At 41.3% G+C, this 57671-nt stretch carries 52 protein-coding genes (1 of these 52 only partly in view); 35 read left to right on the top strand and 17 right to left on the bottom strand.

What is annotated here, in order from left to right; genetic code table 11:
* Together filE and B1201_RS03680 are read left to right on the top strand one after the other, a co-directional pair.
* Window positions 1-279: the final stretch of a putative pilus assembly protein FilE gene (gene filE, locus B1201_RS03685; protein ID WP_078192368.1), read on the top strand. Its footprint begins 1068 nt before the window's first position; the window shows 279 of its 1347 coding nt (coding positions 1069-1347); the start codon falls outside the window, past its left edge; the stop codon is at window positions 277-279.
* Window positions 280-301: 22 nt separating this feature from the next.
* Window positions 302-2317, top strand: a complete 2016-nt coding sequence (locus tag B1201_RS03680) for a hypothetical protein (RefSeq protein WP_078192367.1) — start codon at window positions 302-304, stop codon at window positions 2315-2317.
* A 67-nt stretch (window positions 2318-2384) separates the two neighbouring features.
* Here the strand turns inward: B1201_RS03680 and B1201_RS03675 are convergent, their stop codons facing one another.
* Entirely contained in the window at window positions 2385-2933 is a 549-nt protein-coding gene (locus tag B1201_RS03675; RefSeq protein WP_078192366.1) for an NUDIX hydrolase, read from the bottom strand.
* 126 nt (window positions 2934-3059) lie between these two features.
* Between B1201_RS03675 and B1201_RS03670 the strand changes: the two genes are divergently transcribed.
* The 9 genes from B1201_RS03670 to B1201_RS03630 all read left to right on the top strand — a co-directional run bounded on the left by B1201_RS03670 (window position 3060) and on the right by B1201_RS03630 (window position 11414).
* Entirely contained in the window at window positions 3060-3668 is a 609-nt protein-coding gene (locus tag B1201_RS03670) for an NUDIX hydrolase (protein ID WP_078192365.1), read from the top strand.
* Between the two features lie 35 nt (window positions 3669-3703).
* Window positions 3704-4234: a gamma carbonic anhydrase family protein gene (locus tag B1201_RS03665; protein ID WP_078192364.1), complete on the top strand. Its 531-nt coding sequence runs from the start codon at window positions 3704-3706 to the stop codon at window positions 4232-4234.
* 162 nt (window positions 4235-4396) lie between these two features.
* Window positions 4397-5062 carry a tRNA (adenosine(37)-N6)-threonylcarbamoyltransferase complex dimerization subunit type 1 TsaB gene (tsaB, locus tag B1201_RS03660; protein ID WP_078192363.1) on the top strand — a complete coding sequence of 222 codons (666 nt, stop codon included), beginning with the start codon at window positions 4397-4399 and terminating at the stop codon, window positions 5060-5062.
* A gap of 12 nt (window positions 5063-5074) precedes the next feature.
* Complete coding sequence (locus B1201_RS03655; protein ID WP_078191179.1) at window positions 5075-5899, top strand: undecaprenyl-diphosphate phosphatase; 825 nt, start codon at window positions 5075-5077, stop codon at window positions 5897-5899.
* Entirely contained in the window at window positions 5893-6711 is an 819-nt protein-coding gene (locus B1201_RS03650) for a class I SAM-dependent methyltransferase (protein WP_078192362.1), read from the top strand. The genes B1201_RS03655 and B1201_RS03650 overlap by 7 nt, the downstream gene beginning before the upstream one ends.
* 125 nt (window positions 6712-6836) lie before the next feature.
* Window positions 6837-8228 (top strand): C13 family peptidase, encoded by a 1392-nt coding sequence (locus B1201_RS03645; protein WP_078192361.1) that lies wholly within the window; start codon window positions 6837-6839, stop codon window positions 8226-8228.
* A 27-nt stretch (window positions 8229-8255) separates the two neighbouring features.
* A complete protein-coding gene (gene fghA / locus B1201_RS03640; protein ID WP_078192360.1) occupies window positions 8256-9101 on the top strand; it encodes an S-formylglutathione hydrolase in 846 nt (281 codons plus the stop codon).
* 130 nt (window positions 9102-9231) lie between these two features.
* On the top strand, window positions 9232-10338 hold the full coding sequence (locus B1201_RS03635; RefSeq protein ID WP_078192359.1) for a YjgN family protein: 1107 nt from the start codon (window positions 9232-9234) through the stop codon (window positions 10336-10338).
* A gap of 14 nt (window positions 10339-10352) precedes the next feature.
* Window positions 10353-11414, top strand: coding sequence for a M48 family metallopeptidase (locus B1201_RS03630; RefSeq protein WP_078192358.1), 1062 nt, complete (start codon window positions 10353-10355; stop codon window positions 11412-11414).
* 31 nt (window positions 11415-11445) lie between these two features.
* On the opposite strand, the gene B1201_RS03625 is transcribed toward B1201_RS03630, so the two are convergent.
* Entirely contained in the window at window positions 11446-11742 is a 297-nt protein-coding gene (locus B1201_RS03625) for a DUF2218 domain-containing protein (RefSeq protein WP_078192357.1), read from the bottom strand.
* A gap of 604 nt (window positions 11743-12346) precedes the next feature.
* Here B1201_RS03625 and rpe point away from each other — a divergent pair.
* From rpe to B1201_RS03590, 7 genes are all read left to right on the top strand, one after another.
* The gene (rpe, locus tag B1201_RS03620; RefSeq protein ID WP_078192356.1) at window positions 12347-13033 is read left to right on the top strand and encodes a ribulose-phosphate 3-epimerase; all 687 of its coding nucleotides are present in this window, start codon (window positions 12347-12349) and stop codon (window positions 13031-13033) included.
* A 614-nt stretch (window positions 13034-13647) separates the two neighbouring features.
* The gene (locus B1201_RS03615) at window positions 13648-14163 is read left to right on the top strand and encodes a hypothetical protein (protein WP_078192355.1); all 516 of its coding nucleotides are present in this window, start codon (window positions 13648-13650) and stop codon (window positions 14161-14163) included.
* Between the two features lie 46 nt (window positions 14164-14209).
* Window positions 14210-16192, top strand: coding sequence for a multicopper oxidase domain-containing protein (locus B1201_RS03610; RefSeq protein WP_078192354.1), 1983 nt, complete (start codon window positions 14210-14212; stop codon window positions 16190-16192).
* Window positions 16179-17324, top strand: coding sequence for a copper resistance protein B (locus B1201_RS03605; RefSeq protein ID WP_228144744.1), 1146 nt, complete (start codon window positions 16179-16181; stop codon window positions 17322-17324). Before B1201_RS03610 ends, B1201_RS03605 begins: the two co-directional genes overlap by 14 nt.
* Window positions 17325-17624: 300 nt before the next feature.
* On the top strand, window positions 17625-17942 hold the full coding sequence (locus B1201_RS03600; protein ID WP_078192419.1) for a DMT family transporter: 318 nt from the start codon (window positions 17625-17627) through the stop codon (window positions 17940-17942).
* Window positions 17943-17997: 55 nt separating this feature from the next.
* The gene (sugE, locus tag B1201_RS03595) at window positions 17998-18315 is read left to right on the top strand and encodes a quaternary ammonium compound efflux SMR transporter SugE (protein WP_078192418.1); all 318 of its coding nucleotides are present in this window, start codon (window positions 17998-18000) and stop codon (window positions 18313-18315) included.
* 37 nt (window positions 18316-18352) lie between these two features.
* On the top strand, window positions 18353-18832 hold the full coding sequence (locus B1201_RS03590; protein WP_078192353.1) for a methylated-DNA--[protein]-cysteine S-methyltransferase: 480 nt from the start codon (window positions 18353-18355) through the stop codon (window positions 18830-18832).
* Here the strand turns inward: B1201_RS03590 and B1201_RS03585 are convergent.
* The gene (locus B1201_RS03585; protein WP_078192352.1) at window positions 18818-20098 is read right to left on the bottom strand and encodes an ImmA/IrrE family metallo-endopeptidase; all 1281 of its coding nucleotides are present in this window, start codon (window positions 20096-20098) and stop codon (window positions 18818-18820) included. The genes B1201_RS03590 and B1201_RS03585 overlap by 15 nt on opposite strands.
* Before the next feature lie 84 nt (window positions 20099-20182).
* On the opposite strand from B1201_RS03585, the gene B1201_RS03580 reads away from it, so the two are divergent.
* Window positions 20183-20551: an SseB family protein gene (locus B1201_RS03580; protein WP_078192351.1), complete on the top strand. Its 369-nt coding sequence runs from the start codon at window positions 20183-20185 to the stop codon at window positions 20549-20551.
* A gap of 92 nt (window positions 20552-20643) precedes the next feature.
* On the opposite strand, the gene B1201_RS03575 is transcribed toward B1201_RS03580, so the two are convergent.
* A complete protein-coding gene (locus tag B1201_RS03575; RefSeq protein WP_180023109.1) occupies window positions 20644-21576 on the bottom strand; it encodes a tRNA dihydrouridine synthase in 933 nt (310 codons plus the stop codon).
* Between the two features lie 449 nt (window positions 21577-22025).
* Between B1201_RS03575 and B1201_RS03570 the strand changes: the two genes are divergently transcribed.
* Window positions 22026-22235: a cold-shock protein gene (locus tag B1201_RS03570; RefSeq protein ID WP_067761877.1), complete on the top strand. Its 210-nt coding sequence runs from the start codon at window positions 22026-22028 to the stop codon at window positions 22233-22235.
* Window positions 22236-22369: 134 nt separating this feature from the next.
* On the opposite strand, the gene B1201_RS03565 is transcribed toward B1201_RS03570, so the two are convergent.
* Window positions 22370-23179, bottom strand: a complete 810-nt coding sequence (locus B1201_RS03565) for a cytochrome C assembly family protein (RefSeq protein ID WP_078191164.1) — start codon at window positions 23177-23179, stop codon at window positions 22370-22372.
* Between the two features lie 138 nt (window positions 23180-23317).
* Here B1201_RS03565 and ffh point away from each other — a divergent pair, with 138 nt between their 5' ends.
* Both ffh and B1201_RS03550 read left to right on the top strand, forming a co-directional pair.
* A complete protein-coding gene (gene ffh, locus B1201_RS03560; RefSeq protein WP_078192350.1) occupies window positions 23318-24721 on the top strand; it encodes a signal recognition particle protein in 1404 nt (467 codons plus the stop codon).
* Between the two features lie 938 nt (window positions 24722-25659).
* Window positions 25660-26226 (top strand): RBBP9/YdeN family alpha/beta hydrolase, encoded by a 567-nt coding sequence (locus B1201_RS03550; RefSeq protein ID WP_078192416.1) that lies wholly within the window; start codon window positions 25660-25662, stop codon window positions 26224-26226.
* 1 nt (window position 26227) lies between these two features.
* Here B1201_RS03550 and B1201_RS03545 read toward each other — a convergent pair whose 3' ends face one another.
* On the bottom strand, window positions 26228-26959 hold the full coding sequence (locus tag B1201_RS03545) for a type III pantothenate kinase (protein ID WP_078192348.1): 732 nt from the start codon (window positions 26957-26959) through the stop codon (window positions 26228-26230).
* 22 nt (window positions 26960-26981) lie between these two features.
* On the bottom strand, window positions 26982-27737 hold the full coding sequence (locus B1201_RS03540) for a biotin--[acetyl-CoA-carboxylase] ligase (RefSeq protein WP_078192347.1): 756 nt from the start codon (window positions 27735-27737) through the stop codon (window positions 26982-26984).
* 29 nt (window positions 27738-27766) lie between these two features.
* Here B1201_RS03540 and B1201_RS03535 point away from each other — a divergent pair, with 29 nt between their 5' ends.
* From B1201_RS03535 to ligA, 5 genes are all read left to right on the top strand, one after another.
* Window positions 27767-28579 (top strand): sulfite exporter TauE/SafE family protein, encoded by an 813-nt coding sequence (locus B1201_RS03535; protein WP_078192346.1) that lies wholly within the window; start codon window positions 27767-27769, stop codon window positions 28577-28579.
* Between the two features lie 147 nt (window positions 28580-28726).
* Window positions 28727-29422 (top strand): GntR family transcriptional regulator, encoded by a 696-nt coding sequence (locus B1201_RS03530; protein ID WP_078191157.1) that lies wholly within the window; start codon window positions 28727-28729, stop codon window positions 29420-29422.
* Window positions 29423-29432: 10 nt separating this feature from the next.
* On the top strand, window positions 29433-32849 hold the full coding sequence (smc, locus tag B1201_RS03525; protein ID WP_078192345.1) for a chromosome segregation protein SMC: 3417 nt from the start codon (window positions 29433-29435) through the stop codon (window positions 32847-32849).
* A 34-nt stretch (window positions 32850-32883) separates the two neighbouring features.
* Window positions 32884-33930 carry a cell division protein ZipA C-terminal FtsZ-binding domain-containing protein gene (locus B1201_RS03520; protein WP_078192344.1) on the top strand — a complete coding sequence of 349 codons (1047 nt, stop codon included), beginning with the start codon at window positions 32884-32886 and terminating at the stop codon, window positions 33928-33930.
* A gap of 98 nt (window positions 33931-34028) precedes the next feature.
* A complete protein-coding gene (gene ligA / locus B1201_RS03515) occupies window positions 34029-36062 on the top strand; it encodes an NAD-dependent DNA ligase LigA (protein ID WP_078192343.1) in 2034 nt (677 codons plus the stop codon).
* A gap of 244 nt (window positions 36063-36306) precedes the next feature.
* Here ligA and B1201_RS03510 read toward each other — a convergent pair whose 3' ends face one another.
* From B1201_RS03510 to B1201_RS03500, 3 genes are all read right to left on the bottom strand, one after another.
* Window positions 36307-37770, bottom strand: a complete 1464-nt coding sequence (locus B1201_RS03510; RefSeq protein WP_078192342.1) for an amino acid permease — start codon at window positions 37768-37770, stop codon at window positions 36307-36309.
* Entirely contained in the window at window positions 37770-38804 is a 1035-nt protein-coding gene (locus B1201_RS03505) for a methyltransferase (protein ID WP_078192341.1), read from the bottom strand. Before B1201_RS03505 ends, B1201_RS03510 begins: the two co-directional genes overlap by 1 nt.
* Before the next feature lie 66 nt (window positions 38805-38870).
* Entirely contained in the window at window positions 38871-40241 is a 1371-nt protein-coding gene (locus B1201_RS03500) for a uracil-xanthine permease family protein (RefSeq protein WP_078191151.1), read from the bottom strand.
* A gap of 174 nt (window positions 40242-40415) precedes the next feature.
* Between B1201_RS03500 and typA the strand changes: the two genes are divergently transcribed.
* Window positions 40416-42251, top strand: coding sequence for a translational GTPase TypA (typA, locus tag B1201_RS03495; RefSeq protein WP_078192340.1), 1836 nt, complete (start codon window positions 40416-40418; stop codon window positions 42249-42251).
* Window positions 42252-42541: 290 nt separating this feature from the next.
* A complete protein-coding gene (gene mscL / locus B1201_RS03490) occupies window positions 42542-42973 on the top strand; it encodes a large conductance mechanosensitive channel protein MscL (RefSeq protein WP_078192339.1) in 432 nt (143 codons plus the stop codon).
* Window positions 42974-43011: 38 nt separating this feature from the next.
* Here mscL and B1201_RS03485 read toward each other — a convergent pair whose 3' ends face one another.
* From B1201_RS03485 to mutM, 3 genes are all read right to left on the bottom strand, one after another.
* On the bottom strand, window positions 43012-43386 hold the full coding sequence (locus B1201_RS03485) for a hypothetical protein (protein ID WP_005007840.1): 375 nt from the start codon (window positions 43384-43386) through the stop codon (window positions 43012-43014).
* A 197-nt stretch (window positions 43387-43583) separates the two neighbouring features.
* A complete protein-coding gene (locus B1201_RS03480) occupies window positions 43584-43862 on the bottom strand; it encodes a peptidylprolyl isomerase (RefSeq protein ID WP_078192338.1) in 279 nt (92 codons plus the stop codon).
* The gene (gene mutM / locus B1201_RS03475; RefSeq protein WP_078192337.1) at window positions 43859-44713 is read right to left on the bottom strand and encodes a bifunctional DNA-formamidopyrimidine glycosylase/DNA-(apurinic or apyrimidinic site) lyase; all 855 of its coding nucleotides are present in this window, start codon (window positions 44711-44713) and stop codon (window positions 43859-43861) included. The genes B1201_RS03480 and mutM overlap by 4 nt, the downstream gene beginning before the upstream one ends.
* 389 nt (window positions 44714-45102) lie before the next feature.
* On the opposite strand from mutM, the gene B1201_RS03470 reads away from it, so the two are divergent.
* The 4 genes from B1201_RS03470 (at window position 45103) to B1201_RS03455 (ending at window position 50703) form a co-directional block, all read left to right on the top strand.
* Window positions 45103-46365 (top strand): carbohydrate porin, encoded by a 1263-nt coding sequence (locus tag B1201_RS03470; RefSeq protein ID WP_078192336.1) that lies wholly within the window; start codon window positions 45103-45105, stop codon window positions 46363-46365.
* Between the two features lie 18 nt (window positions 46366-46383).
* A complete protein-coding gene (locus B1201_RS03465) occupies window positions 46384-48564 on the top strand; it encodes a TonB-dependent receptor (protein ID WP_078192335.1) in 2181 nt (726 codons plus the stop codon).
* A gap of 12 nt (window positions 48565-48576) precedes the next feature.
* The gene (locus B1201_RS03460) at window positions 48577-49692 is read left to right on the top strand and encodes an NADH:flavin oxidoreductase/NADH oxidase (RefSeq protein WP_078192334.1); all 1116 of its coding nucleotides are present in this window, start codon (window positions 48577-48579) and stop codon (window positions 49690-49692) included.
* 81 nt (window positions 49693-49773) lie between these two features.
* Entirely contained in the window at window positions 49774-50703 is a 930-nt protein-coding gene (locus B1201_RS03455) for an AEC family transporter (protein WP_078192333.1), read from the top strand.
* Between the two features lie 73 nt (window positions 50704-50776).
* Here B1201_RS03455 and B1201_RS03450 read toward each other — a convergent pair whose 3' ends face one another.
* Window positions 50777-51583: a tetratricopeptide repeat protein gene (locus B1201_RS03450; RefSeq protein ID WP_078192332.1), complete on the bottom strand. Its 807-nt coding sequence runs from the start codon at window positions 51581-51583 to the stop codon at window positions 50777-50779.
* Window positions 51584-51832: 249 nt separating this feature from the next.
* Between B1201_RS03450 and B1201_RS03445 the strand changes: the two genes are divergently transcribed.
* Both B1201_RS03445 and B1201_RS03440 read left to right on the top strand, forming a co-directional pair.
* Window positions 51833-52078, top strand: a complete 246-nt coding sequence (locus tag B1201_RS03445) for a hypothetical protein (RefSeq protein ID WP_078191141.1) — start codon at window positions 51833-51835, stop codon at window positions 52076-52078.
* Between the two features lie 207 nt (window positions 52079-52285).
* On the top strand, window positions 52286-53470 hold the full coding sequence (locus B1201_RS03440) for a PQQ-dependent sugar dehydrogenase (RefSeq protein WP_078192415.1): 1185 nt from the start codon (window positions 52286-52288) through the stop codon (window positions 53468-53470).
* 85 nt (window positions 53471-53555) lie between these two features.
* Here the strand turns inward: B1201_RS03440 and B1201_RS03435 are convergent, their stop codons facing one another.
* From B1201_RS03435 to B1201_RS03425, 3 genes are all read right to left on the bottom strand, one after another.
* Entirely contained in the window at window positions 53556-54041 is a 486-nt protein-coding gene (locus B1201_RS03435; protein WP_078192331.1) for a hypothetical protein, read from the bottom strand.
* Between the two features lie 137 nt (window positions 54042-54178).
* Window positions 54179-54910: a YgfZ/GcvT domain-containing protein gene (locus B1201_RS03430; RefSeq protein ID WP_078192330.1), complete on the bottom strand. Its 732-nt coding sequence runs from the start codon at window positions 54908-54910 to the stop codon at window positions 54179-54181.
* Window positions 54911-55027: 117 nt separating this feature from the next.
* Window positions 55028-57127 (bottom strand): multicopper oxidase family protein, encoded by a 2100-nt coding sequence (locus B1201_RS03425; RefSeq protein WP_078192329.1) that lies wholly within the window; start codon window positions 57125-57127, stop codon window positions 55028-55030.
* Between the last annotated feature and the right edge of the window lie 544 nt (window positions 57128-57671).

The following is a 57671-nucleotide window of genomic DNA, read 5'->3' as shown; positions in this document are numbered from 1 at the left end:
ATTCGTATACATTCATTTGCATCCAAAGTACAAAATCCTACATTTTATTGGCCATTTGCGGTATTTTTAGACAAAAATGGATGTGTCATGGAAGGCGCAGGTGGATTCAAAAATAACCAAGGTGAAGCGGATCATCTTTACCATGAAAAAATTGAAGGCGTGATTCAAGTGCCTAAAGGTAGCCAGTATTTATTCTTAACGCCTTTAGCCACTGCAATAGACGTCGATGGCCGCGTATTAACCAATCAAGGCCAACTTAAATTAACAGCAATCCGTTAAGGACATAAGAAAGAGAATTAGGATGAAAAATAAAATTTTATTACCGTTTGCTTTAACGGCATTGGTTGCAGCGCTCAGTGGCTGTGGCGGTGAAAGTGCAAATGTGAATCCTGAAATTTATGATACCAGTACGACCAATGGTACTTGTAAAAGTAATACCGAAGGCTGTGTTGAGTTCGTTTTAGATTATCCAATTGAAGGTCTGAATTTTAATTGTTCGAGCGACGTTAAAAATACCTACATTACTTTATTTGATCTAAAAGAAGGTGTTTCGACAGGTGCCTGCAAAATTGGCGATACGGTGACTTTCTTTGTCCAAGGTGAAAAATCACGTCGAATTGATTTGGGTAAAGTAGATTTGAAACAAATTTCAAATGTAGCCAGTGGCACGACACCCCCACGTTTGACCTTATTGGATTTGGCTGCCGGCATCGCGGGTAAACCTGCTGCAACGATTTCAAATACCGACGCAACAGTTAAAGTGGCAATGCGTTTAGCCAAAATTATTCAAGCCTTGGCTTTGAAAAATAATAGCGCAGTTACAGCTACAGATATCCAAGCGGTTTATATCAACAATGCAGATAAAGTATTGATTGATCAAATCACGCGAAATGTCGCGACAGCAGATTTCAGTATCAGTTCAGATACGGAATTTAATGACCTGTTTACACCTTGGCTAGACTTGTCCGAAGTCAGCAATGAAAACGCATTTACCTTAGTTTCAAAACTCATGAATATCTCAACGGCTGCGGTATATCAGCCTGAGTTTGCGTTGTTTTCAACTGATGGCGTGATTACCAATGCCAGTGGTTCAAATGGACTTGTCGGCTGTGACAAAAATGAATGTTTGCCGACCGATAGCTCAAAAGTTAATTTATTTGGTCATTTCATGTTAATGACGGACCGCCAAGGTATGACATTTGGTAGTGGTTTACAGTGGAAGGGCAAAGTTGATCAACAGTTGAGTACCATTGGTGGTGTGAATGTCTTACTCTTGACGCAGGTTCGACCAACACGTTTAACAGCAACGCCACAGGATAATTGGATTGATCCGCTTACCAAGCAAATTGATAAACCTGGCATACTGGGTTTCCGTTTTGATGCAGAAGAAGCCAACTCTGGCCCGCTGATTATTAAACAAGGGACGCTACTTGCCGACAAAATGGTGGTCGGTACGGGTGGAAGTTTATATAAAACGTTAATGGCCAAAAAAGATGATTATGTTCTGACGGCCGATGATAAGAAAAAATTAGGTCTTTGGGAGCAAAACATTGACCAAGTGCAATTTAAAGGCACGATGGATTTATACAAGCTTTATCCGCTGTCGTATTTAGACAAAAAAGTCTTTAAGTCTGTTGAAAATGTTGCTGCTGGACAAAATTATATCTTCCCCTTGTATGCAGATTTAACCTTTAAATTTACCGATACTTCGATTAAAACAGTGAAATTGGGTGTGGTGATTGACCGTAATGGTGATATTCGCACAAATATAAAATCTGGCGTGCCAGACGATGTATTTACTCGTCAAGATAGCCAAATTGTCGACTTGTCTACACACGCGACGGAAGGCTGTAGCGGAAAAGATGTGCTTGACCCACTGTTAATGAAAGATGATAAAGGTGTACAGCAATATCGTATCGGAACGACAACCCGTACCTTTACGCCTGAAGGAAATATTAATCCAAATACCATTTCGATTCGTATGATTTTAGCTGACCCATATTTCCATACGCTTGATGGCGCGTTGATTGGAATGAACTCAAGTGTAAAAACTTCAGCGGATACCTCAATGGTTGTAGGCGGTGCTTTAGTGCAGTTACACAATATGATTAACGCCAATGCAGGCACGCGTCCCTCTGGCGTTGCTTTGACGGATTCAGATAATAAAGTAGTGAAGTGGGGGAATAGTTTGGCCAGCTTTAGTTATATTTACAGCTTAAAGAATCCAAATGATACTGCTGCGGCTCAAACGGCGAAGTTAAGCGGTGGTGATATTTCTTTAGAATTGGCCCCGTGTTACACCATCAAGGCTAAATAATCTTCAAATATGAGTAAAATAAAATAGCCCATCCGTGATGGGCTTTTTTAATCATGCGGCCAGCAAATTAACCTGTGTGATCGAGTCGCGTACCAAGGGTTTCGAGATGCATTTCAAACTGACCTGTTTTGCGGTCAGCAAAATAATGCCGCAGCGTTCTTTCCACACTAGGAAAGGCTAAATCATCCCAAGGAATATCTTCTTCGCTAAATAATCGTGATTCAATGGTTTCATCACCCGCACCAAACTCTCCATTGATTAGTTCAGATTTGAACAAGGCATAAATTTGCCCAATACGGGGAATGTTATACATGCAATACAGTTGCTCAATATTGACTTCTGCTTCGGCTTCTTCGCGAGTTTCACGCGCTGCTCCTTGCTCCATCGTCTCATAGAGTTCCATATAGCCAGCGGGTAATGTCCACAGCCCATAACGTGGCTCAATCGCACGACGGCAAAGTAAAACTTGATTGTCCCAAACGGCTAAAGCACCACAAATGACTTTAGGATTCACATAATGAATAAACCCACATGCGGTACAAATACGGCGTATCTGATGATCTCCAAGCGGGATCGCTTCTTTTGTTTTTTGTCCGCAGTTTGAGCAAAAGTTCATATTCATCGTCATGGATTGTGTGAACCGTCAGAATAACTTAAAAATAAAACTTTGGCATCATTTCTAACCAGCTTGGCCGAAATTCAGCTATGATGAAAACAGGATAATTATAAGGTTGTAATGTGGATGGATGAGGGTTTATTGACTCAGCGATTGCAGCAAAGTTTACGTTTTTCTAAGCGTATTCAACCTGCGCATGCTGCTGTATTGATTGCGATTACCCAAGAAGATAATCCACGCATTTTATTGACCCGCCGCTCGCTCTATATGAATAATCATGCCGGTGAGGTGTCCTTTCCCGGTGGCAAACGTGATGCCCAAGACACCAGTAATATCGTGGTGGCGTTAAGAGAAGCTCAAGAAGAAACCGCTCTAAATCCATTTGATGTGCAACTTTTGGGTGATTTACCAATGCAAAAAGCACGGAATGGAATGTTAGTTAAACCGATCGTGGGATTGATCCCGCCTGACGTAAATTTAATACCTCAACCCACTGAAATTGACCGTATTTTTTTTGCATCATTAAGACAGCTTTTAGAAACACCGCCAACGCCATATGAAGTTCGTTTTGCCCAGCAATCGCTTTATTTTCCCAGTTTAAGAATCGAAAACGAAATCGTATGGGGCTTGACTGCACGGATGCTGATTTCCTTATTTCAATATGGTCTGAATTATCAAAAAGAATGGCCTTTTTTATTAAATTCTCCTTCATTTCATTTGGGCCGTGAGCCATAAATCATTTTTAGAAAGTCAAAATAGGATGTTTGATCATGTTGTACAAATTTCAAGGATATAGCCCGAAAGCCACGCATCAACCTTGGGATGGTTGGGTTGCAGAAAATGCAACGGTCATTGGGCAAGTTGAATTAGGCCGAGAAGTGAGTGTCTGGTTCGGAGCCGTCATCCGAGGTGACAATAGTCGTATCAAACTGGGTGATTTTACCAATGTACAAGAAAATGCGGTGCTGCATACCGATGCGGGCATTGAAATGATCATTGGTGATTATGTCACGATTGGGCATCAAGCCATGCTACACGGATGTACCGTAGGTGATAATAGTCTGATCGGAATCAATGCCGTGGTTCTAAATCATGCTGTGATTGGTAAAAATTGCATCATTGGTGCGAATGCTTTAATTCCAGAAGGGAAGGTGATTCCGGATAATTCTGTTGTGATGGGGTCACCGGGTAAAGTTGTTAAGACTTTAGATGAACAAGCGGAAGCACGTCTAAAAATGAGTGCCATGCACTATGCCGCTCATTTTAAACATTTTACTCAACTCGAAGTCGCTGAACTTTAGAACGCTATACATGGTAAGCAAAAAAGCCTCGACGTTTGTCGAGGCTTTTTTATAGATTAAATACAGAAAGCGCTGAGTCTATGGTGGAAAATCTCGCGAACTGCGATGGAGTGGAGTATCATATTCAACGTTTTTTAAGATTAAATTTAATTAAGGTTGCGCATGAAATTACTGGCATTGGAAACTGCCAATGAGCAGTGTTCCGTCTCGATTGTAGATGAAACTCAAGAGCTTTATTTTCAACTCGATTTACGGGCAAAAGCGCAGACACAAACCATTCTCCCAATGATTGAGCAAGGGCTTAATCAAACTGCTATTGAGTTAGCGGGTTTAACTGCGATTGCATTTAGTCGTGGGCCTGGCTCATTTAGTGGTGTTCGTATTAATGCAGCGGTAACACAAGCCTTGGCATGGGCCAATGACGTACCTGTTGTTCCAGTCTCGACTTTGCAAGCTTTGGCTCAAGCGGCGCATCGTGTACATGGTTTGACTGAAGTAACAGCAGTCCTTGATGCTCGCATGCAAGAAGTGTATATCGCAAGCTATCAACTCGATGCCAATGGCATTATGCAGGCTGTAGATGAAGAACAATTATTAAGCTACGCCGATGCCACACCACAGATCAAATTTACTGTCGTGGGTTCTGGTAGTGAGCTCATTCAATCAGAACAAACACAATACAAAGACTTAAGTGCAACAGCACAAGATATTGCTACTATTGCCCGCGAAGCGGCGCAAAGAAAAGCATGGGTGAGTGCTGAACTTGCATTGCCCGTATATTTACGAGATAACGCCTGGAAGAAAATTTCAGAACAAGGCAAGCCATAATTAGGGTTATATATGGATCTTCTACTGCTGCTCAAAGCGGCAATCATGGGTATTGTTGAAGGTATTACCGAATTTTTACCGATTTCAAGTACAGGGCATTTAATTCTGGCTTCAGAATTAATGAACTTTTGGACCAAAGAAAAAAGTGATGTTTTCGTGATCGCGATTCAAATGGGTGCGATTGCTGCGGTAATTTATGAATACTGGGGCCGCCTGTGGGGCGCAGCAACCGGTATGGTGACGGGTGAAGAAAAAGGTCGCCGTTTAGGTTTTGGCTTAATTCTCGCTTCGATTCCAATCGTGTTGATTGGTTTGACGTTTGGTCAGACGGTGAAAGAGCTGCTGTTCAATAACATTGCGATTGCTATGGGGTTGATTATCGGTGGTTTGATCATTATTTGGATCGAAAAAAATCCACCGCAGGTGCGTGCCAAAGAAGTAGAAGATTTAACCATTAAAGATGCGATTTGGATTGGTTTAATTCAAGTTTTATCTTTAATTCCTGGGACTTCACGTTCAGGTGCAACTATTATTGGTGCTATGTTCTTGGGTGTTTCTCGTAAAGCAGCCACTGAGTTTTCATTCTTTTTGGGTATTCCTGTTATTGTCGGTGCAGGTTTGCTGGATTTATATCAAAGCTATGATGTATTTCAAGGCACTCAAGATTGGACTGTGATCGCCGTTGGTTTAATCGTTTCATTTGTCTCTGCATTGATTTTAATTCGTGCGCTTGTCGCTTATGTGGCAAAACGTGATTTCATGATTTTTGCGTGGTATCGAATTGTTTCAGGGTTATTGATTTTGTTGTTCGCATTTACAGGCTGGAAATTATGGTAAGCGAAATCCGCTTATACACAGAACAAGAGTTTCATGAGAAAGCACAGCAGTATTCTGCTGTGCTTTCTTCACGTGGTGTATCTGTAAATATTGAATTGATTGAAAAATTAAACGCGCGTTTTTTACGTTTAAACCCTGAACTTAGTTTGTGTGTCGATGCAGATGGTTTGTGGTTAGCGGCCAATGGCATGAAGATGCAACCCGATTGGACAGCAGAAGTGGGGCGTTTAAAGCGAGCATCTTTAAAGTCTGAGATGATTGCACGTGCGTGTAATTTGGCTGAAAAACCACAGCTTGTAGATGCAACCGCAGGGCTAGGGCACGACAGTCTCTTAATGGCACATCTGGGTGCGCATGTGACTCTTGTGGAACGTCATCCGATTTTATTTACCTTATTGGAAGACTCACATCAACGTGCGCAGAAAGATGCATTTTTAAGTTCGGTTGTGGCACGAATTGAATTGGTCTTTTCAGATTCGGCAGACTTTTTGAAACATTTGTCGACGACCAATCAAATCTTTGATGTGGTTTATCTCGATCCGATGTTTCCACAGCGAGATCAAAACCAGCAAGCCGTCAAAAAGCAAGCTCAGGTCAAAAAACAAATGCAATTATTGCATTTACTGTTACCTGAAGATGGTGAAATGGATTTAGGTGATAATTTACTGGATTTAGCACAAAAAATTGCTAAACGTGTTGTGGTTAAACGTCCACGATTGGCGGTTTTTTTAGCGAATCAAGAGCCGCAACATCAGTGGCAAGGTGATGCTTGTCGCTTTGATGCATATTTCCAACATGATCTTGTGACTTAAAATGATATTTGCTTCAATATTGTTCAAAGATTTGTTATATAGTTAAAAAATAGCATTGCTAAAAACGACATCAAGCATAAAATTATTTGTGCAATTAAGCGAGCCAAGGCCACCATCAGAACTCTATGATTGATTTCAAACCCTCCATCAATTTTTGGCATGATTTTAAAAGCAACCAAACTGCGGGGATGTGGTTATTTTTGGGGTCTCGTCGTTCTTTACAAATCGTTCGACCATCGATTTTACAATTGGTGTTTTGGGGGATTTTAGGTGGTTGTGCCAACAGTTTATTTAGTTGGCTCAGCACGGGGCGTATTGGCGAATTTAATGCCCAAGGTCTCATTAGCTACGCATTGTGGCCATTTATTGCTTTAATCGTGGGGATTTTCCTGTCACAACGTGTGAATAATCCACGGTTAATGTTGGTCCCAGCATTGCTCTGGTTGGTGCTTGATACGCACATCATGTTGTTTCAATGTTTGATTCAATATATGGGAGATCTCGATTTTCTCCCATACTTCCTATATGACTACATTCCAACGTTATTCATTATTCTATTTGTTTGGCAAAGTCTAGCTGTCGTTTGGGTATTTTCACGTGAGTTGAAATGGCCATGGTGGGAGCGAGCACTGATTATGGGTGCGACGCTATTTACTTTGGTCGTGTGGCAAGTCTCAGTCAAAGATCAGCCGATTTGGAAAGTGGAAGAAGTTCCACCAAGCTTTGCTGAAGATGCCTTCTATGCTCAAAGCCGTTTGCTTAATAAATCCTTAGACGCAGTGGAATATGGTGAATTTGCCCAATCCCATTGGTACTTCTTAGGGGTGGCGGGTGCGAGTTATCAAGATGTCTTTAAACTGGAAATTGAACGGATTAAAGAACAGTTTGATACACGTTTTGGCACCTATGGACGTTCGGTTGAGCTTATCAATAACCCTGCAACGCGCACTGAAATTCCGCTGGCATCTAAAACCAGTATGGAGTTGGCGCTGCGTCGTATTGGTCAACAGATGAACCGAGAAAGTGACGTCTTATTTTTATATATGACCTCACACGGTTTACCTAATGTCTTTGAAATGGAAAATGCACCTTTGGATTTGGCGCAAGTCGATCCTAAATGGTTAAAAGAAGCCTTGGATGCCTCCGGAATTCGTTGGCGTGTGATTGTGATTTCTTCATGTTATTCAGGCAGTTTTATTCCAGCACTGCAAAATGATAATACTTTAATTATTACTGCATCGGCAGCTGATCGACAGTCTTTTGGCTGTTCGAATGAAGCTGAATACACTTATTTTGGCCGTGCGTTCTTTGATCAGGCGATGCGTGAACAGACCAGTATTCAAGCGGCATTTAATGAAACCAAAGCGACTGTTGCGAAATGGGAAGCAGCGCAGGGTTTCGAACCTTCTGAACCGCAGTGGTCGATGGGGAAAAACATGGCATTAATGTTGCCTCAATTAGAACAACGATTGTTCCCGCCGACGACTACTGCACCCGCTACGACGGTTACGCCTTAAAAGATTAAAAAGTTTAGGATAAAGATCATGGAATTAGTACAACGAAATACCTGTTTTGCGGGTGAGCAGCGTATTTATCAATTGGATTCTTCAAGTTTAAAAACCACGACAAAGTTTTGTATTTTTCTGCCGCAAGCAGCCTTGCAAGGCCAAGCGTGTCCTGCATTGTTTTATTTGGCGGGATTAACCTGTACCGAAGAAACCTTTGCTATTAAAGCGCATGCACAGCGTTTAGCTGCGCAGCTCGGCCTGATTTTAATCAGTCCTGATACTTCTCCACGTGGGGAACAGGTAGCGCAAGGCGATCATTGGGATATTGGGCAAGGCGCAGGCTTTTATATTAATGCAACGGAACAACCGTGGGCCGAGCATTATCAAATGGAACGTTTTCTTACTGAAGAATTGTATTCGCTGGTACAGGCTGAATTTCCGGTACAAAAAGGTGCGATTGGCATATTCGGACATAGTATGGGCGGTCATGGTGCATTAACTTTAGCGTTGAAGCATCCTGACCTGTTTAAATCGGTTTCTGCTTTTGCACCGATTTGTGCGCCGAGTCAGTGTCCATGGGGCGAAAAAGCCTTTAATCAATATCTAGGTTCAGACCGACAGCAGTGGCTTCAGCACGATGCTACAGCTTTAGTGAAATCTAAAGGGGCTTTGTTTAAAGCCATTTTGATTGACCAAGGCATTGATGATCAATTTTATAGCCAGTTAAATCCGATGTTGTTTAAGCAAGCGTGTGAGCAAGTTGGGCAGCCACTCGAACTGCGTGAACATGCAGGCTATGATCATGGTTATTATTTTATTCAAAGTTTTATGGACGATCATTTGCAATTTCACGCTGTCCAGTTGCAAACAGCGGTTCATTAATTCTAAAGCCAGTGGTTAAAAATATTGAGGCATAGCTTGCTTTGATATACGTATAAATAAAGCATGGTGATGAGCATTGCCATGCAAATGAATAAATTCGACATACCAAAAAAAATAATTTAGGGTACTTATGCAAAATTCACAAATGGAAACGCCGCTTCCGCCAGAGCTGCCCGTAATGAATCCACCGAGTCTATTTGGTGAGACAGAACAGGCTGATATTTTGGGAAGAAATTATCATTTTAGGTTTAAAGGTAATGCGTCTGAATATTTCGGTATTTGGATCGTGAATATCTTACTGACGATTGTCACGCTTGGACTTTATGCGCCTTGGGCAAAGGTCCGCCGTTTACGTTATTTTTACGGTAATACTTGGGTGTTTCAGCGTCGTTTTGACTTTACCGGTTTGCCTACAAAAATTTTAGTTGGACGAATCATTGCGTTAGTGGTCTATGGTGGTTTCTCTTTTGCTATAAAGTATTCTTGGGAAGCTTTCTTAGCGGGCTTTGTCCTGATCTTCTTTGCGGTTCCTTGGCTTATTCGATCTACGATTCGTTTCCGTGCTCGCAACAGTAAATTTAGTAATAGCCGATTCTTTTTTTCTGGGACGAATAAAAGCGCGTATTGGTGTTTTGTCAAATGTCTTGCGGTGGTTGTCTTTACCCTTGGTTTGTTTACACCAGTTGCGGTCTGGCTATATAAACGTGAATGTCTGAATCATTTGTATCTGGGTCAGTTAAAATTTAATCTGAATAATACTTGGGGCGATTATATGCGTGCCATGTATGTGCCTTTATTTCTGTTTATGGGCTTTGGTGCATTGCTGGCAGTGATCTTTGCGATATTGTTTGGTAGTTCAGATGGTTTAAATGACGCATCTTATGTCTTCATTATTTTTGGTATGTATTTGATTGGCTATATGTTTATTTGGCCACTCACAGCTGCACGTATTTTTATTACCACTTGGAATAACACCACGTTGAGCCGCAGTCAGTTTCATACGGACTGTAATCAATGGCGCTATGCATGGATTGTCTTGAGTAATTGGTTGGCTAAAATGGTTAGCCTCGGTTTACTGACACCATGGGCAGTTGTGCGACTATATAAATATCAGACTGAATCTTTGCACTTAATGTTGGTCGATGATCCAGACCAATTACAAAATCAAATGCAGCAAGATCACAATGCGATTGCTGAAGAATTATCCGATATTTTTGACCTAGATATTTCCTTATAACGTAGGTGAATTACATGAAAACATCAGTAGTGAATGCAACCTATTATGATGGGAAAGTGTCAAAACCCTTTGTTGCTCAAATCAGCGCAGATGGGGAACATGCTGTGATTGTGCGTTATGGTCAAGACCTAGAACAAACGCAGCACTACACCTATCAAGATATGACGCTGATCGGTGCTTTAGGTGATATTCAGCCAGTGATCGAGTTAAAGGACGATGCTCGTTTAGAGTTTCATCAACCCTTGCCAGAGTGGTTTAATCTCGACGTAAAGTCGCGTTGGCATTCGATTTGGAAGTTGGAGCGTTCACCCTCCTTAATCATTTTTAGTGTGATTTTCGTGGTGGCGTTTGCTTTTGTATTGATTAAATGGGGCATTCCTGTGGCGTCGCATGTGGTGGCCAATCAACTGCCTGAGACAGCGTTAAAGAGTTGGGGGGATCAGGCGGAAAAATATATTATCGATATGACTGAACCCACAAAATTGCCACAAGCACGCCAAGACAAACTGAAGCAAGAATATCAACAATTGGTGGCTGAGAATCGACCTGCGAAGCTATTATTCCGTGGTGGTGGCAGTATTGGTGCAAATGCATTGGCGATACCCAATAACACCATTATCGTGACAGATGAGTTGGTTAAATTAGCGAAAAATGATTATGAGTTAATTGGTGTACTTGCACATGAGCAGGGGCATTTAGTTCAACGCCATAGTTTGCAGCAAAGTTTGTCAGGTTTAGGCATCAGTATTATTTTGTTGATGATCACAGGGGATGGCTCTGACATTCTTACCAGTTTACCGGTTGCTGCGGTGGGTGCGAGTTACTCACGAGACTTTGAATCTGAAGCAGATTTATATGCCCTAAAACAACTTTCAAAACATCAAATTCCAACGGCACATTTTGCAAACTTCTTACAACGTATGGAAGATGAAGCTGATGGTGAAACAGCAAAAGAGAAAGGTGCAGAGGATGAAACTGCCAAAGATCAGAGATCTTGGACAGACTTCTTTGAGTCACATCCAGCGACGAAAGCCCGTATTGATGCAGTTAGAAATTATCAATCACATCAGCATTGAGTGAAAGGCTTTGACAATATGGCGACGTAGACTACGGTTCGCGTTGCCATGTTGCACTGAGTTCTTCTTGTCCCATGCGGATCAAATGATCTAATACCACATGTTCCAATTGATCTAGATTTGTACTTGGATCTTGGGCTGAAATCACCACGTCTAAAAACGCAGCTTGTGGTAAAAGACTGACCTCTGCAGAGGGCAGTTGAATCTTGAATGCAGTATTTTCTCCAATGATCTGTTCATTGACTTCAAATTTATGTTTCCAATGATTGACTAAGCGTTTAGCAACACGTGCTGCTTGGGCGGTGGTGATTTGTGTTGAACTTTTCATAAATGCAATTTTATTATTAAGCCGTCAGTCCTTTAACTTAGCAAAGTACATAGATGCTCGTTAAGTCTAAATATGCAACGCTGTGTTTCTATCCCTGAGATCTTTATCCATATTAATCACTGATGTTATGCACGCAAAAAATAATTTTGCATTTTTAAAATGATATTTAAGTCAATTCGACGGAGTCTTACATCTAGGGCTTAAATAAAGGGATTAGCCTTCGGCTGGAGGTACTCTTACGAAACGATGTTTCTCATTAGGCAAAATGAGAAGCGAAGCTTCACAAGGAAACCATCTTGCGGAGCAATGCTCCTCACCGCAAAACTCGCTCTCTAGCGTCTATTTATTTAAAGTATTGCAAAAAAAAATTGATGAGAAGTCGTGCTATCTCAAACAATTGCGGATGACGTTACCGCGTATCGTTTTTTTATTTGAATCAAATTCCGCTTCTGATGTTACTGCGTAATATCAGTTCATCCTAGGTTTCTTTATTATAGAGATCTCAATCATCGGCATCGAAAAAACGACTAAGGGCATGGGCAGCGAATAGGGGGACAATTTGCTATAATGCGTCAATCACTCCCTTTTCAAAGCTAGGTTTTTCATGTCCAAGCCATTCTTAATCGCACCTTCAATTTTGTCAGCAGACTTTGCGCGCTTAGGTGAAGAAGTTGAAAACGTTCTAGAAGCCGGTGCAGATGTTGTTCATTTCGATGTCATGGATAATCATTATGTACCGAACTTAACTTTTGGTGCGGGCGTTTGTAAGGCATTGAAAAAATACGGCATTAAGGCGCCAATTGATGTGCATCTAATGGTTTCACCAGTAGACCGTATGATTGGTGATTTCTTGGAAGCTGGCGCAGATATCATCACTTTCCACCCAGAAGCGACTGACCATATTGACCGCTCTTTACAGTTAATCAAATCTGGTGGTGCGCAAGCGGGCTTGGTATTTAACCCTGCGACACCTTTGCATTATTTAGACTATGTTTTAGATAAAGTTGACCAAGTATTGTTGATGAGTGTGAACCCAGGTTTTGGTGGTCAAAAGTTCATTCCAATGACTTTGGAAAAGCTGCGTCAAGCCCGAAAAATTATTGATGCTTCAGGTCGTGATATTCGCTTAGAAGTGGATGGTGGTGTTACTCCAGCCAATATTCGTGATATTGCTGAAGCCGGTGCAGACATGTTTGTTGCAGGTTCAGCGATTTTTGGTAAGCCTGATTATAAAGCTGTGATTGATGACATGCGTTCAGAGTTGGCAAAAGTGCATGCTCAAGAGGCTTAACCCTTTGGGTATAAGTTATTCCTCGCTTGTGGATAACTATATGGATAACCGTATGGATATCTGTGTAGATAACTATATGGATAACTTGGATAAATTATAAACGATTGTGCATCAATGGTTTAATAATTAGACGTATTAAGTATAAAAAGGACTCAATTGAGTCCTTTTTTTATGGAGTAAAGTGTTTGAAATACTGTATGTTTATTAATCTATGGTAAATAATTAATCAGTTTAAAAAATAACTTTTATGTTTTAACTGGAAGATATGCGCTGATTTTTATGACAGCGCAATAAATTTAAAACTGTTGTGAATAACTGCACAATTAATTATGCTGTTAGCAACTATTGAGATGCGCTGCGACTGGCAAAACACATCATCGATCGCACTGGATAGTGCTTTTAGATATTTCTGAATGTATCGTTCATGATGGATAAATCGGTCGAGCTGCATGTCATGTTGATACAAATGTCATGTGATTGCATTTGAATCGTAAATAATATCATCATGGTGTTTCATGCGGATTTCGGCTGAACTGATCGCGTGATGTTTCTAAAGATGTATTAATAGGCACATGTTGTCACAGTGCATCATTGGGTTGAATTAGGATACTAAATTGTTCAATTTTTTGCGTAAGCATCTTGGCTTTGCTTGGCTCATGGCGTTTGTCATGGGGTGGAGCAGTGTGGTCAGTGCTCAGCAAAATTTTCAACATCAACAAATGATGAACGCAAATGCCCATCAGGCATCAGTTCATGCAGCACATGCTGATCCTTCGCATTTAAATATGACAAATTGCCATCAAAATCAGCGGCAAGCTGCTCCTGAGCATGCAGCACATCATGGCAAGCAGACGACACCTGAAGTCATTTCAATGATGGATTGTCATCAATCTTTAGATGCGACATCTGCACTGCAAGATGGTCAAGCGCATCATTCAACGACACAAAGTGCAGACTGTCAGGACTGTACACTCGCACATTGCCAAATCAGTACCTCTTATGTCGATAGCGCCTTGGTCGCATTGCAGACCTTCCATGTGCATCACTATGCAGAACCCCCTCGTTTCATTTTTGCTGGACAGCATTTAAAAGGCTTTTGGCAAGAAATTCTAAGACCTCCGCAAGCTTAACCTGAGTATTAAATACGTTTTTTCGTTATTTTATAAAGGTTAAGTCATGTCTAATTTATTTAAATCAGGCCTCGTGCTCGGGGTATGTCTGCTGTCTCCAACGTGGGCATTTGCAGCCATTAAAGAATATCATCTGAATATTGATGAAAAGACCATCAATTTGACAGGTAAAGCGGTCAAAAAAATCAGTGTCAATGGTCAGTTTCCAGCGCCTTTACTGGAGTTTGAAGAAGGCGATGATGCGGTCATCCATGTACATAATCAGCTCAAAAAACAAAATACCTCGGTGCATTGGCATGGTCTATTGCTGCCCGGTTTAATGGATGGTGTACCCGGTTTTAATGGTTTCAATGAAATTCAGCCCGACGGTAGCTTTACTTACAAATTTAAAGTCCGTCAAAGCGGAACCTATTGGTATCACGCGCATTCCAAAGGTCAAGAACAAGACGGATTGTATGGCGCTTTAGTGATTTATCCGAAAGGTAAACAATCACTTGCCGCACATGAACAGACACAACGTGATTATGTGGTCATGCTATCGGATTTTCATGAATCATCTAGCGCTCAGATTATGGCAAATCTGAAAAAGTCTGCCGAATACTATCAAAATCAGCGTGAAACAGTTTCAGATGTATGGACGCAAATTCAACGAACAGGTTTAAAAAACACTTGGAAAGATCGTTCGATGTGGAATCAGATGCGTATGCTGAAAACGGATTTGTCTGATGTCACGGGTTATACGTTTTTAGTAAACGGCAAAACACCACAGCAGAACTGGACGGGGATGTTTAAGCCCAATGAAAAAGTCAGACTTCGTTTTGTAAATGCTGCGGCCATGTCGTTTTTTGATGTGCGCATTCCTCAGCTCAAAATGACGGTGGTCAGTGCAGACGGCCAAGCGGTAAAACCGGTCAATGTCGATGAATTCCGAATTGGTGCTGCGGAAACCTACGATGTGATCGTAGAGCCTAAATCTGCGCACTATCAGATAGAGGCTGAGTCGATCGATCGGACAGGATTTGCGATAGGTACTTTACATGATGAAACGCAGCCTCAGCACTCAGGCATTCACATGCCAAAAGCTCGGCCACGCGCTTTGCTGACCATGGAAGATATGGGCCATGGTTCAATGTCGGATATGGACCATAGCAACATGGGACATACGACTACAGGTTCAACCCAAACTTCAGCAATCCAGCAAGCGAATGCTCATGAGCACAGCGCGCATACTGTCAATCCGTCAAATATTCAGCCGAAACAAGTTCATGATCATGCAGCTATGGGACATGACATGGACCATTCTCCAGTGACTGCGCATACTACTATGCAGCATCCAGATATGCATAAACAGAATATGTCTGATTCAGCGCATGCCAATATGGATCATAGTGTGATGGATCATTCATCTATGAACCACTCCTCAGTAGATTCATCTATGAAACATGATATGCATACAGCGATGGAGCATGCACAGTCTAAAGGAGAGATGCGGGCAGTTGAAAATTCAGCAACGGTTATGGGTTGGGCCAATGCTTCAACACCTGTCGGTGATAAGGCACTGCAATATAGTGATTTAAAAGCGTTAACCCCGCAGCCTGATACACGTGAACCGACGCAAGACTTGGTCATTCATTTGGGTGGAACGATGGAACGCTATATGTGGACCATGAATGGCAAAAAATTCAGTGAAGCTGAACCACTAAAGGTGAAATATGGTGAGCGAATTCGACTGAAATTTGTCAATGACAGCATGATGGCGCATCCGATGCATTTACATGGCATGTTCATGCAATTGGAAAATGGGCAAGTGTCTTCTGAAATGCCAAATAAACATACTGTGATTGTGCCGCCGGGGAAAACTATCACGGCTCTGTTAACGGCCAATGAATTAGGGGAATGGGCGATTCATTGTCACTTGCTGTATCACATGTCTGCAGGGATGATGAATAAACTTGTGGTCGCAAATGTCGCAGAGAATACGAAAACGACATCTGTACCGCAAAAGGAGGTGTCTCATGCGCATCATTAAACCATGCACATATACGTTTCTAAGTTTAGCTTTGGCATCGGTCACTCAAATGACCATGGCGCAAGATGCACATCACAGCATGTCGATGTTAGCTCAACATGAGTCGCATTCCTCACATGATTCGTCGCATCAAGAGATGCAAACAGAGATTAAATCGAGCCAGATGGTGCATACTGCAGAACATGCAGAACATGCAGAACATGCAGAACATGCAGAACATGCAGAACATGCAGAACATGCAGAACATGCAGAACATGCAGAACATGCAGAACATGCAGAACATGCAGAACATGCAGAACATGCAGAACATGCAGAACATGCAGAACATGCAGAACATGCAGAACATGTAGAACATGTAGAACATGTAGAACATGTAGAACATGTAGAACATGTAGAACATGTAGAACATGTAGAACATGCAAATACATCATCTATTGCGTCACGTGCTGCTTCTGCGCAGCATCCCATTGATCATAAGCGTGAACATGGTGGACAGATCTATCAAGCAACTGAGATGGACAATCGATGGCTCAATAATGCCGATGGCCAAGGACAGTTAAAGACCGAAATTGAGAGTCGAATCGGGACCGATGAAAATAAACTCTTCATCAAACTACATGCCGATAAAGCAGAATCTCAAGATGCTGATTATGCGGCTCAATTGATGTATAGCCGTATGATCTCCGACTTTTGGGATGCGCAAATTGGTGCGCGTTATCGGGTCGATGAACATCAAGTGACGGACAAGGAACAGTTAGATGCTGCGGTGGGTCTGCATGGTCTGGCACCGTATTTCTTTGAAACCGATGCTTATTTATATCTTGGTGCAGATAAACAGGTCAGTTTTTCTTTAGAAACCGAACGTGATTTGCTGCTGACGCAAAAATTGATTTTAAAACCATATCTAAACCTAGATGTGGTGCTGAGTGATGACTCTGCTTATGCACAAAAAACAGGACTCAGTTCTGTATGGCTAGGGCTAGAAACACGCTATGAAATCAATAAAAAGTTAATGCCCTTTATCGATGTTGCTTACAGCTACGAAAAAGGAAATCAGCATACGGCATGGCAAGCTGAAACTGGAAGTGAAAAACACTGGTGGTATGGCGCAGGCCTTCGTCTGAAGTTCTAATAGAAAAATAGACCAAATAAAGAGGGCATCATCAACAGGTTTTGGTGATGCCTTTTTTATTTATGAATCTGTCCTTTGAACAGACATGCCATGTTTTTGCGCAATTCATCTGCACTAGAGTTTTACTCAACTGAATAACGCCCTGAATTCGGTCAAAAAATGTAAAGACTGCACTAAAATTCAGCATATTTGCTATACTGAGACAATATTCGGAGGAACGACCTCCCTTACATCTTTGTTCAAAGCCAGTAAGAAAAATCGTCAGGACGACCTGACTCTACTAATATGGAGGAAGGCATCATGGCCTGGGTTGTTCTGGTATTCGCTGGTATTTTTGAAATCGTTTGGGCCTATTCGATGAAGCTCTCAGAAGGCTTTACAAAACTTGGCCCAAGTTTAGTCACTTTATTTTTTATGATCCTGAGCTTTGGTTTGTTGGCCTATGCCATGAAAACGTTGCCTCTAGGAACGGCTTATACTATTTGGACAGGAATCGGCGCGATTGGTTCATTTCTCGTGGGTATTTTTATACTCGGTGAGCCTGCAACTGCCATACGGATGTTAGCCGCAGTACTGATCATTTCTGGTCTAATCTTGATGAAATTATCTTCAAGTTAATATGTTCTAAAGCACAGAGGTAAAAGCCTTTTGTGCTTTTTTTATGGGTAAAAATATGTCTTGGGTTTTATTAATTGTAGCGGGATTGCTTGAGGTGGTCTGGGCATATTGTATGAAAGTCTCTGAAGGCTTTAGCAAACTGACGCCAAGTATTTTGACCATTGTTTTCATGATCGCAAGTTTCGCTTTGTTGTCTTATGCAATGAAATCCTTACCGCTGGGTACAGCCTATACGGTGTGGACAGGCATTGGTGCAGTGGGTTCATTTATCCTCGGCATCGTTGTATTGGGTGAGCCTGCCAATGCCATGCGTATGCTAGCTGCGGTCCTGATTATTTCAGGACTAGTCTTGATGAAATTATCGTCCTCCTGAATAATGAAGTGCTGCGATTTTGAGCTTGGAGTATCTCATGCAACTTTCTTATCAGTTTTTAGATTCACCCGTTGGACAATTAAAACTTGTTGCACATGAAACCGCATTGGTGGCCGTCCTTTGGGAAAATGAAAACTCAAATCGTGTGCGATTGGCGGCTTTGGTTGAAGATCTACAACACCCGATTTTGCTCAAAACCGCACAGCAATTAAATGAATATTTTGCAGGTAAAAGACAGCAATTTGACTTGCCGCTAGACTTTGAAGGCACCGCATTTCAGCAACAAGTTTGGCAAGCTTTACTGACGATTCCTTTTGGAGAAACTCGCAGCTATAAACAAATTGCAGAGCAGATCGGCAATGTCAAAGCCGTACGTGCTGTCGGTGCAGCCAATGGTAAAAATCCAATTTCAATTATTGCACCCTGTCATCGTGTCGTGGGCGCAAATGGAAAATTAGTGGGTTTTGCGGGTGGTCTAGAAAATAAAGATATTCTATTGAAATTAGAAAAAATTTGATTTAGGTAATGTCTCTTGCTGTATTTTACTAAAATGAAACTCGGCTAACTTTAATTCTGTTAACCGAATTTTTAATGTTTCTTGCGAAACATCAAAGAAATTTGCTATTGGAAGACATATTTTTTTGTAATTAATAAGGTTGCAGGGTTGATTATCGATATAAAGTAATGAAAAACCTCTATTTTTAACTTTATGTCTCTCTAATAAATTTAAAAAAATATGTGTCAAAGTTTTTTCAGGCAATAAAAGGCAGCTAGCAAAATAGTTTGCTTGATATTCTATTCGATCTAAATTTAAAGGTAATTCATGCTTAACTTCAATATTTATTGATTTATCAACGGTTTGCTGTTCTTTATTTAGGTGAGTATCATGTTTAAGTACAAAATGCCCAATTTCGTGAGCTAGAGCAAATTTTAATTGTGTTTCGCTAAAATAACTTTTCCCAAAAAGCGTAATAATTTTTTTTTCGAAATTTATTTCGGCAATGGTGTCTATATCAAACAGATCTTTAGTAACTTCTAAAGAAATATCTAATTCTTCCAAAATTCTATGAATTTCTAACTCTCCATATGTATTTTTATATTTGTTATATAAATTTTCAGCTAATACCGAAATTTGTTTTTTTGATAGGTAAGGAACATTTTTTTTAACTAATTTATTGTTTTTTAGTGTTTTAAATTTTAAAGGTTCTAATTTTAGGAGATCATAAATAAATTCTTTAGGGTAAAGAGTGAATCTAGTAGGTGATTGAATAAAGATGTTTCCATATTGCCAACTATTATATTTTTCGTTTGTTAAAGCTGATTCGATTACTTGTTGTAAATCTTTGGATCTTTGTTTTTGACGATTTAAAATTATCTCTGGTTCTGAAGTTGTTTGTACTACTCTCCATAGAGTAATTCCTCTATTTTTAGCAAATGTTAATCCGCCTGATTGAAATCCAACGGTAGTTATACATATTGGACTAATTTTTTGATAACGTATTTGATCAACCTTTGAGGCAAATTCTTCAATATCATCTACAGGAACTTTATGATTGTAATTCTTGCATTCAATAACAAATATTAAAAAAGGATCTGATTGGTTTGGTAGAAATATTTCCAAAACAAGATCGAAATAAATGTTTTTCTCTCTATCTTTGGAATAGAAAGGTTTTTGCTTAGTTAAACGGCATTGTGTAACAGGAAAATGAAAGTAATCTTGCTTAATTAAGGAATTAAAATATTCATATGCAAAATGTTCGTACACATGACCTTTATTAGCCATTTTTCTATAATTTCAATAAGTTTGATAAATTGATTATAATTCAACTGAAAAAATTATGATCAATTAAAATTAAAAGAGATATATATGCAAGATTCCCTTCAACACCTTTATGAATCGACTTTAGATCATCCTGAGCAATACCAAGACTTTTATCAGCAACTTTTATCCAGCCAAGTGTATTGTTTGGGTGAGCGTGATGCTGAGCAGCATTTACATTTTCAATTGATGGAAACGGAGCAAGGCGAGCAAGCCATTCCATTTTTTCTGAGTCTTGAGATGCTACAACAGGATGTTGGTGCAGATGCAGAGTTTGTCATGATCAGTGCTGAAAAATTATTTGCGATTACCAAAGGCGCAAGCTTGGTGATGAACCCGACTTCGGAACATCCTAAAGAGTTCTTGGCAGATGAGATCGACGCAATTTTAGAGTTTGCCAAACAACAAAGCCTTTGAACACTGTAGGTGTAATCAAAGGCTCTGCGGCTACGCTTAGATAGGTGTTTTCACACTTTTTCATTTTCATATTGGGCGATGTGCTTTAAGACTTACATACCGGCTTTGAGTTTTTGCACGATTTCATCAAGTGGTTTGACACGTTTTACTTCATCCCAAAGGAGTTTGGCTTCTGGATAGTGCTTCGACATCATGCCGAGCCATTGTTTATAACGACCGACCATATTCATTTCTTTTTTATACGAGCCATTTAAGAAACGAATTTGTAATCCAAGTAGTTCATGCCATGTAATCAGCGGCTCATCGGTATTACGACGGATACACTGTGTAATGTCAGGAGTGGTCACCGCAGCACGACCAATCATTAGGTCTTCACAACCGGATTCGAGTTGGCACTGTTTGGCATCGGCATTGTTCCAAATTTCACCGTTGGCAATCACATTGATTTTCAATGCTTCACGAATGGGTTGCAACTGATCCCAAAAGGCAGGCGGGGTATAACCATCGGCTTTAGTCCGCGCATGGACTGTAACCCATGCAGCTCCGGCATCTTCGATGGCATGCGCATTTTCCATAGTGAAGTTACGGTCCATATAGCCCAAACGCATTTTTGCCGATACAGGAATATGACTCGGAACAGCATCACGCACAGCTTTGACTAACTCATACACCACTTCAGGTTCATCTAGCAGAACTGAACCACCACGGTGGCGGTTGACGGTTTTTGCAGGACAACCAAAGTTCATATCAATTGCAGGGGCACCAAGTTCTACCGCGCGTACAGCATTTGCCGCGAGCATAGTGGGATTGTTACCTAAGAACTGCACATGAACCGGTGTTCCTGCTGCAGTTTTGCCTTCATTGTTTAGTTCAGGACAATAGCTATGATAAATATGATCGGGCAGGACAGAGTCCGTGACACGGATAAACTCGGTTACACACCAGTCAAAACTCCCCACATGCGTCAACACATCTCGCATAATTGGATCGGTTAAGCCTTCCATCGGCGCAAGAACAAGTTTCACGGTCACACAGCCAAAAATTGAAAAACGGAGTTATACGTGGTTTTGAAAGGGATGTCTAGGTTTTGTGCTTATGGTGACGCGGAATACGAAATGACAAGATTTTATGTAACTATTTGGTGAAATTAGGACCAAAGTCGTAAAGTATTGACTGACATAAAACTTTAACAATAAAATGAGTAAATACATATGGATAGTAATAATAAGAAGATGGCTTATACTGTTGTTTTTTAATGGAATCAACAACATATACTGTGCTTGAATCTTTTAAGATTTCATGTATGATGGCTGCAACTAGAAAAAAAGTATTGTTTCGTAAATTTTCTTTAAGTATCGCAGTGTTAGTCATAATCCTTCGTTTTTTACAGAAATGAAGTTCAATTCTTTATTATTTTCCAAGTTATAGTCAGTCATCATCCAATGGCTAAATCAACAAATTAATAGGTATTATTATGTCTAATACAGTTACTGGTACAGTTAAATGGTTCAACGAAACTAAAGGTTTCGGTTTTATTGCACAAGACAACGGTCCTGACGTTTTTGCTCACTTCAGCGAAATCACTGGTTCTGGCTTCAAAACTTTGCAAGAAGGCCAAAAAGTTTCTTTCAGCATCGCTCAAGGTCAAAAAGGCCCGAATGCTGTAAACATCGTTGCTCTATAATTTAGACGTAATGAAAAAAAAGCGCTGTATAGCGCTTTTTTTATGCCAGTTGTTTTTATATGAATAATCAAGCTATAAAAAAAGAGAGCTGTAGCTCCCTTCTTAATAAAACTTAAGATAGTTTCATCGTCGACTTAGCGGCCCAAAACCATTTCTAAAATAAACTTAGATCCAATAAAGCCGACTGCCAAAAGACAAAAACCAATAATGGTAAAGCGAATAGCTTTTTGACCACGCCAGCCAAAACGATAGTGTCCAATAAGCAAAGCTCCATAGACGAACCATGAAATAATGCTAAAGGCTGTTTTATGTGCCAAATGCTGTGCAAAGAAGTTATCGATGGTGAAGAAACCAAACCCAAGCGCCACGGTCAGTAGTGCAAATCCAGCAATCAATAAATCAAATAGCAAAGATTCCATGGCTTGGAAGGATGGAAGCAGGCTCACCCATACACGCTTTTTCTGCTTGTTTTTTAGTTCACGGTCTTGTAAACGCAAAATAACCGCTTGAATTGTTGCCATCAGCAGGACGGCATATGCGGAAAGTGACAAAATAATATGGATGTCTAAACCCAGTGAATGTTGTTCTATAAATTGATTTTGTCGACTAAATGCAAAGCCCAAAATCAACCCTGTCGCTGCCACAGGAATGCCCAACAGGTTCATTGCAAGCACAGGTCGATAGGTACTAAATAACACACTGAGTAATAGCATGAGACCTGAAGTAAATGACATCAGGTTGAACACGTCATAGTTCACACCCATAGGCGTCAACATGTCGTTATATAAAACACCTGCATGCAATAACATGCCTAAACCAAGTACAACACCAATAAACCAATGGTTCGGCGCACGTTTAGACATTAAATGGCTGAATAAATACCAAAAAGACGTGGTATAAGCGATTAATGCTAGGATCGTGTAAACCAAGGGGAGACTGATCATGTCAAACCTTTTTCAGGATGTTGAATATTCATTTATATAAATTCTGCAAGAACTAAAGTATCCTATAGCATTCTATGCATAAATTTTCTATTTTAAGAAACAATTTTTTGCTCATGGCTATTTTAAGCGGATTTTGCAATGTTTGATACCTTAACAGAACGACTCACGCAGAGTTTAAGAAATGTTACTGGCTCAGGGCAGCTAACCGAAGACAATATTAAAGATACGTTACGCGAAGTACGTATGGCACTTCTTGAAGCCGATGTTGCGTTACCTGTAACTCGTGAATTCATCGCGAAAGTTAAGGAAGAAGCATTGGGCCAAGAAGTGATGACTCAGTTATCACCGGGGCAGGCTTTCGTCAAAATCGTTCATGACGAATTGACCAAAATGATGGGTGAGGCGAATGAAAGCCTAGACCTAGCGGCAAAACCACCAGTTGTAGTTCTTCTTGCAGGTTTGCAAGGTGCGGGTAAAACTACTACTGCGGCAAAACTTGCACGTTTCTTACAAGAACGTCAAAAGAAAAAAGTAGCAATGGTGTCTGCCGACGTTTATCGTCCAGCAGCGATTAAACAGCTACAAACAGTTGCAGGTGAAGTTGGCGCGATTTTCTTTGAATCAAACGCAGACGAAAAACCGATTACCATCGCAAATCGTGCGATTGAGCAAGCAAAAATTCAATTTGCTGATGTCTTGATTGTCGATACAGCAGGTCGTTTACATGTAGACGACGAAATGATGGATGAAATTAAAGAGCTTCATGCAGCGATTAAGCCGACTGAAACATTGTTCGTGGTTGATGCCATGACCGGTCAGGATGCGGCGAATACGGCAAAAGCCTTTAATGATGCCTTACCTTTGACGGGTGTGATCCTGACAAAAACGGATGGTGATGCACGTGGTGGTGCAGCACTTTCTGTTCGTGCCATTACTGGCAAGCCGATTAAATTCTTGGGTATGGGTGAAAAACTCGATGCCTTAGAGCCATTCCATCCTGAACGTATCGCACAGCGTATTTTGGGTATGGGTGACGTACTTTCTTTGGTCGAAGAAGTTGAACGTAAAATCGACAAAGAAAAAGCCGAAAAAATGGCGAAAAAACTGCAAAAAGGCGGTAGCTTCAACTTTGAAGATATGCTTATGCAGTTTGAACAAATGAACAAAATGGGCGGCATGATGGGCTTCTTGGATAAACTTCCAGGCATGAGCAACTCAGGGATTCAAGATGCAATTGCACAAGCAAATCCTGAAAAGCAAGTGAAGAAAATGGAAGCGATTATTCAATCGATGACCATTAAAGAACGTCGTAACCCAGACTTGATGAATCCAAGCCGTAAAAAACGTATTGCAGCCGGTTGTGGTATGGATGTTTCTGAAGTAAATAAACTGATTAAACAACATGCTCAAATGGCGAAAATGATGAAGAAATTTGCCAACCCAACGGGTATGGCAAAAATGATGAAATCATTGGGCAATATGCAAAAACAATTTGGCGGCGGTGGCATGGGTCCATTGTTCGGCAGTAAAGATCCGAAGTAATTTGGACTTAAAAAAAGGCGCATTCAGCGCCTTTTTTTATGGCTAAAATTTGATAAGACCGCATTCAAAAAATTGCTACGAGAATTATAAGTAAGCACTGGATGAAGGAATTTGTATATGAACTGATAAATACCAATTGAGCTAAATCATTACAAAAACATGCGAAATTGACATTGAGACCGTGTAGATGACAGGTCTAAAACAGAGGTGAAAGTTTGCCTAACTGCAAATTGAAAGCTTTACCCAAAATAAGCATCAAATAATGAATACACCTCATACGCCAGAGAGCCAAAACATCTATCTGATTCATGCTCATCAGGCTTCCCCTAATGAGTATTAGTTTCCTTATTGAGACAAAAGCAGCAAGGGGTAGGACATTATTCTTGGCGCATTGATATGGCAAATGCAGTACAACCAGATTTTGACGATTGTTAGAAGTTTATTTCCCTGCAAATACCTAAGCTCGATGAAAATAAAATTATTATAGTGCACAGTTTGGGTTGTCTGACAGCGCTGTATTGTTTGACAGCGCATTTCAGCCAGCGGTAAGGCAAGATTTAAGCGGGCATTTTTATTTCTGGATTTGTATATTCCTTTAATTTTTTTTGAATTAGGCAGCTTTATTTTAAAATGCAAATTGAACCGTCATATGCTGCATCAGCATTTGCCATTGGCCGTGCGTATGCTGTCCAGCAATGATCCTTTTGTTCCGCCACCGTTCACGCTGAAGTTATCAATAGTGATCCAAGGGTGGAACACGGAAGGGAAAATACAGGACTTTTATGACTTCATAATGTTTCCAGAATTGCTGGATATTTTGAATCAGCTCATGAAAGTGTTCTAGCAAATAGTCAAGTTTTGCAAAAATTCACAATTGTTTACCCTCAATCTCTAATTTTTATTTCAGACTGAATTCAAAAAGAGGAATGGAGCATGAAATGGCGCAAGTAATTGTGGTGCATGGCTATACCGCGAGCCCTGAAGAGAATTGGTTTCCGTGGATCGCGCAAAAGGCAAAAAAAGCGGGCGTCAGCCTTAAGGTGCTTCGGCTTGATCCATCAGAAACACCCGTCTTAAATGTGTGGATGAAGCAAATGGATGCGCAGATTGACGTATTAAATGAAAACTCTATATTAATTGCCCATAGTTTGGGATGTATCGCTGCACTGCATTATCTGTCACAAAAACTGCAGCATCAGAACATAAAAGCTCTTGTGCTTGCGGCCGGTTTTAATGGCCGCTTGGGACGTCTAGAGCAGGTGAATCCTTTTATTGATGCAGCTAAAATAGATTTTGACTTGCTAAAACAGCAGGTTGAGCATCGGGTAGTGATCTATTCAAAAGGCGATGAGCGAGTGCAACCCGAATTCAGCTTGGCTCAGGCAAAAAGCCTAGATGCACAGGTGATTGAAGCGCGTCATCAGGGGCATTTTATTGACTCTGAAGGCTGTACCGAATTGCCCGAAGTCTGGGATGCTGTGGAGCCGTATTTGATCCGGGCTTAATCTACGGTTGTTGGCCAATATAGCTTTGCAGGCCTTTTAAAAGCAGATCATTATGGACTTCAGGCGTAAAGCGCTGCAGGTATTTGGCAAATAGCGCAGCATCGCCCCCAGTTAAAATTAAGCGACTGGGATATTTATCAAGCACCTTTTCAATGGTGCTGACCAAACTGAGCAATATGCCATGATGAACAGCGTCGATGGTATTTTTACCAGGAGACAGCTCGTCAAAGATGGCATCTGGAATTTTAATGCCCTTGGTGTTTTGGATGAGCGAATCACGTTGCAAATATAAATTTGGCAAAATATAGCCACCTAAATGTTGTAATCCATCCGTTAAGTCAATGGTGAGTGCTGTTCCACAGCTAATCACACAGTATTTTTGTGCAGGGTCTGTAACTACAGCCAGCATTTGCAGCCAACGGTCGACCCCGAACTTTGTGGTGTCTTCGTATGCACAGCGCAAGCCCGCATATTCGGCATGAACTTTGGCAATGGTGACAGGAACCGCTAAAAATTTAAGAATTTTTTGAATCCGATCATTATTTTTCTTGTCGAGTACCGAGGAAATCCCGACCTGATCTAAGTCCAAACTTTTAAAGTGCTGGATTAAACCGAGTAGGAGTTCGGCAGGCGACTGTAAATGCAGTTCCGCAGCATGTTCTATGATTTGATCGTGTTCAGTAATCCAGTATTTCAGCCGAGTATTACCGACATCGAGCCATAATTTTTTCATCAGTAGGCCTTTGCAATCCTGTTTATGATTGATCTGCTAAACGTAAGCGACCTTGGAAATGATTTTCTAAGCGCTGCGAAGTTTGGATGTTGATCGAACCATCATTTTCAATACCGAGAAAGAGACCTTGGCTTTTGCCTTGTAGGTGTTCAAGCTCAACAGGCTGTTGCATAAATGCAGCATAATGGTTGAATCTTGCAGCGAGGTTATAGCAGTTATGATCGAACCATTCACCTGCAAGTTGAATCGCTGCATAGAGTTCAGCGATTAACTGTAAACGGTTTGGCGAGGGAAGTCCGAGTTCAGATAACGACGTTGCGCGTTGCTCAATTCCTGTGGATGGAATCGGAAATAAGTTCATGCCCACGCCGACAATCGCTTGATGTGGCGAAATTGGTTCAATCAAAATCCCGCCCCATTTGCCTTGTGGGCTATATAGGTCATTGGGCCATTTCACTTGTAATGCGAGATTTTGCAAACTTGGCATTTGTAAGATATTTAAGGCAATTTCGAGTGCAAGCCGTCCATCTATCGCTGTCTGTAAATTCAGCAATGTGCTTAAATAGATATTACCAACGGGTGAGACCCATTGATGATCGCGTTGCCCACGCCCCTGAGTTTGCTCTTCACTGCATACCAAAACATGTTGAATGTCTTTTTTGGCAATCTCACGGACATCGTCATTGGTCGATGTTGTTATGGGCTTCAGTAATAAAACTTCAGGCGGTTGAGGTACTGTGCTCAGCAATTGCTGTAAGTGTCTGGTCTCTAAATCCATTTGAATCTGAGAGTTGTGGAATAATATTGATGGAGTTAATCATATATTTACTGATTGGTGCAATCGCTGGTTTTGCTGCGGGGCTATTTGGTGTTGGCGGTGGTCTGATTATTGTGCCGATTTTATTCATCGTTTTTACCCAACTTCAGTATGATCCCAGTGCGATTATGCACATGGCGGTGGGCACATCTTTAGCCACGATTATTGTCACCTCACTTAGCTCGGTTTCGGCGCATCATAAAAAAGGTGCAGTGCTGTGGAATGTCTTTCGGAATTTGGCACCAGGTTTGGTGATCGGTTCATTTCTCGGTGCAGGCATTGCAGATTATTTATCAGGGCAGGGTTTGCAACTGTTAATCGGCTTTTTTGCGGTCTGGGTAGCCTTTAAAATGTTTCGAGGTGCAGCAACACCTGTCGATCCGAATAAACATTTACCCTCACAAGCCATGCAAATGGTAGCAGGCGGTGGTATTGGGATTGCTTCTGCGATCTTCGGTATTGGTGGTGGTAGCTTAACCGTCCCGTATTTGAATAAAAACGGCGTCATTATGCAAAAAGCGGTCGCGACATCTGCTGCATGTGGTTTACCGATTGCGATTGCAGGGGCCCTTGGCTTTATGTGGTTTGGTCATCATGCCGATATCGAGGTTCCCAATACCATTGGTTATATCCATATTTATGCATTTATCGGGATTAGTGTCATGAGCTTCATTACTGCGAAATTGGGTGCGAAAGTGGCTCATATGTTGTCGCCATTTATGCTAAAGCGTTGTTTTGCATGTTTATTAACAACAGTCGGCTGCTATTTTATTTACCAAGGTATGCAAGCCTTTGGCGCATGATTGTCCGTTTTGACTGAAAAAATTGGCTTTGTTGACACAAGATTGTCAGACAATGTCATGTTCAATTAGGTTGCTTATCGTTTCTAATGTAAATAGATTGAGTGTAAATCTGAACATTGCATCTTATAAAAAAAAGATAGGAACAGTATGCAACAACAAGAAGCGGACAGTTTGTCAGAACAAATTGCCAAACACATCGGTGAACAAATCATTCGCGGTGAGTTGGTCGAAGGCGAGCGTATTCAGGAACTCAGAATTGCGGCCGAATTGGATGTGAGCCGTGGCTCTGTTCGTGAAGCTTTATTGATTTTAGAACGGACCCAGCTCATTGAAATCTACCCGCGACGTGGCGCCTTAGTCTCTGAAATGTCGGCTTTACAAGTGCGCTCATTATTTGATATTGCAGCATTATTGTTGGGCCAAATTGTGCATCGTATGGCGGAAACGTGGCGCAGCCATGAAGCTGAGCGTATTCAGTTATTACTTGAACAATTAGACGTGGAAACTCGCCAAGGCAATACTGAAAAGTTTTATGATCTGATTTTTCAGGGCATGGCTCGTCAGCATGAAATGGTGGGAAATACCTACCTGATGCGTTATTACCAAGAATTGTTGCCATCACTCAGACGCAGTTATTTTCTGACACTAAATATTTCACGACGTGAACTACAAGAATCTTTTGATTTGTTTAAATTAGTGACTGATGCAGTTTTAATCAGAAAATCACATCAAGCCACTTTATTTATGGAAGATTTTTGTCGACACTTACGCAACCTTGTGTTGGAATCACTAACACGGATGAAACAAATCGAATTAGCGTGGGCGAGACGTTCACGCCGCTGATCAGGACATTATGCGTTTAAGCAGTTTAAAACTTTCCGGCTTCAAATCTTTTGCCGATAGCACAACTCTAAAATTTGAAGGCAACCGTAGTGCGGTTGTTGGACCGAACGGCTGTGGTAAATCCAATGTGATTGATGCCATTCGCTGGGTTATGGGGGAGTCCAGTGCCCGTCAATTGCGTGGTGGCACCATGCAAGATGTTATTTTTACCGGAACGGCAAAGCGTAAACCAGTCGGGATGGCGAGTGTTGAACTGCGTTTTGATAATACCTATGGCAAGCTAGGTGGCGCTTATAATGCCTATACTGAGCTTGCAGTTCGTCGTCAGGTCAATCGTGATGGTAAATCCGAATATTTCCTCAATGGCACTAAATGCCGCCGTCGTGATATTACCGATATTTTCTTAGGCACCGGTTTAGGTCCACGTTCGTATGCGATTATTGAACAGGGCATGATCAACCGTTTGGTCGATGCCAAACCTGAAGAAATGCGTGTGTATATTGAAGAAGCCGCAGGGGTTTCTCGCTATCAAGCTCGTCGTCGTGAAACTTTACACCATCTAGAACACACCACTCAAAATTTAGAACGTCTCGAAGACATTGCATCAGAACTGAAGTCTCAGCTGAAAACCTTAAAACGTCAGTCTGAAACGGCGGTGCAATACAAAGAATTAGAAACCCAAATTCGTACTTTTAAGATCGAAGTGTTGTCTTTCCAATGTGAGCAAAGTACGCGTTTACAGCAAGAATACACGCTTCAGATGAATGAGCTCGGGGAAACCTTCAAACTGGTGCGTTCTGAGCTAAATACTCTAGAGCATGACTTATCTTCCACCAGTGCTTTATTTCAACGGCTTATTCAACAGTCCACGCCATTACAAAGCGAATGGCAACAGGCGGAAAAGAAACTGTCTGAGTTGAAAATGACACTGGAGCAAAAGCAGGGTTTATTTGCACAAAATTCGGCAAGTTTGGTGGAGCTTGAGAAGCAAAAAGCTCAAACCAAAGAACGTTTACAGTTATTAGAGTTACAACTGGAAACGCTACAAGAACAGCAAGATGGATTTGTTGAACAATTACAGCGTCAAGAAAGCAGTAGTCAGGAACAGACCCAGCAGTTAGCCGATTTGAAAGCTCAGCATCAACAAGCGGTTCAACAATTTGAACAATGCCGTGGGCAAGTCGAAAAGCAGCAACAGCAAAAGCTACAGATGTTGGCGCAGAGTGAACAATTGACCAAAAATATTGGTCGAATTGAGCAACAGCGCGAGACCCTACAACAGCAACGAGGTCAAATTCAGCATCAGGCGCAGCAAGATGAGTTGGAGCAGTATCAGCAAGATAAGCAACAACTCGAACAGCAAATTGTGCAACAAGAGCTGGTGATTGCCGAAACGCAAACACAGCTTGCAGCTGCACAAGAACAGCAGGCACAGCACAAAAATACGGTGCTGCAGCTAAAGTCAGAAATACAGGTGCTGTTGTCAGAGCAGAAAAACCTAAATCAATTGATGATTAAAGCTAGTCCAAAGCAGCAAAGTCAGCGTCAACATTTAATGCAGCAGTTGCAGTTGAGCACACAAGGTAAACAGCATGCACAACTGGTCGAGAAATTTTTGTCTAAATGGCTGAGTGCCCAAGTCTTGGGACACAGTGATAATTTTCAAGACAGTGTTGCACGTCAGGTCAAAGGCAGTCAGCACACCGCAGCACAAATCGTTGGATTAGATGCTTTGGCGACGTGGATTGAAGCACCACAGCTTTCAATCTGGCAGCAAGTCGCAATTGCCGAAACATTGCCGATGGCATTGAGCCATCAGGCTAAACTGGCTGCTGGTCAGTCGATACTCACGCTCGATGGTTATCATGTCGGTGCAGATTGGGTGATTGGTCTAGATTATGATGAGGACAGCCAAGCAGGGCAAGGTGCATTGAGCCACCGTATTCGCTTAGATGAATTGACTGAATTACTTGCAGAGCAGCAGCCAAAGCTAACGCAACTAGAAGGCCAATTGCCTGAGTTGCAAAATGCCGTACAAGCTTTACAGCAAAATCTGCAACAGCAACATAGCCAATTAAAAAATTGGCAAAAAGACATTCAAAATGCTGATGTTGCCATTGCGAAGGTACAAAGTTCCAATCAGGCTTTTGCATTACAAAAGCAGCAGTTAGAAGATCAATTACAGCAACTTGAAGCACAGCTTGAAGAAGATGCCATGCAAAAAGACGATTTGGAAATAGATCTGCATGCGCTGACGATGAAGCTTGAGCAAGCTTTGCCCAATTATAAGACCTTGCAATTCCAAGTTGAGGAATTGAGTCTAGCGCTGGAAAGTGCTCAGCAAATGGCATTACACAGTCAGCAAGAATTGGAAATCGTGCGTCGTCAGTCTGTACAGACGAAACAACAGATTGAATTATTAGAAAAAGACACGGTCTTTTTAAAAGCGCAAACTCAGCAAATTCTTGGACAGATGGAACAGGCGAAGAAATTTGTCGATCCAGTACAGTTAGAATTGCCTGCGCTTGAGTCACAGTATTCTGAACAGGCTCAAGTCACTGAACGTTTACAAAAAACCTGGAATGACTGGCAGCTTGAACTCAATAATGTTCAGAGCAAACAACAGACATTGACGGAACAACGCCATTCACATCAACAGCAAGATGAAAAATTGCGTACGCAATTGGAAGAAAAGCGTTTGGCTTGGCAATCCGCGCAGTCTGATTTGCAGCATTATTCTGAACAGCTGAAAGAAATGAACAGCGAAATGCTGACGGGCTTAAGCATTGATGTGGTATCCCATCAGCAAAAACTCGAAAAAGCACAGCAGCAGTTTGATAAATTGGGTGCAGTCAACTTGGCTGCGGCAGAAGAATATACTGAAGTTTCTAAACGCTTTGATGATTTAAGCCACCAAATTGATGACTTGCAAAAGACCGTTGAACAACTGCAAGCTGCGATGAAAAGCATTGATCAGGAAACGCGAAAGCTGTTTATGACCACTTTTGATAAGGTCAATGCAGAACTTCAAGAGTTGTTTCCGAAAGTATTTAATGGTGGTGAAGCAAGTTTAAGCCTTGAAGATGGTTGGCAATCAGGTGTAAAACTGATGGCACGACCACCGGGTAAACGAAATAGCTCTTTGGCATTATTGTCAGGTGGTGAAAAGGCACTGACCGCATTGGCTTTGGTTTTTGCGATTTTCCGCCTAAATCCTGCACCATTTTGCGTTTTAGACGAAGTCGATGCACCTTTAGACGATGCAAATGTAGGAAGATTTTGTAATCTTGTAAAAGAGCTTTCAGAACAAGTGCAATTTATCTACATTACACACAATAAACTGGCTATGACAATGGCAACTGACTTACTTGGTGTGACCATGCCAGAACCAGGAACTTCAAAATTAGTGACTGTGAATATAGAGTAAGCCAAAGAATACGGTTTAGCTGCGGAGGCATAACATGGAAATCACCACTATAGCTGGGATTGTAATCGCTGTAATTATCATGGTTGTGGGTATTCGAATGATGTTTCGTAAACCTGCAGATGCAGCGCCATCACTTGACACCGAATTACATATTGATCCTGATAGTCAGCAACCTGTTATTCCGCGCCATGTACGCAATCAGTTAAATACACCTGAAACCACGCAACGTGTAGAGCCGACTTTGGCTGAGGAAAAAGTCACAGCGGTTGAAGCGACTGAAACTGTTCAAGCGAATGTAACGCCAGAAGCAACGGCAACGGAACCAACTGAGCAGAGCGTTGAAGCTAAGACTGAGGCGACTACGACAGATCCCGTTTCAGTTGAAAACGCTCAAACTGCAACAGAAGACAGTACATTGTCTACAGAAGCAACTGAATCTACAACTGTTGCATCTGTAGCCGCCGATGCCAATCACGCAGCGACTGCTGCGACGGACGTTCAGGCTGATGCTGTTCCTGCAGAAAAAGCCCCGGAATTTAGTGTAAATAGCGCAATTGAAAAAGCTGAAATCAGCGATTTTGATGAAGAAAGCAGTATTTTGGATGCGCATTTACATGAACAAAAAATTGTTGATGAAGAAAGTGCTTTAGCGACTGCGGAAACTTATATCGCCTTAAATGTGTTCCCGGATAGCCGTGCCTTGTCGGGTGAAAAAGCATTAAAAGTGTTACTCAAATACGGCCTGCGTTTTGGCGAAATGGCCTGTTTCCATCGCTATGATGAAGAAGGTACAAAGTTATTATTCTCTGTATTGCAAATGAATAATGATGGCGCTGCGCAAGGTTTTGATCTTGAAACTTTATCGACTGAAGAAGTAAAAGGTTTGGCTTTCTTCTTAGCGCTGCCACACAGCGATGTACAAAATGCCTTTGATACCATGGATAGCATTTCACGTCTAATTGCCCGTGAAATTGACGGTACTGTGTATGATCAAAATAACCAAGAATTTACACCGCAGATGCGTGAACATTGGCGTCATCAAGCGATTGATTATCGTCAAGGTCAAGCTATCGAAGTCTAAGCGTCTTTGATTGAAACTCACCGAGTGGGTTTCTATAATAGCAACAGATAATGAAATTTGAGGGCGGAGCATGAACCGCCCTTTTTTATGGTGAATGTATGACACAACAATCCACTGTCGTTGCACAGATGCGACAACTGATTCAACTCTTGGCGAAGCATAACCATGCCTACTATGTCATGGACACGCCAGAAATTGAGGACAGTGAATATGATCAACTTTTTCACCAATTAAAAGCTTTAGAAGAGCAATACCCTGATTTAGTACAACCTGATACACCAACTACAAAAGTGGGTGGAAAGGCCTTGTCTAAGTTTGAATCTGTAACCCATGCAGTACCCATGTTGTCATTGGGTAATGTGTTTAATGCAGAAGATTTATTTGCCTTTGCACGCCGCGTAGAAGAGCGCTTGCCGAATCAAAAAATTGAATATGATGTCGAATTAAAATTTGATGGACTGGCCATTTCTCTCTGGTATGAAAATGGCATTTTAGTCCGTGGTGTGACACGGGGTGATGGTGAAACTGGGGAAGACATTACCCAAAATGTAAAAACCATTCGTAATTTACCTAAAGTACTGACCTCTACACAGACTGAAATTCCAAGTCTGCTTGAAGTCCGTGGTGAAGTTCTGATGCCAAAATCAGGCTTTGAAAAGCTTAATGCTGAAAACGAAGCCAAAGGTGAAAAAACCTTTGCCAATCCACGAAATGCAGCAGCAGGAAGCTTACGTCAACTCGATCCTGCAATTGCGGCTTCACGTCCCTTGGCTTTTTATGCTTATGGCATTGCACAGTGCGAACCACATCATGGGCAAACCACCATGTCTGCAAGTCTTGAGTGGCTGACACAGTTTGGTTTTGCTGTCGGTGAACGTCACTTTATATGTGACAGCATTCAGGACGTACAAGCTGCATATGAGCAAATGATCATTGATCGTCCAAGCCTGAGCGTTGAAATTGATGGCATGGTGATTAAGGTAAACAGCCTGAAGCAACAGCAAACACTGGGCTTTTTAAGTCGTGAACCGCGCTGGGCAACGGCATATAAATTCCCTGCAGTTGCAGCGCTCACGACGGTTGAAAATATTGATTGGCAAGTGGGGCGTACAGGGACTTTAACCCCAGTCGCACGTTTAAACCCTGTGGCAGTCGGTGGTGTGACGGTTTCTAATGTCACTCTACATAATATTGGTGAAATTCACCGTTTAGATGTACGTGTCGGTGACACAGTCAGTGTTTACCGTAGTGGTGATGTGATTCCCAAAGTGGAAAAAGTATGGACTGAATTCCGTCCTGTAGATACGGTAGAAGTTCAGTTACCTGCATGTTGTCCAGTCTGCGCATCTCCAGTGGTGATGCCAGAAGGTGAAGCCTTGGCACGTTGTTCAGGTGGATTGTACTGTGCTGCACAGCGTATTGAGGCGATTCGTCACTTTGTATCGCGTAAAGCTATGGACATTGAGGGCTTAGGCGACCGTTGGGCGGAATCTCTTTTACATTTGGATCTGCTCAAAGATGTTGCTGATATTTATAGCTTGCATGCGCATCGTGAAAAATTACTGACTATTGAAAAAATGGGCGAGAAGTCGGTTCAAAACCTCATCGATTCTATTGAAAATAGTAAGAAAACGACACTAGGCGCATTTATTTATGCACTTGGCATTCGAGGCGTGGGTGAAACCACGGCACGCATGCTCGCCAATACCTTCCAAACCTTTGATGCGATTCGTCATGCAGATCTCGAATCCTTGAAAAAAACGCCAGACGTTGGTGATATTACCGCTGAATGGATTGTCGACTTTTTCCAAGCGCCGCATAACCTCGAAGTGGTTGATCGTTTGTTGGCAGCTGGGATTCATTGGGATGCACCTGTTGCACCAAGTCGTCAGCCGCTGAATGGCGAGAGTTGGGTGATTACTGGAACATTGAGTACCATGGGGCGTGATGAAGCGACGCAAATGCTTCAAGCCTTAGGCGCACGTGTCAGTGGTAGTGTTTCGGGTAAAACCAAATGTGTAGTTGCAGGTGAAAAGGCAGGTTCTAAATTAGAAAAGGCTGAAAAGTTGGGTGTACCTGTGATGAGTGAAGAGGAGTTTATTTCCTTTGTACAACAGCAAAATGCTTCTTAAGTATTGAAAAATTTAACCTGAAAACGTAGTTACTTTTGAACAAACGCCTGATGCATTGCATTGGGCGTTTTTATTTTCGGTGCTTAACATGATTGAGTGAGCGTATCAGTTGTTGGTGATAGATCAGACAGTATTCCTCAACATTACTCACGAAATATTTTGCTAAAGCGTGAATGTATTGAGATACAATTTTAGCCATAAAAAAAAGCAGCTCTTATGCTGCTCTTTTTATTCAGTGATCACATTATTCTTGATCAACTTTCATTGGTTTTACATCCATTTCTTGATATGAAACAAACTTAGTTTTGTGTTTCCACTTATAACCGAACCAAATGGCAAGGAATAAGAAAATACCAATATAGGTAGAAACGACGGCCAACCATTCACCATCTAAAACGGCTTGATAGTTCTGACCAAGGACCACGATGGCACACAAAATAAAGGCAAACCAAGGTGCAAATGGGAAGAATTTTGCACGGTAAGCAAGATCTTCCAATTTATTGCCTTGAGCCAAGTAGCCTTTACGGAAGCGATAATGTGAAACTGCAATACCAAGCCACACAATAAAGCCACACATACCTGACATGTTCAGTAACCAATTAAAGACCGCTTGTTCACCGATAAAGGTGGTTAAGAAGCACAGTGCTGCAATCGCTGTTGTTGCATAAAGTGCATTCATTGGTACACCACGTGCATCTAAGCGACCAAAGACTTTCGGCGCACTGCCTTTACGTGCCATATCAAACAGCATACGAGTAGAGGAGTACATACCAGAGTTACCCGCTGATAAAATCGCAGTCAAGATCACCGCATTCATCACCGATGCAGCAAAGGCAAAACCTGCTTTTTCATACAGTAAGGTAAATGGTGATAGTGCAATATTTTCAGTAGATGCTGCTTGTAATAAACGTGGGTCATCATAGGCAATGAGAGTGCCGATAATGAAGATACACACGATATAAAACAACAAGATACGCCAGAAAATTTGCTTGATGGCAATAGGAATGGTCTTTTCAGGATCTTTCGATTCACCTGCAGCCACACCAACCATTTCAGTCCCTTGGAAAGAGAAACCAGCAATCATGGCCACACCAATCAAGGCAGATAAACCGCCGACAAATGGGGCTTCACCCTTGGTCCAGTTGGCAAATGTTTCTACGCCCGGTGTCAGCATGATTTTGCCAATCATAAACAGGCCGATAATGATAAAGGCAACAATTGCGAGCACTTTAACAAGCGAGAAGAAGAATTCGGATTCACCGAAGCCTTTTACGGTCAGCGCATTAATGGCAAAGACGATTGCGAGGAAAATCGCACTCCAGTAAAAGCCCGGAATATCAGGAAACCAGAATTTCATAATGAATTGGACTGCAACCAATTCAAATGCCACGGTAATCGCCCAGTTATACCAATAGTTCCAACCCAAAGCGAAGCCGAAACCACCCTCGACATATTTGGTGCCGTAGGTAAAGAATGCACCCGAAGTTGGGTTATGTGTTGCAAGCTCACCTAAGCTGGTCATCAAGAAGTAAATCATGATACCAATTAAGCAGTATGCAAGCAGGGCGCCACCCGGGCCTGCATTGGCAATGGTTGCACCTGAGGCAAGGAATAAACCTGTACCAATTGATCCACCAATTGCAATCATGTTGAGATGGCGAGCACCCAACTTACGCTGAAGCTGAGCTGGTTTTTGAGTTTCGCTCATCATTGTTCCTTAAGATTTTTTTGCGTGCTCGCAAACAAGACTTTAAATCCTTGTTGGTCGGCTTTGATTGTACATTGACCATAATGTTGCTCAATTAAAGTCGGATAATTGAGGAATCGGTTGGCAACAATCCAAAGCTCACCCCCAGACTTCAAATGTCTGCGCGAAGTTTTGCATAGATTTTCACTGGCATTGTAGTCGGTTTGAATCCCTTGATGGAAGGGTGGATTGCTGACTATGGCATGTAAAAATAGTGGTGCATCCTCGATTCCTGTGACCGCTTTAATCTCAAGTTGTTCAGGTTCAAGCAAATTTTGTTCAAATGTCATTTGTGTAGAAGCCAGTGCAAAAGCATCTACATCCATGGCAAAGATACGATTTTTAGGATTCAGTTTGGCTAAATAAGCACTGATGACACCCGCACCACAGCCGAAATCAGCAATTTTGCCCGAAGTGACTTGTGATAAATAAGGCAATAAGGTAGCCGTACCCACATCTAAACGGTTCTGGCTAAATACGCCCGGCAGTGCGCAAATCGTAAGCTCACCATTTGGAGTCTCAACTGGATATTTTTGCACCCAATCTTGTAGTGGCTTGAGTGTTACAGTTTTTTCTAAGAGGGTTTGCCACATTTGACAGTGACGCGCACTATCAATTTTTAGGGTTTTACCAAAGGGTTGTAATTGTTTTGCTGCGCGTTCAACACCGCCTTTTTTCTCACCCACGAGGAAAATAGACGCACCTTGAGCAAGGTGACTTGCCACATTGTGTAATAAATAATTCAGCAGTTCTTTTGATTTAGGAACAAAAATAACCGCTTGATCAAACTGACCTTCAGGAAAATCGACACCAAAATGGACGTTTGACTGTTGATTTTGAAAGTACTGAAAATCATTAAAATTCCAGCACCAAATCGATGGCTTAATATTGTCATTCAATTGACTGAGTAAGTCATCTGTCGGTGCATTTACGAAAAGCACGCGATCTTGTAATAAATCGATCTGTCGTATAACGACTTCACTTGTGAGATCCATAGATTTCTCCATCATAAAAAACACTGCCTAGGGCGGAACCTAGGCAGTGTTCTTTGACAAATGAACTTACTTCTTCACTTCAGGAAGAACAATATTCAAAATAAGGGCAGCGATACCACCAGTGGCAACGCCTGAACTGAAGATATTACGGAACAATTCAGGAAGATGTTCAAGGATTTGTGGTACTTGTGCAACACCTAGACCCAATGCTAATGAAATCGCAATGATTAATAGTGCGCGGCGGTCTAAATGAATGCCTGACAAGATATTAATACCCGAGGCAGCCACGGCACCGAACATGACCATTACAGCACCACCAAGCACGGCTTGTGGAACTGCCTGAATGACACCTGCTACAGCAGGAAGTAAGCCTAAAATAACCAATAGGGCAGCAATCCAAATGCCTACATAGCGGCTTGCAACACCTGTTAACTGAATAACACCGTTGTTTTGCGCAAATACAGAACTTGGGAATGTGTTAAAGATACCGGCAAGGAATGAGTTTGCACCATTCACCAATACACCACCTTTAATACGCTTCATCCATTCAGGGCCATCTACAGCTTGATTTGAAAGCTTAGAAGTCGCGGTAATATCGCCAATCGCTTCCAAAGATGTCACAAGGTAGATAAATGCCATTGGAATAAACAAGCTCCAAGAGAAGCTTAAGCCAAAGTGCATCGGTGTTGGAATTTGAACCAGTGGCGCATCTTTTAAACCATCAAAGTTTAAATGACCCATAAAGCCTGCAAGGATGTAACCCACGACTAAGGCAATTAGGATGGCAGAACTTTTTACCCATGTAATACGCACACGGTTCAATAAAATGATCAGTGCCAAAACGGTACATGACATGATGAGGTTGTCTGCATTGGCAAATGTTTTATCGCCCATGGCTTGATAACCACCACCCATGCTGATCAGGCCTTCTTTAATTAAAGTCAGACCAATCAATAGCACCACAATACCTGTTACCAATGGGGTAATCAGTTTTTTCACCCAAGGTAAGATTCGTGACACACCCATTTCAATGAATGAACCCGCGATCACCACACCAAAGATAGATGCCATAACTGCTTCTACAGGTGTACCTGCCGCAACCATTGCAGAACCAATACCGATAATAGGACCAATAAAGTTAAAGCTGGTTCCTTGTACAATCAGGAGACCTGCACCAAATGGACCGACTTTTTTACATTGTAAAAAGGTTGCGATACCAGAGATCACCAATGACATCGACAGAATCATATTGGTGTCTTCTTTTGACACACCAAGTGCCAAACAGATCAGCAGACCCGGCGTCACAATTGGGACAATAATGGCCAATAAATGTTGGAACGCAGCGAGAAAAGCAATAAAAGGTTTTGGTCGATCATTCAATCCATAGACTAAATCGAGTTGATCTTTTGCTTCGGGAGATTGGTTTAAATCAGACATGCGGCACTGAAAATTAAGGCTAGGTGGCGCTATTCTAATCTGTTTACACAGCTTTACAAAACCAAAAGCGTACCAGTCGTCAAAAAAAAATGCGATTGTCAATAAACTGTCACTACTAAAATCTATATTTTTTCTGTATAATTTGCCCTCAAACTTTAGGCGTATCGAATTCACATGTCAGATATTAAAACTCTCCGTAACATTGCCATCATCGCGCACGTCGACCATGGTAAAACTACTCTTGTAGACAAACTTTTACAGCAATCAGGTGCTCTTGGCGATCGCGCAGGCGAGATCGAACGTGTAATGGATTCTGGCGCTATTGAAAGTGAACGTGGTATTACCATTCTTGCAAAAAACACTGCAATCAAATGGTTAGACAAGCGTACTAACACTGAATACCGTATCAATATCGTGGATACCCCGGGACACGCCGACTTCGGTGGTGAAGTAGAACGTGTAATGTCAATGGTTGACTGCGTACTTCTTCTTGTTGACTCTCAAGAAGGCCCAATGCCACAAACTCGTTTTGTAACGCAAAAAGCGTTCGCACGTGGTTTGAAACCAATCGTAATTATTAACAAAGTCGACAAGCCAAACGCTCGTCCAGACTGGGTAATTGACCAAGTATTCGATTTGTTCGACAACCTTGGTGGTTCTGACGAACAGTTAGACTTCCCAGTTGTATATGCTTCAGGTCTTCGTGGTGTGGCTGGTCCATCTCCAGAAGAACTTGCTGAAGACATGACTCCATTGTTCGAAACAATTGTAGACATCGTTGAACCACCAGCGGTTGACGTTGACGGTCCATTCCAAATGCAAGTGTCTTCACTTGACTATAACAGCTTCGTAGGTGTTATCGGTGTTGGTCGTATTCAACGTGGTTCAGTGAAATTAAACACTCCTGTAACTGTAATCGACAAAGACGGTAAAACACGTAACGGTCGTATCTTAAAAATCATGGGTTACCATGGTTTAGAGCGTATCGATGTTGAATCAGCTTCTGCTGGTGACATTGTTTGTGTAACGGGTATTGATGAACTTCATATCTCTGACACAATCTGTGATCCAAAAGCAGTTGAAGCTTTACCTGCACTTTCTGTAGACGAACCTACAGTATCGATGACTTTCCAAGTAAACAACTCACCGTTTGCTGGTAAAGAAGGTAAATTCGTAACTTCACGTAATATCCGTGAACGTCTAGATCGCGAATTGATTCACAACGTAGCATTACGTGTTGAAGATACTGACAGTCCTGACCGTTTCAAAGTATCTGGTCGTGGTGAGCTTCACCTTTCAGTTCTTATTGAAAACATGCGTCGTGAAGGCTTCGAAATGGGCGTATCACGTCCACAAGTAATCATCAAAGAAATTGATGGTGAAAAACAAGAGCCATACGAAAACGTAACGTTTGACGTTGAAGAGCAGCACCAAGGCGCTGTAATGGAACAAATGGGTCACCGTAAAGGTGAAATGACCAATATGGAAGTTGACGGTAAAGGCCGTATCCGTATTGAAGCAACAGTTCCTTCACGTGGTTTGATTGGTTTCCGTTCTGAATTCTTAACTATGACTTCAGGTACAGGTATCATGACTTCAAGCTTCTCGCACTACGGTCCAATGAAACAAGGTACTGTTGCGAAACGTCAAAACGGTGTGTTGATTTCTATGGTTCAAGGTACTTGCTTGGGCTATGCACTATTCAGCTTACAAGACCGTGGCCGTCTATTCGCTAAACCTCAGTTAGAAGTTTATGAAGGTATGATCGTTGGTATTAACTCACGTTCAGACGACATGACTGTTAACCCAACTAAAGCGAAACAGCTAACTAACGTACGTGCTTCTGGTACTGATGATGCGTTGACTCTTGTTCCGCACATTGAATTTACGCTTGAACAAGCGCTTGAATTTATTGAAGACGACGAATTAGTTGAAGTAACGCCTAAGTCAATCCGTATCCGTAAACGCTGGTTGACTGAAAACGAACGTAAACGTAACCGTAACGTTTAATTTTACAGTTTCAAAAAAACCGCTGACTTAGGTTAGCGGTTTTTTTATGCATGGGCGTTTTGAATAAAAATGCAAAAATTGAATGACTTTATTCATTTAATTCGACATGCATAATTTTGATAAATCCTTTTTAATAGAATGTATTACCAAAATCAAAAATGTTTTGTGTGAATTTTTATACATGGCATTTAGAATCTAATAAAAACCAAGTAAATTAGGTGGAAATAGTTATACAGATATAATGTATACTTCGTCACAAAATTAAAGCTGAAAAAATTTCTGGAGATCACATGAGTATTATTCAAGAATTTAGAGAATTTGCCGTAAAAGGCAACGTGATGGACTTGGCTGTAGGTGTCATCATTGGTGGTGCTTTCGGTAAAATCATCGATTCAATGGTAAAAGACATTATCATGCCTTTTATTTCTTGGATCCTTGGTGGTGACGTTGATTATTCAAATTGGTTCTTAGTATTGGGCGATAATCCAAATAACCTCACCACGCTCAAAGCTGCACAAGATGCAGGCCTTAATGTGTTGGCTTACGGTAACTTCTTAACTATCTTAATCAACTTCTTGCTTTTGGCATGGGTCGTATTCTGGTTAGTGAAATTGATGAACAAATTGCGCCGTCAAAAAGTTGAAGAGCCAGCTCCAGAGGCGACTCCAGAAGATATCGAATTACTTCGTGAAATTCGTGATGAATTAAAACGTAAAGGTTAATCCTTTAGCAGTGAAAACGGCGCTTAAAGCGCCGTTTTTTATTGTGAATTTTGTTGAGGCGTCATTTTCATAAACTTAGGTTCTGATGTCGAAAAAACAATGCCATTTCGAATGCCTGTAAATACTTCATTTGCTTCTTCAGGTGATTCGGGTGCGCAGGCTTGTTGACCTAATATAAATAAGACTAAAGGGTGATTTTTGGATAATTTGCTAATTTGCTGTATCGCATCATACCATTTTGATTCATCGTTACGATTCCCATCTAAATCTAGTGCCAACTGGACTTCACCATGAGGGTTCATATCTTGATCATCATATAATGCTTGGATAAGTGCATGCTTTCGTTCACCTCGAATGATTGTAAAATCTGTTGTATCGACAGTGCCAAGACGAAAATAGTTGTAATAGCCCAATGGAATGTCCTTTATTTATTATTAAGTAGAATTGATTTAGTGCAATGTTATCTGGTTGCTATGATTTATATTATATGATTGAAAACCGCCAGCCAATGTTCTGAACGATTGAAAAAAATACTGGGATTATGTGCTTTAAGATGAAAAGCACATATTCGCGATATACTCGTTATAGCATGTTCAATGTGGGTGCTATGTTACATCCGAAACTTAATTTCTAATAAATGCCAGCCAAATTGGCTTTTGATCGGACCATGCAGTTCACGTTCGGGTAGGGTAAATACCGCCTTATCAATTGGACCAACCAGTTGGCCTTTTTTAATGTCGCCAAGCTCACCGCCTTTTTTACCCGAAGGGCATGTCGAATGCTGCTTTGCAATTTTGGCAAAGTCCGCACCGCCTTTGATTTTCTTTTTCAGTTGCTCACATAGTTCTTTATCTTTGACTAATATGTGGCGAACAATCGCAGACTTCATGCTTTATTTCCTTTCACGGTTTTCTTAGTCAGCATTTTAACCTTTTTTAAAGGCTGACACTCTGGGCAAAACACCGATGCACGTTGCCCTAGTTTGATATTTTGCAAGATGGTTTCACAGTTGATGCACATTTCACCGGCACGTCCGTAGGCGAGCAGAGTTTGTTGGAAATAACCATTTTCGCCCATCGCATTGGTGTAATCACGTAACGTCGAACCGCCTAAATCAATTGCCTGTTTTAAAATACGTTTGATTTCGATGACCATTTTTTCAACTTGTTCAAAACTCAAACTTGATGCAGGCTGCGCAGGGTGTATGCCTAAGTTAAATAAGCTTTCCGTTGCATAGATATTGCCGACACCAACCACAATATGATTGTCCATGATCGATACTTTGATACTGGTCTGCTTATTTTTAAATTTTTGGAATAAGTATTCAGCATTAAAGTCATCACTCAGCGGTTCAGGGCCAAGCGTGTCAATCAGTTTGCTTTGAGACGATGCATCTAACCATAAAATACAGCCAAAACGTCGTGGATCGTGATAGCGTAATTGCATATCTTCAAAATGAATCACCAGATGATCATGCTTTCGTAATGCTTCATCACCTTCACAAATCCGAAAACTGCCAGACATGCCCAAATGCCACAGCATGCAGTCATGTTCAAATTCAGCCAAAATATATTTTGATCGACGGCTGAGCTGAAGCAGCTTTTGACCGACGAGTTTTTGAATGTCGTCAGGAATAGGCCAACGCAGGCTCGACTGAAAAACCTCAACTTTGAGAACCTTTTCATTCAATAATGGCAATAAACTGGTTTTAGTGGTTTCTACTTCTGGTAATTCAGGCATAAAGGTCGAAGCAATGGATCATTCAAGTTATGCATACTATTGGGTCTAGCCCTACATAATGCAAGTTTCATCGCGGCCTAAGGGAGTGTATGAATAGGTTATTGATTATTAATTGTGAGAATAATAAACCAACAAGTCACAATAATGAGTTTGAAAAAGCGATCAGAAGTTAAACAATTGAATTAATAGATATATAAGATATTGAAAAATAATCACTAAAAATATTGCATAACAATAGATTTATTTAAAGTCACTTATTGATAAATTAAAGTTTGGTGAATGATAAAAATAATGCTGAGATAGAACGTGAAAAATTATGTAATTTTTGTGACATTAGATTTCAAGCCTTGTGGCTTGTCTAGAGACTCTCTCCAGATTTAGGTTTTACCATGAAAAAATACAGTCTAGCTCTTCTACCTGCATTTGTTGCAGCAGCCATGACACATGTTCACGCCGCAGAAGCATTCGACACTAAAGGTCAGTACATGCTCGGGGATTGGGATGGTAAACGTACCGAACTTGCACAACAAGGTGTGAAGTTTGAGGCCAATATTGCTGCTGATGCTGCCTATCTTGCCGATGGCGGTCGTAATCCGGGACATTCAGCAACGGTAGCCAGCCAATTGTGGTTAGGTACACAGCTTGATATGGAAAAACTCGCAGGTTGGGATGGCGTGACTGTGCGTGCTGTAATGACTGCTCGTCAAGGTCAAAGTACCTCAGTTCGTGATTTGCAAGGAGATGTTCCTCAATTGGCAAATGCACAAGCCAATTTTGGTCGTGGTAATCAGGACAGTCGCTTAACTGAATTATCGATTGAAAAGAATTTTAAAGAACAAGGTATTAGTGTAAAAGCAGGTCGTTTAGGTCTAGGTATGGACTTTAACGTGATGGCATGTGACTTTGCCAGCACCGCATTTTGTGCAGCGCAAATGGGTAAATGGCAAGGTTCTATGTGGATGAATACTCCAGTTTCACAATGGGGTGGACGTGTGAAATACCAAGCAACGCCAGAACTTGCGGCACAAGTCGGTGTTTACGAATTTAACCCTGACAATGGTAATGCCAAAGCAGAAGGTCAAGGTTGGAGTCTAGATACAGATCATGCTGATGGCGTAACTATTCCCGTAGAATTGGTTTGGACACCAAAATCATTGGTCAATGGCTTACCGGGGAGCTACCGCTTTGGTGCGATGTACAACACCGCAGATAATGTCAAAAATCAAAAAGACATTATTTCGGGCGAAGCAGAAGATCGTACCTTTGGTGGTTGGGTCGCGATTGAGCAACAGTTAACGTCTACAGGTGAAGGCAAACGTGGTTTGCATAGCTTTGCCAATTTTACTTGGCATGATCGTGTCACCACAAAAGTTGATAACTCACAGCAGCTAGGTTTGAAATACATTGGATTGGCCGATCGTTTGCCTAACGATATGGTTGGCTTGGGCGTGAACCGTGTGCATGTCAATGATCGACTTTCTGCTGAAAAATTTGATGCAAGCGCAGAATATAATGTCGAGTTGAACTATAGCCATAACCCTACGAAATGGTTGATGATTCGCCCAAGTTTACAATATGTGATTAACCCAGGCTCAACAAATCGGGTTGATGATGCTTTCCTAATTGGTTTAAGCTCTAAGGTAATATTCTAATGTCAAAATAGGTGCTCTATGCAAAGTAAATTTAACGTCACATCATTTAAGACACATTTACTTTGCCTGACGGCATGTATTAGCCAACAGTTGTATGCAGAAACAGGTTCTACGGAACCTGTTTTACTTCCTGAGATTACCATTGAAGCACCACGAACCAATACCACATGGTTAAAAACACCGGCATCGGTATACCGGGTACAGCAGGCTGAAAATAATAACAATACGGGTGTGAATCTGTCTGAAACCTTAAAAGGTGTGCCCGGACTACAACTGAATAACCGTGAAAACTATGCACAAGACTTGCAACTGTCTATGCGAGGCTTTGGCGCACGTTCAACATTTGGTGTGCGTGGTATCCGTTTATATGTTGATGGAATCCCTGCGACCATGCCGGATGGTCAGGGACAGACATCAAATATCGATATGAGTAGCTTAAATCATATCGAGGTATTGGGTGGGCCATTTTCCTCTTTATACGGTAATTCTTCGGGTGGGGCAATCTTAACAACAACCAAGCAAGGTACTGGAAAAGACACTATCGAACTCGGCTATTCGGGCGGCAGTCATCATAAAAGTCGTGCTGATATTGTGCTGCAAGGTGGCTCAGAACGGGCCAATGAGCCTAGCTATGTTGTCAGTTCTTCTTATTTTGAAACTGATGGTTACCGTGATCATAGTGCTGCAAATAAGGTACTCAGCAATGCAAAACTGACGTGGGATTTGGATGATGGTTCCAAGGTCAATTGGATTGTGAATCATGTGGATATCAATGCCGATGACCCACAAGGTCTGAATCGGGAGCAATTGCGTCAAAATCTGAAACAAGTTAATGATGCCAATAATACTTATGATGTACGTAAGGAAATTAGCCAAACTCAAACTGGGTTGACGTGGAAAAAACCATTGAATGATCAGCATGAACTTAATGCAATGGTATATATGGGGCAACGTAATGTCACCCAATATCAATCAATTCCAAAATGTGCTTTAAAAATAGGTACAAAAGATTGTATCCCGAATACCATTCAATTAAATCAAAGACATGCAGGTGGTGTGATTGATTTTAGCCGTGATTATTATGGAACAGATATTCGCTGGACAGGCAAAGACCTCTTGCCGAATACGCGTTTTACTGCAGGCCTTGCCTTTGATTATATGGATGAAGACCGTAAGGGCTATGAAAATTTTGATGCCAATGGAAATTTTGGCAAGAAAGGCAATATTCGTCGAAATGAAAATAACACCTTGTGGAATTTAGACCCCTATGTACAAGCTTCGTGGAATTTTTTACCCAATTGGACTTTAGATACAGGGCTACGATATAGCAATGTTCATTATGAATCTGACGATAAATATGTCGTGGGTTTAAATAAGGATGACAGCGGTAAAACTGACTATGACAAAGTTTTACCTTCAGCAGCAGTCAGCTGGAATATTGCGCCTCAACTGAATGCCTATGCCAGTTATGCCAAAGGTTTTGAAACACCGACCTTTACAGAAATGGCCTATTCCAAAGATGACGGCATGAATTTTGATTTAAAACCAGCCAGTAGCAATAACTACGAGCTTGGGCTTAAATCACGAAATGCATGGGGGAATTTCACTGCAGCGGTGTTCCAAAGCAAAACTCAAGATGACATCGTTTCTGCTGGGACAGAGGAAGGGCGTGCAACCTATAGAAATGCCGATAAAACCTTACGTGAAGGTGTTGAGCTTTCGTGGAATAAACAGCTATGGCGAGATTTAAGTGCGCAAGCAAGTTACAGTTATATCGATGCCACATTTGATGCTTTTGTTCCAGAAATACCGAATCCTACAGATCCAGCGAAACCTAAAGCGTCATCTATTAGATCGGGTGCGAAAATTCCGGGTATTGCCAAAAACCAAGCGTTTGCCGCACTGAATTGGCAGCCAGATATTGGCTTTAATGCCGGCCTAGATGTTCGCTATATGGATAAAGTCTATGTCGATGATGCCAACAGTGATGCTGCGTCGAGCTATACCGTGGTTTCTGCCAACGCTGGTTATGTGTGGAAACAAGCAGATTGGAAAGTTAAAACCTATGTACGTGCAGATAATTTGTTTGATGAAAACTATGTCGGTTCAGTGATCGTCAATGATGGAAATGGACGCTTCTTTGAACCCGCGGATGGGGTGAATTGGAGTGCAGGATTAAGTGTGACCAAAGCCTTCTAAAAGGAGAGTGATGTGGCGTTGTTATTTCAACCAATTCAGTTTGGAACATTGGGGCTGAGTAATCGAATCGTGATTGCACCCATGTGTCAGTATTCTGCCAATGAGCAAGGGGAGTTAAGCTATTGGCATGAGCAACAATGGGCGAATTATGCATTGTCAGGTGCCGGACTTTGTATCGTCGAGGCAACGGCTGTACAGGCAGAGGGGCGCATTAGCTATGCAGACCTCGGCCTTTGGAATGATATGCAACGCGCGCAGATGAAGGCACTATTGGCCAAGGTGAAATCACTTTCACCTATGCCATTTGCTATCCAACTGGCACATGCGGGTCGTAAGGCATCGACAGATAAACCGTGGGCAGGACGTGGACAATTACCCCCTGATCATCCTCAAGGATGGCAGACTGTTTCAGCCAGTAATTTGCCCTTTAATCCCACAGATCATGCACCCCATGCTTTAAGTCGAGATGAAATCCAGCAGATCATTCAAGACTTTGCCGATTCAGCAAAACGAGCGGTAGATGCAGGCTTTGACTTAATTGAGCTACATGCCGCACATGGTTATTTGCTGCATCAATTTATGTCGCCATTGTCGAATCAGCGTAGCGATGAATATGGTGGCAGTCTGGAAAATCGCATTCGGCTGACGCTTGAAGTGTTCCAAGCCATGAAAAATGCCGTTCCTGAAGATTATCCAATTGGGGTACGTATTTCTGCAACTGACTGGATGGAATATACTGAAGCACCGAGTTGGGATCTAGACTCGGCTGTTGGCTTGTCAAAAGCGCTTGCACAACTAGGCACAGCCTATATTCATGTTTCTAGTGGCGGCTTAGATGTGGCCCAAAAAATTCAATTACAAGCCAGTTATCAAGTGCCTTTTGCTGAAGCCATTAAGCAAGCCGTTCAGGTTCCCGTAATTGCTGTGGGTTTAATTACCGAAGCAATGCAAGCCGAAGGCATCTTACAATATGGCATGGCAGATGCGATTGGTCTTGCTCGTGCAATTCAATATGACCCGCGTTGGCCATGGCATGCCGCTGCTGAACTCGGTGAAAATCTAAAAATTTCTCCGCAGTACTTACGCTGTCAGCCGCATGCACAAAGAAGTCAATTTACGGCTTTCTAATTATCAAAATTTATAGCGGTCCGATCTACACTCTCAGGTTGAGGGTGTGGATGGAAGAGTCTATTACACAGGATATTTCGTATGGTCTTTGAGGTGATTGGTCCAATCTTTTTTCTTTTGGCCTTGGGATATCTGTCTGTAAAATGCAGTTTATTGAGTAAAGAACAGGTCGGAACCATTGGTGCATTTGTGATTAAGATTGCACTGCCGGCTTTGTTTTTTCAGTCATTAGCTTCTAAAGATTTGCATCAAATTTGGTATCCCGGCTATTTCTTTGTTTATACCGGAGTCACATTTTTATTGTATGGCATGGCCTATTGGCTATTGTCGACACATTTTAAAAATAATATGTCGCAAACAGCGGTACTGTCACTAGGGGCTGGCATGTCAAATACAGGCTTAATTGGCACTGCAGTGCTAAGCTTGTTGGTCGGTCAAAATGCGATGACCTATACCTCACTGATCGTCATTATTGAAAGTGTGCTACTGATTCCAACGGTGCTGGTCCTTGCACAATTAGGAAGTTCACAGCAAAAAGCCAATATTGGCGACATCATCAAAAATACCTTAATGACCCTGTTAAAAAATCCACTCTTTGCAGGGGTAATGTTAGGGATTGGATTTGCAATTTTCCAAATCCGTTTGCCACATCAAATCAATGATGTACTAGCGATGTTAGGTCAAACAGCTTCACCATTGGCGCTGTTTGCAATTGGTGGAGGGATTGTCGGTATGAGCTTAAAGTATGTGAATGCTCAGAGCTTCTATTTGGTGATTTCAAGCAACTTGGTGATGCCTTTACTGACTTATTTGGGCTTACACTATTTGACCGATGTCAGCCAAGAGATGTTATATGCAGGGACGATTATTGCCGCATTACCGATGCCAACGATTTTTGCCATGCTAGGACAAGTTTATGGCTTAAATGAAAAGACCTTAACGCCTTTGTTGATGAGTACCATCTTGGGCTTTGTCGTAACAGGTGTATTAATCAGTTTGTGGTGGACGTGATTTTGATCAGCTCAAGATTTGCTTAAACCCATGAAAAAAGCCCTGCATGTGCAGGGCTTTTTTTAATGCTCAATTAACTCTTTTTCACATTGGCTTTTGGTGCTTTGGCTTGTTCAGCAATCATTTTATCCACGGTTGCCAAAGATTCTTTGGCTTGCGGAATATTTTCTTTGGCTAATGCACTGAATATTTTTTTAGCTTCAGGCAAATTTTGTGGGATGATATTGCCATTTACAAACATATTGCCCACTGCCATCAATGCAGGGACATAACCTTTTTTCGCTAACTCTTGAATGCTATTTAGACCTTGCTGAATAGGCTTTTCATTTTTAGCTTTAAAGCCAGCACTGATGTCATAAAGCGCTTTGGCATGAATCGCAGGGTAGTTGCCTTTTTTAATCAGCGGATCAAGTTTACTGAGTGCCAATTTATCTGACTCAGGTTTATTTTCTGCAAAAAGTAAAATGGCATAGTCGATGGAGGCATCTTCAAAACCTGACGAAGATGCGCGTTCTAAATATTGTTTGGCTTTGTTGGTATCTTGTTTTAAGCCCAGTGTGCCCGTTGCATAATTTTTACCTAAAACATAGTTTGCAACAGGGTAGCCTTTGGCTGCAGCCTGTTCATAGAGTTGGATGGCTTTTTTCTCATCCTTCGCTACGCCTTGACCTGTTTGAGTAAGATAGCCCAAATTATAAATAGCCTGAGCATTACCTTTTGCTGCAAGCTTGCTCAGTGTTTGGTAGGCGCCATTCATATCTTTGGCCTTGACCATAGCTTCCACTTTAGCAAATTCAGGATCGACGGCATCTGTTTTAGTTTCAGCAAAAGCGAGTTGAGTGCTCATTGCCAAAATGCTTGCGAGTAGGATTTTTTTCATCTTGAAACCTTTTGTAAATCATACACATAATTCCGTTTATGTGTTTTGGTGGTTATTTTTGTCGGTTTTTACATCATAGGTAGATTTACGTAAATGTAAAGTGAGGAATTGTGATTTAAAGCGTTTTTATAAAATAATGTTGATTGCCGTTAGCGCTTTAAATGCCATGACTTAATTGCATCAAAAGCCTTTGCAAAAAAGCAGGACTCTGATTTAATCGCGCATTGTTATTTTCTCTGAGGCAGCGCGATGTTTATTAAAGGCATTAAACGCAATTACGATAAAATTAATGCAGATGAATCGATTGCAGATGAAGATAAAATCGATGCGCTTTTGATGAAACTGGGCGCAGAGTTTTTAGTCAGTAAAGAGGATCGTGTTTATATTTTCAAAAAAGGCGATTTGGAAGCTAAATTTGATGCCAAACATGCGCGCGCCTATCATTTTAAAGAATATGTATGCAAAGACATGAATAAGCTGTTTCATGGATTTTGATTAAAATCATGATTTAAAAATGAAGAAGTGAGGGGGAATAAAGTTCCTCCTTATTTTTGTTTGTTGTGTACTGCACCAGCGTATGTGATTTAAAAAACCTTAATTTTCAAAAGTATAATATTTTCTAAAAATATAAATTGAATAAAATAGATACAAGGCATCTATGATGAATACAGATATACATGATTCATTGAGATGTATTTAAATATGATAAAAATAAGTGCCATCTTGATCCTTAGTTTCGTCTGTTCAATAACCAGTTGGGCTCAACAACCCAAGCTTGTTCCGCATCCAATCCATTTAAAAAATGGCAAGCAGTTTTCTTTAAATTTGCCTGCAAATTTCGAGATCATTCCTGCTGCTGAAGGTCTCAAACGGGTACGCTTTTTTGCGCAAGCGCCTGATCGCAGAATGTTTGTCACGGATATGTATGATCTAACAGATAATAAAAAAGGTACTGTGTATATATTGGATGATTGGAATGCTGACACCGGTAAATTTGGCAAAATCATTCCTTATCTGACCGGTTTGAGAAATCCAAATTCAGTTCAGTTTTATACTGATGCTCAAGGACAGGATTGGCTCTATTTGGCGGAAACGCACCAACTGACACGGCAAAAATTTAGTAGAGGAGAAACTCAGCCTTCGAGTAAGGCTGAAGTTTTAGCGACATTTCCCGATTATGGTTTGAGTTATAAATACGGCGGTTGGCATCTGACGCGGACGATTGCTATTGGTGGGAATGGAAAAGTTTATGTGTCGGTTGGTTCGAGTTGTAACGCCTGTGTAGAAAAAGGAAAAGTGCGAGCATCCGTCATCGAGATGAATCCTGATGGTTCAGAGCAACGGATTTATGCGACAGGTTTGCGTAATGCAGTTGGATTAAAATGGATCGGTAGATTTCTATTTGCGACCAATCAAGGTTCTGATCATTTGGGAAGTAAAAAGCCTGATGAAACTTTTTATGCGTTAAAGCGGGATGCCGATTATGGCTGGCCCGCATGTTATTCATGGCAGGGCAAAGTCTTGGCGGATGCTAAATTTAAACGTGCATCTGGCTGTAAAAATGTTCCATCGCCCTATACTTATTTCCCTTCACATTCCTCTGCATTGGGTTTTGATTATTTTGATGACCCTCATACCGATTCCACCATTAAAAATGCTTTTTTAGTGGCTTTGCATGGCTCTACCGACGAGGCGATTGGCCATGGCTATCAAATTGCAATGATGCGTAAAGGACAAAAACTTGAAACCTTTATGGATGGCTTTTTAGTCGGTAAAACGGTGCATGGGCGACCTGCTGATATTTATAAGGTCGATGAAAAATCTTTTTATTTTTCAGATGATCGGGCAGGGGTGATTTATTATGTGAGGGAAAAAATGAGTGATTAAAAAGCCAAAGTCTTTAGGCTTTGGCTGTGGGTTTGATGTTATAAAATATGATCATTAATGAGAGAGGATTCTAACTCTTCTATTTCTATGTTTGCTGTAGAGTTTCTTTTAAAATTTTTCTAAAACGTAAGAACATAATTAACTCAATAAAATTTAAACCAAAGCCCCAAGGCAAAGTTCCAGCTGTATTGAATTTTATTGACGTGTTGTAGCCTATATGTGCTTTTAGTAGATAGAAAAAAGAATCAGGAGTTGCTTCTATGTAAAAACCAAAAATAAGTGCAATATTTGGAATATATAAAAAATAAGGCGTACATATAAGGAAGATCAAACTAAAACTTATCCATTTTAGGGTTATTAAACCTTTAATGTTTTGTTTCCAGTAAAGATAACTGCCAGAAATTGTAATGATAAGTTGAAGAAGGAACAGTAGATAAATAATATTGTTAATTGAGAACAGATTAAGAAAACCAATAAAATAAAATATCATTAAAACTGCTAATATTGAAAAACCACCATAGTAGAGTGCGATTAACTTATGCTTTGGGTCTTGAAATTGTGTCTGATGCATCGTTATATAGTTTATTGTTAAAATTCGGAGTGCATTTTAGTTTAAAAATAGTCAAATTAACATGATGAATTTTAAAATTTAAAACTTAGATTTATTATAAAAGAAGATAGCTAAATGTAGCTATCTTCTGAATTAATTTAAGCTGACTGCGGACGTGCCACATCACCATTCAATGCTTCAGGCAAGGCTAAAACTGTCACATCTAACTCTTCTAAAGCTTCTGGGCGTGCCACAACTAAAGCCACGTAACCATTTTCAACAGCCGCGCTATTGACCACTTGTACGCCTTTATTCAGCTGTTCGCCTTGTGCAGGAGCAGCGCCTGTACCTGAAATCGCATGCAGCCAAGCTTTCGGTTTAGCTTTAAACCATAAACGTGCAATCACTTCCTGACCCAAATAACAGCCTTTGTCATAGTGGACGCCTTCACGCTGATGTAGACGTAACTCTTGCGGTTGGAACACATGTTCAATCGCTTGATCGATATAGGCCTGACCCGCTTGAATCGCTTGAATTTCCCATGCAACAACATCCGTCGGTTCCGAAACAAATGTCGTTTCATCACCGACTAAACTTGGAAAAACTGCACCAGTTTCTTCAAGTTTCATCTTAGAAAATGCACCATATTTTTTAATATGTTTGGCAAATTCTTCGGCTTGATCTGCTGTAGTGACAATAGAAAAAATTTCAGCACTGTGTTTGGTGAGCCATAAACCAAAATGAATACGGCCTTTGAGGTCGCAGATTGCGGTATAACGTGTTGCATTTTCTTCAAGGCGTTCAACATGCAAAGTCACTTGCCCTTGTAGAAATTTTTGTGCATCGACACCGTTGAGAGAAAAAGATGTGAATGCCATAGACGTTGTCATGACCAGCCTCAGTATAAATTTTAGATATCATTAATCATGTTATTTTGCAGCAAGCCGCAGTGTTAGGCAAACAAAAAGCCCATATTGATATGGGCTTTTGTACAGCAGAGATCTGTCTTAGTGATTGTGTGTAGGCATATCGCTTGCAGTCATATCCATAGTGGAATGATGCGAAGGCGGTTCACTATTACAATCATATTGATCGCCACAAATACGCACGGTTTCCATCATGCCTTGATCTTCATGGTCTAAAATATGGCAGTGCAGAACGAAGTCGCCTTCAAATTTTTCGTATTTACTGCGTACAAAGATTTTATAGCCGTGTTTGACGAAGAGCGTATCTTTCCAAACGCCTTTCATTCCATGGTATTGCGAGTCAATATTTCCTGCACCATCTTTATCTGAGCTGCCGATGGCGCTGACATCGACACCATTTTCATTCAATATTTTCACGACTTGGAATGGATTGACATGAATATGGAAGGGATGACTGGCAACATTACTGCTTAACTCCCACTCTTGAGTTTGCCCGATTGGAAGCTTGCGGACATAGCTATGGTGGGTATGGTCTTCATCATAGTAGGCATCGCCAAAGCTGATCAAGGTACCTTCTTCGGCATGACGAATACCAAATTTAAAGCTGCCATCTGCATTGAACAGAATGTCAAAGTTGGTGATTTGCTTCGCCATCGTTTTGAGCATTTCATCGACTTCAGCAGTCATTAAACTCGCATGAGAGATAAAGGCTGATAAATCACCCTGTTCGAGCTGTGCAATCACTTCTGGTGCCAGTTTTAGTTGGGTGGCCTGACTTTTTAAGAAGTTAAACGGCGTTTGCTGCGGTAGTTGAGTTGCTTGCACATTGACCCAACCGAGGAGCTGTGTATTGAGTTTTTCTTCTGGTGCGCGACGAAGTAACGGACTTGATTCAGGCGCATTAATTTCATCTTCCAGATTCAGCTTGGCATCGTATACACAGTATTTATTGGTGGTCGGGAAGGAGAGCATCGCATCAAAGCGATAACCCGGTTGAAAAATTTCAACCCCTTGCTTTTGGATTTTTCCCATGGTCAAGCCGTCTTGTGCAAGGGTATATAACGGTAATGTTTTCAGCGTTTTAAACTGTGAAGACATCGACTTGCTTTGATACTTTTGACATTCGCTCAGGGTTTGCTCTGCGGTAAAGAGCGCAGAATCAGGTAGTTCTTTGATGGTCAAACCAATGGTGTCACGGATACCGCCGTGAATCATGCGCCAGCGGTGGTATTGGTTCTGATCCACCTTAATTTCACCAAACATTTTGCCATTGATACTGGTAAAACGATTTTCATCCGCCCATGAGGTGGGTATGTCGAGTTTTGAATAATCTTCTAAGCTATAGATGCAGGGTGTACCATTCACTTGGCTTAAATTGCTGTCGCAATCTTCATTGTATTGAATCTGCTGGAATAGCATGATTTTTTCATGGTCATACTGCTGGGTTTTTTGATTTTTCCATAAGATGTCCAAATCTCCAGTCTGCTGAATTTGCCCCTGACGAATGACAGGTTTCCGCTCTCCCTCAATAATCAAAGGGCCAGCCATGCCACTTGAGACCTGAATCGCGGTTGAACCATGCACATGCGAGTGATACCAAAATGTTCCCGCAGGATGATTCGGTTCGATCTTAAATTCGTAATGAAAATCTTGCTGAGGTTTTAAGCTCAAAAATACGTTGTCACTATTTCCTTGCGGGCTAACCCAAAGACCATGTGTATGTAAATTTGTGGTGTTAAAACAGTTCCCTTGGTTAATATTGGTCACTGGACTTGGACAGGTCTCCGTCGATTCAACAGGGAGGTGATTGACCAGATGAATTTTTAAATTGTCACCTTGTTTCGCACGAATTTGTGGGCCAACCAGTACATCAGAGACACTGCCATCGCTATTTTTCGAGTTCCAGAGTTCAGGTTTAGTCAGATAGCCTCTGACCTGTAATAGGTCATTTTCACCCGTTTCAGGGTCGTATAAGGCTTGGCGTTTATAGGCAATCAGCAGTTCATGCTCACCTTGTGCATTGGCTTTCAAACGTGGTGGATTCGAGATGACAGTCGGTGAGTCTACTTCCTCTTCTTGAGTCGTCGAATCTGTTGTCGATTGGTCGTTGTCGCCACAGGCAATGAAGCTGAGACAGCTTAAGAGGCAGCCAGCCCCAATGATAGTTTTAAATTTTGTCATGATCTTTCCCCAAAGCATAATGACGGTAGAACAGTAATCGCAGATTTATTTAGCTAAGGTTTTGTAAATATTGTGATTATTTTGGCGAATACAGTGAATTACTGTGCTTGTATGTCGTGCTTTTATTATCTGAAAGTGGGGTGATTCGACGCTATCCCTGCAAATAGGGATAAATTGAGAATTAAGATAAAATAAATAATAAAACCGTGTTTTGATTCACATTGTGACTTTGAGGCGCAATGAGCTAATAAAATAATTTAATGCCTTGATTATTAAATACTAAAATTGATAAGACTGATTTTTAATCAATTTGGTTGATATTTAGATTAAATATTATGCAGTGCAATTTTCCTTAGACTAAAGAATGAGGCAGATTTGCAGCTATTTTTCAAAAAAATTCACATTTAGAGCGAATATTCCAAAGTTAGTGTAACTAAATATTTCAAAAACCCCTGTTTTTATATTTAACTCTATGAAATATATGAGATTTGGGAAATGGGTTTTCGGCAGTGTAGTATGCCTATCGAACAAAGATGAATTGTCT

This window comes from Acinetobacter sp. ANC 5600, from assembly GCF_002018395.1.
Lineage (GTDB): Bacteria > Pseudomonadota > Gammaproteobacteria > Pseudomonadales > Moraxellaceae > Acinetobacter > Acinetobacter amyesii.
This window is presented reverse-complemented; position numbering and strand designations above follow the sequence as displayed.

What these genes read in the sequence shown, in the direction of transcription:
- B1201_RS03680 (WP_078192367.1), top strand. Translation starts at nt 302, where the DNA reads ATGAAAAATAAAATTTTATTACCGTTTGCTTTAACGGCATTGGTTGCA.
- B1201_RS03675 (WP_078192366.1), bottom strand. Translation starts at nt 2,933, where the DNA reads ATGAACTTTTGCTCAAACTGCGGACAAAAAACAAAAGAAGCGATCCCG.
- B1201_RS03670 (WP_078192365.1), top strand. Translation starts at nt 3,060, where the DNA reads ATGGATGAGGGTTTATTGACTCAGCGATTGCAGCAAAGTTTACGTTTT.
- B1201_RS03665 (WP_078192364.1), top strand. Translation starts at nt 3,704, where the DNA reads ATGTTGTACAAATTTCAAGGATATAGCCCGAAAGCCACGCATCAACCT.
- tsaB (WP_078192363.1), top strand. Translation starts at nt 4,397, where the DNA reads ATGAAATTACTGGCATTGGAAACTGCCAATGAGCAGTGTTCCGTCTCG.
- B1201_RS03655 (WP_078191179.1), top strand. Translation starts at nt 5,075, where the DNA reads ATGGATCTTCTACTGCTGCTCAAAGCGGCAATCATGGGTATTGTTGAA.
- B1201_RS03650 (WP_078192362.1), top strand. Translation starts at nt 5,893, where the DNA reads ATGGTAAGCGAAATCCGCTTATACACAGAACAAGAGTTTCATGAGAAA.
- B1201_RS03645 (WP_078192361.1), top strand. Translation starts at nt 6,837, where the DNA reads ATGATTGATTTCAAACCCTCCATCAATTTTTGGCATGATTTTAAAAGC.
- fghA (WP_078192360.1), top strand. Translation starts at nt 8,256, where the DNA reads ATGGAATTAGTACAACGAAATACCTGTTTTGCGGGTGAGCAGCGTATT.
- B1201_RS03635 (WP_078192359.1), top strand. Translation starts at nt 9,232, where the DNA reads ATGCAAAATTCACAAATGGAAACGCCGCTTCCGCCAGAGCTGCCCGTA.
- B1201_RS03630 (WP_078192358.1), top strand. Translation starts at nt 10,353, where the DNA reads ATGAAAACATCAGTAGTGAATGCAACCTATTATGATGGGAAAGTGTCA.
- B1201_RS03625 (WP_078192357.1), bottom strand. Translation starts at nt 11,742, where the DNA reads ATGAAAAGTTCAACACAAATCACCACCGCCCAAGCAGCACGTGTTGCT.
- rpe (WP_078192356.1), top strand. Translation starts at nt 12,347, where the DNA reads ATGTCCAAGCCATTCTTAATCGCACCTTCAATTTTGTCAGCAGACTTT.
- B1201_RS03610 (WP_078192354.1), top strand. Translation starts at nt 14,210, where the DNA reads ATGTCTAATTTATTTAAATCAGGCCTCGTGCTCGGGGTATGTCTGCTG.
- B1201_RS03605 (WP_228144744.1), top strand. Translation starts at nt 16,179, where the DNA reads ATGCGCATCATTAAACCATGCACATATACGTTTCTAAGTTTAGCTTTG.
- B1201_RS03600 (WP_078192419.1), top strand. Translation starts at nt 17,625, where the DNA reads ATGGCCTGGGTTGTTCTGGTATTCGCTGGTATTTTTGAAATCGTTTGG.
- sugE (WP_078192418.1), top strand. Translation starts at nt 17,998, where the DNA reads ATGTCTTGGGTTTTATTAATTGTAGCGGGATTGCTTGAGGTGGTCTGG.
- B1201_RS03590 (WP_078192353.1), top strand. Translation starts at nt 18,353, where the DNA reads ATGCAACTTTCTTATCAGTTTTTAGATTCACCCGTTGGACAATTAAAA.
- B1201_RS03585 (WP_078192352.1), bottom strand. Translation starts at nt 20,098, where the DNA reads ATGGCTAATAAAGGTCATGTGTACGAACATTTTGCATATGAATATTTT.
- B1201_RS03580 (WP_078192351.1), top strand. Translation starts at nt 20,183, where the DNA reads ATGCAAGATTCCCTTCAACACCTTTATGAATCGACTTTAGATCATCCT.
- B1201_RS03570 (WP_067761877.1), top strand. Translation starts at nt 22,026, where the DNA reads ATGTCTAATACAGTTACTGGTACAGTTAAATGGTTCAACGAAACTAAA.
- B1201_RS03565 (WP_078191164.1), bottom strand. Translation starts at nt 23,179, where the DNA reads ATGATCAGTCTCCCCTTGGTTTACACGATCCTAGCATTAATCGCTTAT.
- ffh (WP_078192350.1), top strand. Translation starts at nt 23,318, where the DNA reads ATGTTTGATACCTTAACAGAACGACTCACGCAGAGTTTAAGAAATGTT.
- B1201_RS03550 (WP_078192416.1), top strand. Translation starts at nt 25,660, where the DNA reads ATGGCGCAAGTAATTGTGGTGCATGGCTATACCGCGAGCCCTGAAGAG.
- B1201_RS03545 (WP_078192348.1), bottom strand. Translation starts at nt 26,959, where the DNA reads ATGAAAAAATTATGGCTCGATGTCGGTAATACTCGGCTGAAATACTGG.
- B1201_RS03540 (WP_078192347.1), bottom strand. Translation starts at nt 27,737, where the DNA reads ATGGATTTAGAGACCAGACACTTACAGCAATTGCTGAGCACAGTACCT.
- B1201_RS03535 (WP_078192346.1), top strand. Translation starts at nt 27,767, where the DNA reads ATGGAGTTAATCATATATTTACTGATTGGTGCAATCGCTGGTTTTGCT.
- B1201_RS03530 (WP_078191157.1), top strand. Translation starts at nt 28,727, where the DNA reads ATGCAACAACAAGAAGCGGACAGTTTGTCAGAACAAATTGCCAAACAC.
- smc (WP_078192345.1), top strand. Translation starts at nt 29,433, where the DNA reads ATGCGTTTAAGCAGTTTAAAACTTTCCGGCTTCAAATCTTTTGCCGAT.
- B1201_RS03520 (WP_078192344.1), top strand. Translation starts at nt 32,884, where the DNA reads ATGGAAATCACCACTATAGCTGGGATTGTAATCGCTGTAATTATCATG.
- ligA (WP_078192343.1), top strand. Translation starts at nt 34,029, where the DNA reads ATGACACAACAATCCACTGTCGTTGCACAGATGCGACAACTGATTCAA.
- B1201_RS03510 (WP_078192342.1), bottom strand. Translation starts at nt 37,770, where the DNA reads ATGAGCGAAACTCAAAAACCAGCTCAGCTTCAGCGTAAGTTGGGTGCT.
- B1201_RS03505 (WP_078192341.1), bottom strand. Translation starts at nt 38,804, where the DNA reads ATGGATCTCACAAGTGAAGTCGTTATACGACAGATCGATTTATTACAA.
- B1201_RS03500 (WP_078191151.1), bottom strand. Translation starts at nt 40,241, where the DNA reads ATGTCTGATTTAAACCAATCTCCCGAAGCAAAAGATCAACTCGATTTA.
- typA (WP_078192340.1), top strand. Translation starts at nt 40,416, where the DNA reads ATGTCAGATATTAAAACTCTCCGTAACATTGCCATCATCGCGCACGTC.
- mscL (WP_078192339.1), top strand. Translation starts at nt 42,542, where the DNA reads ATGAGTATTATTCAAGAATTTAGAGAATTTGCCGTAAAAGGCAACGTG.
- B1201_RS03480 (WP_078192338.1), bottom strand. Translation starts at nt 43,862, where the DNA reads ATGAAGTCTGCGATTGTTCGCCACATATTAGTCAAAGATAAAGAACTA.
- mutM (WP_078192337.1), bottom strand. Translation starts at nt 44,713, where the DNA reads ATGCCTGAATTACCAGAAGTAGAAACCACTAAAACCAGTTTATTGCCA.
- B1201_RS03470 (WP_078192336.1), top strand. Translation starts at nt 45,103, where the DNA reads ATGAAAAAATACAGTCTAGCTCTTCTACCTGCATTTGTTGCAGCAGCC.
- B1201_RS03465 (WP_078192335.1), top strand. Translation starts at nt 46,384, where the DNA reads ATGCAAAGTAAATTTAACGTCACATCATTTAAGACACATTTACTTTGC.
- B1201_RS03455 (WP_078192333.1), top strand. Translation starts at nt 49,774, where the DNA reads ATGGTCTTTGAGGTGATTGGTCCAATCTTTTTTCTTTTGGCCTTGGGA.
- B1201_RS03450 (WP_078192332.1), bottom strand. Translation starts at nt 51,583, where the DNA reads ATGAAAAAAATCCTACTCGCAAGCATTTTGGCAATGAGCACTCAACTC.
- B1201_RS03445 (WP_078191141.1), top strand. Translation starts at nt 51,833, where the DNA reads ATGTTTATTAAAGGCATTAAACGCAATTACGATAAAATTAATGCAGAT.
- B1201_RS03440 (WP_078192415.1), top strand. Translation starts at nt 52,286, where the DNA reads ATGATAAAAATAAGTGCCATCTTGATCCTTAGTTTCGTCTGTTCAATA.
- B1201_RS03435 (WP_078192331.1), bottom strand. Translation starts at nt 54,041, where the DNA reads ATGCATCAGACACAATTTCAAGACCCAAAGCATAAGTTAATCGCACTC.
- B1201_RS03430 (WP_078192330.1), bottom strand. Translation starts at nt 54,910, where the DNA reads ATGACAACGTCTATGGCATTCACATCTTTTTCTCTCAACGGTGTCGAT.
- B1201_RS03425 (WP_078192329.1), bottom strand. Translation starts at nt 57,127, where the DNA reads ATGACAAAATTTAAAACTATCATTGGGGCTGGCTGCCTCTTAAGCTGT.